At 51.6% G+C, this 57,671-nt stretch carries 53 protein-coding genes, 2 tRNA genes and 1 pseudogene (2 of these 56 only partly in view); 28 read left to right on the top strand and 28 right to left on the bottom strand.

Translation table 11 applies throughout. The annotated features are described in order from the left end of the window. From WN53_RS25350 to WN53_RS25340, 3 genes are all read right to left on the bottom strand, one after another. Positions 1 to 258: the 5' portion of a winged helix-turn-helix domain-containing protein gene (locus tag WN53_RS25350; RefSeq protein WP_024486150.1), read on the bottom strand. It extends 579 nt beyond the left edge of the window; 258 of the gene's 837 nt are visible here — the first part of the coding sequence; its start codon is at positions 256 to 258; its stop codon lies off the left edge, out of view. 393 nt (positions 259 to 651) lie between these two features. Next, entirely contained in the window at positions 652 to 1,119 is a 468-nt protein-coding gene (locus tag WN53_RS25345) for a hypothetical protein (RefSeq protein WP_046808376.1), read from the bottom strand. Continuing rightward, positions 1,116 to 1,937: a winged helix-turn-helix domain-containing protein gene (locus WN53_RS25340; RefSeq protein ID WP_024486149.1), complete on the bottom strand. Its 822-nt coding sequence runs from the start codon at positions 1,935 to 1,937 to the stop codon at positions 1,116 to 1,118. Before WN53_RS25340 ends, WN53_RS25345 begins: the two co-directional genes overlap by 4 nt. Positions 1,938 to 2,069: 132 nt before the next feature. Here WN53_RS25340 and WN53_RS28085 point away from each other — a divergent pair. Together WN53_RS28085 and WN53_RS25330 are read left to right on the top strand one after the other, a co-directional pair. After that, positions 2,070 to 2,219 (top strand): annotated as a pseudogene (locus tag WN53_RS28085) (IS6 family transposase); the annotation flags it as partial. 380 nt (positions 2,220 to 2,599) lie between these two features. Continuing rightward, a complete protein-coding gene (locus WN53_RS25330) occupies positions 2,600 to 2,848 on the top strand; it encodes a YdgH/BhsA/McbA-like domain containing protein (RefSeq protein ID WP_024486147.1) in 249 nt (82 codons plus the stop codon). A 324-nt stretch (positions 2,849 to 3,172) separates the two neighbouring features. Here the strand turns inward: WN53_RS25330 and WN53_RS25325 are convergent, their stop codons facing one another. The 6 genes from WN53_RS25325 to WN53_RS25300 form a co-directional block, all read right to left on the bottom strand. Further along, positions 3,173 to 4,048, bottom strand: coding sequence for a LysR family transcriptional regulator (locus tag WN53_RS25325; RefSeq protein ID WP_046808374.1), 876 nt, complete (start codon positions 4,046 to 4,048; stop codon positions 3,173 to 3,175). 58 nt (positions 4,049 to 4,106) lie between these two features. Next, on the bottom strand, positions 4,107 to 4,814 hold the full coding sequence (locus WN53_RS25320) for an MgtC/SapB family protein (RefSeq protein WP_037412909.1): 708 nt from the start codon (positions 4,812 to 4,814) through the stop codon (positions 4,107 to 4,109). Between the two features lie 151 nt (positions 4,815 to 4,965). After that, entirely contained in the window at positions 4,966 to 5,751 is a 786-nt protein-coding gene (locus tag WN53_RS25315; protein ID WP_024485897.1) for an ABC transporter ATP-binding protein, read from the bottom strand. A 781-nt stretch (positions 5,752 to 6,532) separates the two neighbouring features. Further along, the gene (locus WN53_RS25310; protein ID WP_024485898.1) at positions 6,533 to 7,609 is read right to left on the bottom strand and encodes a porin; all 1,077 of its coding nucleotides are present in this window, start codon (positions 7,607 to 7,609) and stop codon (positions 6,533 to 6,535) included. A 46-nt stretch (positions 7,610 to 7,655) separates the two neighbouring features. After that, positions 7,656 to 8,447 (bottom strand): ABC transporter ATP-binding protein, encoded by a 792-nt coding sequence (locus WN53_RS25305; protein ID WP_046808373.1) that lies wholly within the window; start codon positions 8,445 to 8,447, stop codon positions 7,656 to 7,658. Positions 8,448 to 8,461: 14 nt separating this feature from the next. Further along, entirely contained in the window at positions 8,462 to 10,072 is a 1,611-nt protein-coding gene (locus WN53_RS25300) for an ABC transporter permease subunit (RefSeq protein ID WP_235167014.1), read from the bottom strand. A 1,159-nt stretch (positions 10,073 to 11,231) separates the two neighbouring features. Between WN53_RS25300 and gspS the strand changes: the two genes are divergently transcribed. Next, positions 11,232 to 11,624, top strand: a complete 393-nt coding sequence (gene gspS, locus WN53_RS25295; RefSeq protein WP_024485900.1) for a type II secretion system pilot lipoprotein GspS — start codon at positions 11,232 to 11,234, stop codon at positions 11,622 to 11,624. Between the two features lie 49 nt (positions 11,625 to 11,673). Here gspS and gspB read toward each other — a convergent pair whose 3' ends face one another. Together gspB and pulA are read right to left on the bottom strand one after the other, a co-directional pair. Further along, positions 11,674 to 12,228, bottom strand: coding sequence for a type II secretion system assembly factor GspB (gspB, locus tag WN53_RS25290; protein ID WP_024485901.1), 555 nt, complete (start codon positions 12,226 to 12,228; stop codon positions 11,674 to 11,676). A 207-nt stretch (positions 12,229 to 12,435) separates the two neighbouring features. Beyond that, the gene (gene pulA, locus WN53_RS25285; protein ID WP_046808372.1) at positions 12,436 to 15,699 is read right to left on the bottom strand and encodes a pullulanase-type alpha-1,6-glucosidase; all 3,264 of its coding nucleotides are present in this window, start codon (positions 15,697 to 15,699) and stop codon (positions 12,436 to 12,438) included. Positions 15,700 to 16,163: 464 nt separating this feature from the next. Between pulA and gspC the strand changes: the two genes are divergently transcribed. The 14 genes from gspC to WN53_RS25215 are packed head-to-tail and all read left to right on the top strand — an operon-like array spanning position 16,164 to position 28,942. After that, positions 16,164 to 17,018, top strand: a complete 855-nt coding sequence (gene gspC / locus WN53_RS25280) for a type II secretion system protein GspC (RefSeq protein WP_037412913.1) — start codon at positions 16,164 to 16,166, stop codon at positions 17,016 to 17,018. Positions 17,019 to 17,036: 18 nt separating this feature from the next. Continuing rightward, positions 17,037 to 19,001, top strand: coding sequence for a type II secretion system secretin GspD (gene gspD / locus WN53_RS25275; protein ID WP_024485903.1), 1,965 nt, complete (start codon positions 17,037 to 17,039; stop codon positions 18,999 to 19,001). Further along, positions 18,998 to 20,503, top strand: coding sequence for a type II secretion system ATPase GspE (gene gspE, locus WN53_RS25270; RefSeq protein ID WP_024485904.1), 1,506 nt, complete (start codon positions 18,998 to 19,000; stop codon positions 20,501 to 20,503). The genes gspD and gspE overlap by 4 nt, the downstream gene beginning before the upstream one ends. A gap of 1 nt (position 20,504) precedes the next feature. Further along, entirely contained in the window at positions 20,505 to 21,728 is a 1,224-nt protein-coding gene (gene gspF, locus WN53_RS25265; protein ID WP_024485905.1) for a type II secretion system inner membrane protein GspF, read from the top strand. Between the two features lie 28 nt (positions 21,729 to 21,756). Next, complete coding sequence (gene gspG / locus WN53_RS25260; RefSeq protein ID WP_024530061.1) at positions 21,757 to 22,185, top strand: type II secretion system major pseudopilin GspG; 429 nt, start codon at positions 21,757 to 21,759, stop codon at positions 22,183 to 22,185. Beyond that, positions 22,185 to 22,736: a type II secretion system minor pseudopilin GspH gene (gspH, locus tag WN53_RS25255; protein ID WP_024486640.1), complete on the top strand. Its 552-nt coding sequence runs from the start codon at positions 22,185 to 22,187 to the stop codon at positions 22,734 to 22,736. Before gspG ends, gspH begins: the two co-directional genes overlap by 1 nt. Beyond that, entirely contained in the window at positions 22,733 to 23,098 is a 366-nt protein-coding gene (gspI, locus tag WN53_RS25250; protein WP_024486641.1) for a type II secretion system minor pseudopilin GspI, read from the top strand. The genes gspH and gspI overlap by 4 nt, the downstream gene beginning before the upstream one ends. Further along, entirely contained in the window at positions 23,095 to 23,694 is a 600-nt protein-coding gene (gene gspJ / locus WN53_RS25245; protein WP_024486642.1) for a type II secretion system minor pseudopilin GspJ, read from the top strand. The genes gspI and gspJ overlap by 4 nt, the downstream gene beginning before the upstream one ends. Next, the gene (gene gspK, locus WN53_RS25240) at positions 23,691 to 24,677 is read left to right on the top strand and encodes a type II secretion system minor pseudopilin GspK (RefSeq protein ID WP_024486643.1); all 987 of its coding nucleotides are present in this window, start codon (positions 23,691 to 23,693) and stop codon (positions 24,675 to 24,677) included. The genes gspJ and gspK overlap by 4 nt, the downstream gene beginning before the upstream one ends. Next, positions 24,677 to 25,876: a type II secretion system protein GspL gene (gene gspL, locus WN53_RS25235; RefSeq protein ID WP_037413352.1), complete on the top strand. Its 1,200-nt coding sequence runs from the start codon at positions 24,677 to 24,679 to the stop codon at positions 25,874 to 25,876. The genes gspK and gspL overlap by 1 nt, the downstream gene beginning before the upstream one ends. Beyond that, a complete protein-coding gene (gene gspM, locus WN53_RS25230) occupies positions 25,869 to 26,357 on the top strand; it encodes a type II secretion system protein GspM (protein WP_024486645.1) in 489 nt (162 codons plus the stop codon). Before gspL ends, gspM begins: the two co-directional genes overlap by 8 nt. Then, on the top strand, positions 26,347 to 27,090 hold the full coding sequence (locus WN53_RS25225) for a type II secretion system protein N (protein ID WP_024486646.1): 744 nt from the start codon (positions 26,347 to 26,349) through the stop codon (positions 27,088 to 27,090). The genes gspM and WN53_RS25225 overlap by 11 nt, the downstream gene beginning before the upstream one ends. 60 nt (positions 27,091 to 27,150) lie before the next feature. Then, positions 27,151 to 27,993, top strand: a complete 843-nt coding sequence (locus WN53_RS25220; protein WP_024486647.1) for a prepilin peptidase — start codon at positions 27,151 to 27,153, stop codon at positions 27,991 to 27,993. A gap of 55 nt (positions 27,994 to 28,048) precedes the next feature. After that, positions 28,049 to 28,942, top strand: a complete 894-nt coding sequence (locus WN53_RS25215) for a succinylglutamate desuccinylase/aspartoacylase family protein (protein ID WP_024486648.1) — start codon at positions 28,049 to 28,051, stop codon at positions 28,940 to 28,942. A gap of 82 nt (positions 28,943 to 29,024) precedes the next feature. Here the strand turns inward: WN53_RS25215 and WN53_RS25210 are convergent, their stop codons facing one another. Continuing rightward, positions 29,025 to 30,299, bottom strand: coding sequence for an MFS transporter (locus WN53_RS25210; RefSeq protein ID WP_046808371.1), 1,275 nt, complete (start codon positions 30,297 to 30,299; stop codon positions 29,025 to 29,027). Next, positions 30,296 to 31,711 (bottom strand): M20 family metallopeptidase, encoded by a 1,416-nt coding sequence (locus WN53_RS25205; RefSeq protein WP_024486225.1) that lies wholly within the window; start codon positions 31,709 to 31,711, stop codon positions 30,296 to 30,298. The genes WN53_RS25210 and WN53_RS25205 overlap by 4 nt, the downstream gene beginning before the upstream one ends. Before the next feature lie 165 nt (positions 31,712 to 31,876). Between WN53_RS25205 and WN53_RS25200 the strand changes: the two genes are divergently transcribed. Both WN53_RS25200 and WN53_RS25195 read left to right on the top strand, forming a co-directional pair. Next, positions 31,877 to 32,800, top strand: a complete 924-nt coding sequence (locus WN53_RS25200; RefSeq protein WP_024486226.1) for a LysR family transcriptional regulator — start codon at positions 31,877 to 31,879, stop codon at positions 32,798 to 32,800. A gap of 109 nt (positions 32,801 to 32,909) precedes the next feature. Beyond that, positions 32,910 to 32,985, top strand: a tRNA-Thr gene (locus tag WN53_RS25195). An 85-nt stretch (positions 32,986 to 33,070) separates the two neighbouring features. Here WN53_RS25195 and WN53_RS25190 read toward each other — a convergent pair. Further along, positions 33,071 to 33,313: a DinI family protein gene (locus tag WN53_RS25190; RefSeq protein ID WP_021178442.1), complete on the bottom strand. Its 243-nt coding sequence runs from the start codon at positions 33,311 to 33,313 to the stop codon at positions 33,071 to 33,073. 216 nt (positions 33,314 to 33,529) lie between these two features. Here WN53_RS25190 and WN53_RS25185 point away from each other — a divergent pair, with 216 nt between their 5' ends. Further along, a complete protein-coding gene (locus tag WN53_RS25185; RefSeq protein WP_024486227.1) occupies positions 33,530 to 34,138 on the top strand; it encodes a hypothetical protein in 609 nt (202 codons plus the stop codon). A gap of 279 nt (positions 34,139 to 34,417) precedes the next feature. After that, entirely contained in the window at positions 34,418 to 34,888 is a 471-nt protein-coding gene (locus tag WN53_RS25180) for a hypothetical protein (protein ID WP_024486228.1), read from the top strand. 199 nt (positions 34,889 to 35,087) lie between these two features. On the opposite strand, the gene WN53_RS25175 is transcribed toward WN53_RS25180, so the two are convergent. From WN53_RS25175 to WN53_RS25165, 3 genes are all read right to left on the bottom strand, one after another. After that, positions 35,088 to 35,164 (bottom strand) — tRNA-Pro (locus tag WN53_RS25175). A gap of 76 nt (positions 35,165 to 35,240) precedes the next feature. Next, on the bottom strand, positions 35,241 to 37,025 hold the full coding sequence (yejM, locus tag WN53_RS25170; protein ID WP_024486229.1) for an LPS biosynthesis-modulating metalloenzyme YejM: 1,785 nt from the start codon (positions 37,023 to 37,025) through the stop codon (positions 35,241 to 35,243). 9 nt (positions 37,026 to 37,034) lie between these two features. Continuing rightward, positions 37,035 to 37,262 carry a YejL family protein gene (locus WN53_RS25165; protein WP_021805879.1) on the bottom strand — a complete coding sequence of 76 codons (228 nt, stop codon included), beginning with the start codon at positions 37,260 to 37,262 and terminating at the stop codon, positions 37,035 to 37,037. A gap of 161 nt (positions 37,263 to 37,423) precedes the next feature. On the opposite strand from WN53_RS25165, the gene yejK reads away from it, so the two are divergent. Then, on the top strand, positions 37,424 to 38,428 hold the full coding sequence (gene yejK, locus WN53_RS25160) for a nucleoid-associated protein YejK (RefSeq protein ID WP_024486230.1): 1,005 nt from the start codon (positions 37,424 to 37,426) through the stop codon (positions 38,426 to 38,428). A gap of 148 nt (positions 38,429 to 38,576) precedes the next feature. Here yejK and rplY read toward each other — a convergent pair whose 3' ends face one another. Together rplY and radD are read right to left on the bottom strand one after the other, a co-directional pair. Then, on the bottom strand, positions 38,577 to 38,861 hold the full coding sequence (gene rplY, locus WN53_RS25155; RefSeq protein WP_024486231.1) for a 50S ribosomal protein L25: 285 nt from the start codon (positions 38,859 to 38,861) through the stop codon (positions 38,577 to 38,579). Positions 38,862 to 39,011: 150 nt separating this feature from the next. Then, entirely contained in the window at positions 39,012 to 40,769 is a 1,758-nt protein-coding gene (gene radD, locus WN53_RS25150; RefSeq protein ID WP_024486232.1) for a DNA repair helicase RadD, read from the bottom strand. Between the two features lie 285 nt (positions 40,770 to 41,054). Between radD and rsuA the strand changes: the two genes are divergently transcribed. From rsuA to WN53_RS25130, 3 genes are all read left to right on the top strand, one after another. Further along, the gene (gene rsuA, locus WN53_RS25145; protein WP_021805876.1) at positions 41,055 to 41,768 is read left to right on the top strand and encodes a 16S rRNA pseudouridine(516) synthase RsuA; all 714 of its coding nucleotides are present in this window, start codon (positions 41,055 to 41,057) and stop codon (positions 41,766 to 41,768) included. A gap of 30 nt (positions 41,769 to 41,798) precedes the next feature. Next, complete coding sequence (locus tag WN53_RS25140) at positions 41,799 to 42,995, top strand: Bcr/CflA family multidrug efflux MFS transporter (protein ID WP_021805875.1); 1,197 nt, start codon at positions 41,799 to 41,801, stop codon at positions 42,993 to 42,995. 829 nt (positions 42,996 to 43,824) lie between these two features. After that, entirely contained in the window at positions 43,825 to 44,169 is a 345-nt protein-coding gene (locus WN53_RS25130; protein WP_021805874.1) for a YejG family protein, read from the top strand. A gap of 9 nt (positions 44,170 to 44,178) precedes the next feature. Here the strand turns inward: WN53_RS25130 and yejF are convergent, their stop codons facing one another. The 8 genes from yejF to WN53_RS25090 all read right to left on the bottom strand — a co-directional run bounded on the left by yejF (position 44,179) and on the right by WN53_RS25090 (position 54,486). After that, the gene (yejF, locus tag WN53_RS25125; protein ID WP_024486917.1) at positions 44,179 to 45,774 is read right to left on the bottom strand and encodes a microcin C ABC transporter ATP-binding protein YejF; all 1,596 of its coding nucleotides are present in this window, start codon (positions 45,772 to 45,774) and stop codon (positions 44,179 to 44,181) included. A gap of 1 nt (position 45,775) precedes the next feature. Continuing rightward, positions 45,776 to 46,801 carry an ABC transporter permease gene (locus WN53_RS25120; protein WP_024486916.1) on the bottom strand — a complete coding sequence of 342 codons (1,026 nt, stop codon included), beginning with the start codon at positions 46,799 to 46,801 and terminating at the stop codon, positions 45,776 to 45,778. Next, positions 46,798 to 47,892, bottom strand: a complete 1,095-nt coding sequence (locus tag WN53_RS25115; RefSeq protein WP_046808369.1) for a microcin C ABC transporter permease YejB — start codon at positions 47,890 to 47,892, stop codon at positions 46,798 to 46,800. Before WN53_RS25115 ends, WN53_RS25120 begins: the two co-directional genes overlap by 4 nt. 10 nt (positions 47,893 to 47,902) lie before the next feature. Next, a complete protein-coding gene (locus WN53_RS25110; RefSeq protein WP_024484954.1) occupies positions 47,903 to 49,711 on the bottom strand; it encodes an extracellular solute-binding protein in 1,809 nt (602 codons plus the stop codon). A 134-nt stretch (positions 49,712 to 49,845) separates the two neighbouring features. Continuing rightward, positions 49,846 to 51,435, bottom strand: coding sequence for a cyclic di-GMP phosphodiesterase (locus WN53_RS25105; RefSeq protein WP_024484955.1), 1,590 nt, complete (start codon positions 51,433 to 51,435; stop codon positions 49,846 to 49,848). 330 nt (positions 51,436 to 51,765) lie between these two features. Then, complete coding sequence (gene mepS, locus WN53_RS25100; RefSeq protein WP_024484956.1) at positions 51,766 to 52,347, bottom strand: bifunctional murein DD-endopeptidase/murein LD-carboxypeptidase; 582 nt, start codon at positions 52,345 to 52,347, stop codon at positions 51,766 to 51,768. 408 nt (positions 52,348 to 52,755) lie between these two features. Beyond that, complete coding sequence (locus tag WN53_RS25095; protein ID WP_024484957.1) at positions 52,756 to 53,466, bottom strand: phosphatase PAP2 family protein; 711 nt, start codon at positions 53,464 to 53,466, stop codon at positions 52,756 to 52,758. A 45-nt stretch (positions 53,467 to 53,511) separates the two neighbouring features. Continuing rightward, positions 53,512 to 54,486: a CobW family GTP-binding protein gene (locus WN53_RS25090; RefSeq protein ID WP_024484958.1), complete on the bottom strand. Its 975-nt coding sequence runs from the start codon at positions 54,484 to 54,486 to the stop codon at positions 53,512 to 53,514. A gap of 315 nt (positions 54,487 to 54,801) precedes the next feature. Between WN53_RS25090 and WN53_RS25085 the strand changes: the two genes are divergently transcribed. Together WN53_RS25085 and WN53_RS25080 are read left to right on the top strand one after the other, a co-directional pair. After that, positions 54,802 to 55,110 carry a fimbrial protein gene (locus tag WN53_RS25085; RefSeq protein ID WP_024484959.1) on the top strand — a complete coding sequence of 103 codons (309 nt, stop codon included), beginning with the start codon at positions 54,802 to 54,804 and terminating at the stop codon, positions 55,108 to 55,110. A gap of 318 nt (positions 55,111 to 55,428) precedes the next feature. Next, positions 55,429 to 55,740, top strand: coding sequence for a type 1 fimbrial protein (locus tag WN53_RS25080; RefSeq protein WP_024484960.1), 312 nt, complete (start codon positions 55,429 to 55,431; stop codon positions 55,738 to 55,740). 61 nt (positions 55,741 to 55,801) lie between these two features. Here WN53_RS25080 and WN53_RS25075 read toward each other — a convergent pair whose 3' ends face one another. Further along, positions 55,802 to 57,283 carry a mannitol dehydrogenase family protein gene (locus WN53_RS25075; RefSeq protein WP_024484961.1) on the bottom strand — a complete coding sequence of 494 codons (1,482 nt, stop codon included), beginning with the start codon at positions 57,281 to 57,283 and terminating at the stop codon, positions 55,802 to 55,804. A gap of 341 nt (positions 57,284 to 57,624) precedes the next feature. Between WN53_RS25075 and uxuA the strand changes: the two genes are divergently transcribed. Then, positions 57,625 to 57,671, top strand: the 5' end (the start) of a protein-coding gene (uxuA, locus tag WN53_RS25070; RefSeq protein ID WP_024484962.1) for a mannonate dehydratase. Its footprint extends 1,144 nt past the window's final position; 47 of the gene's 1,191 nt are visible here — the first part of the coding sequence; it begins with the start codon at positions 57,625 to 57,627; its stop codon lies off the right edge, out of view.

Genomic DNA, 57,671 nt, shown 5'->3' with positions numbered 1-57,671 from the left:
GCTTTTCAGTGCCTTACGAAGAAGCGAGATACTTTGATAGAGAGTGTCAACGGACACGTTTTTAGCTTCATCCTGCCAAACGTACTGGTAAAAATCATGTTGGGACACCAGATCAAAACGCCGCTCAAGAAGCAGTTCCAGACACCGGCTGACAGGTACGTGAAGAGTAATGATAAAGTCTTCAGCACCGAAAACAGTCAGTTGACATGTTGCCGGACAAAACTCAAAGCTTGAGTCAATGATGTATTTTTTTAGCATTCTTCACCAAGATTTTGATTGCATAATTCAAATAAATTTAAATACAAGTTTCTCATACCTTCCGCCGGTACTCGTTATAACGTACAGGTGCTTGATCTTAATCACATGATAGCTTGCCAATTAAGCATATTCAAAGTGGCTACTTTTGGCTATGCCAATTATAATTAATTTTTAAGTCATCAGACCTATCCTCAAAGGATAAGGCATTCCCCGACATAAACGCACCGTGGATCGTCAGTGGCGAATGGATAAAACCTGCATCAAAATCAAAGACCAGTGAGAATATCTGTACCACTCGGTTGATACCGCGGGTCAGCCATCTATTGTATCAGGAAAAAGGTAAGGTTCATCATATCTGGTTCTATTACGAATAAAAATACGACTACGGATTTATTAACTGATGCAATAAAGCGTAACGAATTTGTCACTCATAAAAAGGTAGCCATTACTCCCTACTTTGTACATATTAAGCCTATAGTCCTTATCATTAAATAACATGAATTCGGGAAACATACCCGTCAATAAATCAGTTGAAGCCATGTTTCCTGGAAGCTCCGAAACGATAGATTTATCAATGGCATAGATGCTTCCGTAGTGATGTAGCGTAAACGAGGATGCTCTACGGATAGTTATTATTTCGTTTTTTTTATTGCTTATAACTCCGTCAAAGTTGACCCTTCCACGCGCTCCAGTTAATAATATAGAAACTCTCACCCTGCTAGACATTAGCTCATTTTGGGTGACTAATGTGCCATTGCAAGAGATATTTATTTTGTCTGCTTTGTCAGGGTAAATGTAATAAATCAATAAGGGTAGCAAGCAGAGAACCAACACGGCAGGGACCAGCAATTCCTTTCTCATTTCACATTGCTCCCAATCAAGTTATAAGTAATGCAGAAAGGTGAACTGGTGTTCTCCAAGGGATAACGGCACGCAATTGCAGAGGTACGAGTACTATATCTAAACATAGTGATATAGAGGTATGGTGTGGTTTCGCAATCGACACCTAACTCGCTAAGCTCTTCAATTCTCCTCGATAACATACTATTGTTAGCATTAGTATATATGCTGCATGTAGATCCATCTGTATAGGGTGTGTAATAGAACAATGGATATATCTCCCTCCTTTCAAAAAAGAAGTTAAAAGCCACTAAAGCAGTAATGGCAACCAAAATACTCAAGACATAAAATAATGACACCTTCAGTTTTTTATTTGTTCTATGCCACCATGGGGAGGTTTTATTTCCATTAACGGTATCTTCATGAGAAAGGTGGCTGGTGAGGGAGTCTATGGATATGTCACTAGTTAAAGAATGGTTATCTACTTCCGTGGCAATATTTTCTAATACAGAAAAAATCTCATTGAACTTAAACCCCTTCTTAGGGACTGTTAGTATCATAACTTCATATTTTTTTGATATGGTTTTTAATGCCTTACGAAGCAATGCAATGTTCTGATAGAGTGTGTTAACGGAAATATCCTTACCTTCATCGCCCCAAACGTACTCATAAAAATCATGTTGTGGCACCAGATTAAAACGTCGCTCAATGAGCAGCTCCAGACAACGACTGCTGGGAGTATTAAGAGTAATAGTAAAATTATCCCCATCTAAAACAGTTAACTGGGAATTTTGCGGGAAAAACTCAAGGTTTGTGTCAATAATGTATCGCTTTAACATATTCTTCCATAATTATAATTATTTATACTCAATTTAATTATAGTGCAAAACTAGGCTGTAACCCGTAACTATTTTTGGCTATGATGCATTAAGTCGCTGTTAGGTCACATGGTTTTTGTGATGTTACTGCTCATGTCACTGATCCGAAACGTCTTCAGTCACCTGCATATTGCTCAGTGCGTCCGCTGGTATCTGGTTTACTCACTGCGTTTACACAACCTGGATGAGATGATGGCAGAGCGCGGTATTGTCGTTGACCATTTAACGCTGCATCGTTGGGTTGGCGTTCTTGAATGTGGCCGGGGCCAAAACGGGGAAATTACAGCTGACAGGGCAGGTTATTGATGTCATTGACGGTATCGCTGTCGTCTTCGATGATCAAAAGCGTTTTGCCTTTTCCGTTTTTCCCACCGCGATTTACAGGTCTTACTGAAGTCTACACAACCCCCCACCTTAGCAGTGATCACATTTTATTTAACTTTGCGTGAGGTCTTGGGGAACAAATTCGTTGAATACTTCTCACATCGAAGTGATATGGGGGCAGGAGAGAGCCGATGAGTAAGCAACAGCAAACCGGTAAGGATGCCATGAGCCAGTAAAAGCGTAATCCCGTCGGCGGCCTTTGCTGCCGGTTATTATCCAGCTAGTGAGAGGATTTAATGATGAAAAATGTAATCTTGGCTTTGGTACTGGCCGCAGCCAGCAGCAGTGTCATGGCCGCCATGCCGGTGACAAGTAGTGCTGCACAAGGGTTGCAAAAAATCGGAGAGGTTTCCAGCCAGGCGACAACGTTGAGCAGCTTTGAACAGATGATAGCCGCAGATGCGAAACAGCGAGGGGCCAGTGCCTATCGCATTACTTCAGTTACCGTTAATAACCATGTTTACGGCACCGCGGATTTGTATAAATAATCAGGAGAGGGCATGGTGGTAAATCGATAAGGGGCGACGTTCAATTGATGAACACGCCCCTTTACCTTTACTCAACCACGCTGCAGGTTGAAAATCACATCGCTTTCTGTCGGGCTGAGCTCGCCGTTTTTTCATAACGCGTCGCATTCAGTACATTCCACTGACGAAATAGACCCGAGTTTCCTAGGAAAATGGCACTCCAGTTGGGTTAACGTAACGCCAAACCCATTTACCCATGAGCTTGGGGTTTTTCGTTTTCAGATGGCCTTCAGGTCTTTACTTTCTAGGCGCTTGCACCACTTCGCCAGGTGATTTTCCGCGTGTTCACATCGCCATCAGGATCTCGGTAAAATCGTTAGTAATGGACGATGTCATGGGCTCGTCACGTTTAATAATATAAAAGCATGCGCTGATATTGATATCTTCAGCAGATTTTTTCTTGAGGTTCAGCTGTGGGCTGTAATGTGCCACGATATGATCGCTTAATAGCGCGAGATAACCCTGCTGTTTCACTAGACACCAGGTGGCGAGGAAAGAATCAGTTTCCACGACATTACCCTGCTGCGTGCACGGGAAAGAGGAGTCTTGCATCGCTAGACGGCCGGCAGTACAGGAATGCGGGACTACCCACTTTGTATCGTCCAGCGGCAGCTCATCAGAGGACTGATTGTTCCCTTGATAAAGCGAAAACGTTTCACATTTGAAATCCTGCGTTACCAGATCGACACAGTTAATCCCCTCGCTGAGGTTGCAGACCACCAGATCCAGTTCGTTATTTCTCAACTTGGCAACCAACCCCTCGGGGCAATCCTCAATCACGATAATGCGGCTGTGTGGATAACGCTGATTAAAGATCTCAAGTGCGTCGGGGAGATAGCATAGCAGTGGATAGGTGCTCATACCTAGGCGCAAGAATTTCTCTCCGGTTTCTTTCAGTCCACGGAATTCATAAATGGTATTCCTTAACTCATTGGTGATAGCGTCAATGCGTTGAAAAAACGCTTCGCCTACCGCAGTGAGCCGTACACCGCGGTTGCTGCGTTCCAAAAGACGCGAGCCTATATTTTCTTCAAGTTCTTTAATAATACGGCTGAGTGTCGGTTGTGAAATAGCCAGCTTTTTTGATGTTTCATGTAAGCTACCGCAGTAAACAATTTCTTTAAAAGTAGTCAGGTGAGATAATTTCGGCATACTTTTCATAATAATTCTCTTCATTCATATTTTAATTGGCGGTGTAAAAGGGCCCTAAGTGACGTTTTTAACCAGAGCCACAAATTCTGCTGTAATAGGCCTGCTTCATCATGCTATCGCCAAGTAAAGTATTGACGGTTTTATCAAGTACCGTAGTAGTGACAGAGGCGGGCATGAGAGTTGCGGTGATCTCTACGTCATCATCGCCAAAAGGCTCGATATCCAGGTGCGAGATAAAGCAGTTTTCGGCTTGCATCACCTGTTTGAATTTGGCTAACGCTTCGCGTTGCTCGTGTTCAATTGCAATCACGCAGATCTGGTAGGTGGATTCACCGTTAACATCGCTGAAAGGTTGTTTGTTGACCATATTGACGATCGGGCGCAGCAGTGTATTGGCAGCCAGTACGTATAACGTAGCGGCCAGAGCATCTCCATATAATGCGCAACCCGCGCAGGTACCGACGGCTGCCGATCCCCAAAGCGTAGCCGCTGTGTTCAGGCCGCGGATATTCATTCCTTCTTTCATGATTGCCCCAGCTCCGAGAAAACCGACGCCAGAAACCACATAAGAAATCACTCTTACCGCACCCCCACTGCCATCAATGGTCATGGCCAGATGTACAAAAATAGCTGCGCTGGTGGCAACAAGTGTATTGGTGCGTAACCCGGCGGTGCGTTGCCGGAACTGTCTTTCATAGCCAATAATTGCGCCAAGTAAAGATGCCGTTGATAGCGTTATTAATGTTTGAATAAAATGCATGATAAAAACCAACATGTTATCTGCTTATCATGAAACACCGATAAAAAGGTAGCTCTTGATAAACAGGTAGTTAAAATGGCAGACTTTTCATCTGCCAGACAGCGATTAGAAATTGATTTTATGCCTTGGTAAACACGGTTCAGTGGCGTTTACACAGGGCCTGGTTTTAATAGGCCGAAGTAGCAATTTGCTGGCTTAGCTCAGCGCTGATTTCTTCGATCAGGCTTTGCATTGAGCGTTTGTTCCGCTCCTCACGCCGTAGGGTGATTTCATAATTTCCGGTCACGGTACCGGGTTCTGAACCTAACAAAATAATCCGATCTGACATCATTACGGCTTCTGTTATGCTATGGGTTACTAAAATCATGGAGCGAGTTTTTATTTGCCGCGTCGACCAGATCTGCATTAGGTCGTTGCGTAGATTTTCTCCGGTATAAATATCCAGGGAAGAGAAAGGTTCATCCAGTAGCAGCAACGCAGGTTCGACGACGAGCGCACGGGCAAACCCCACCCGTTGGCGCATACCACCGGAAAGTTCTCGTGGGAAAGCATTGCGGTATTTTTCCAGACCAATCAGGTTCAGCATTTTTATCACCTGCTTGTCGATGGTGTCTTGGGAATAATGCTGTGCCTGCAATCCAAAGGCGATATTTTGATAAACGGTTAACCAAGGGAAAATAGCAAAGTTCTGGAAAACCATATTGATTTGTGGGTTAGGGCCTGAGACTTTGTTCTCACCCAGCATGACATCCCCAAAATCAGGAGATATCAAACCTGAGATGATCCGCAGTAGGGTGGATTTGCCCGAGCCGGATTTCCCTAATACGCTGACTACTTCATTATCATAGACTTTGAGGTCGATATCACTAAGGACCAAATGTGATTTTTGGGCCGTAGGTTGGAAGCTCTTGCTAACGTTGCTGACAGTAAGTAATACTTTTTTCTTGGCCATCATATTTCCTTGGTTATCTTTTAAAAAACAAATAGGCGAATAGGATATGCCGCTGAGTTTTGCACAGGAACATCCAGACGTGAAAATTCACACGGGAGAATGCCAGCGGCCTTATTGGTCTGATTAGTAAGTTGAATTCTGGCTATTGAGAGATGCTGTCAGCTAGGGATCGCCTAGTATAAGGCGCTGAAGGAAGTAAGAATAAAGTGCAGTTGTGACGTGATGACGTCACATACGGATACTTTTCAGGACGCAGTAAATGACTATTGCGCCTAAGCCTCCAGCAGGCTCAACAAACCAATGAATAACGAACCGTCGGTGTCCATAATTTTATCCTGTATCAAATCGGAGTCTCATAGTACCCACAAGGGCCAGGAAGCTCAATAACAGAGTGGTATTTTAGAACTGCAAAATGTAATTTAATATTAATAGTTATCGCAAGGGTTGTTTAAACTAAACATAGTATCAACGAGGTTGTAGTTTCAATGAATGATTGGCTATAAATCCCGGAGCAATGGAAGTGAAACTAAATCGTTAAATGAGGGTAATTCAGGCAATGTGGTGATTGTTATCTTTGGTTTCGCTATGATAAATACTCTAATTTCAAAGGGGAAATGCCTATTGGCAATGTGGAATGGGGAAAGAAACGGCTAACATGATTGTATTCACTGTTTTTAACTTTCATTCATATGTCTTGCTTGCTACCTTTTACCCGTTCAAAACGATAAAAAAGCCCAATGAGGTCAAGCCTCATCAGGCATGGGGTTCAGCGCTTAGCCTCTCAGAACTGGTACATAATCCCCGTCTCGACGATATCATCAGCACTTAAACCGGCTGCATTATGTTTATCCAGCAGGTTCAGTTTGTACTCTACATAGGTCGACATATTGGCATTGAAGCTATAACCCAGCGCCATATCTATATACTTGACCAGATCGGTATCACCGATGCCAGGCATGTCGCTGCCACGCGATTGCAAATAGGCAAGAGAAGGAGTGATACCAGAGTCAAAGTGATACTGTGCCACGGCTTCGACGGCATCGACCTTTGGTGCAAAACCGGTGTAGTTGCCACCATCCACGTAGGTCATGTTCTGAGTGCGGGTATAGTTTGCTGCCAGATAGAGGTTATCCCGATCGTACTTCAGGCCCAGAGTCCAGGCTCTGGCACGATCGCCATTGGCCATACCAAAACTACGCTGTGCCTGTGTACGATCCGAATTGGCGTAGGCACCGCCTGCGCTCAGTCCCCAACCAATGTCGTAGGTCGTGGAGAAGGAATATCCGTCGCCGTTTTGTGTCTGTAGGTCTTGCGTGTGATGAGCGTCGTCCCCCCGATTCTTTCCCTGATATTGCATGCCAATATTCAGGCCATCAATAATCCCCCCCAAACCCTGATTATGATAGGTCAACATACCGTTGCCCCGACTGGTCATAAAGTTATCGGCAGCTTCATAACTGTCATTACCAAACTCGGGTAATACATCGGTCCAGCTTCCCACATCATAGAGTAAACCGTAGTTGCGCCCATAGCTGATGCTTCCAAACGGGCCGAATTTCACTCCGGCAAAACCCAACCGCGTGTAGTTACCACTTTGCTCGCCAGTTTCCGCTCCGTTCAGCCCAATCTGATATTCCCACTGGCCGTACCCAATGATGCCATCATTAATTTGTGTTTCGCCTTTAAAGCCAAAACGAGTGTAGGACTGATCGCCGCTGCTGCCAGCATTATCACTGAAATAATGAACGCCATTAATCTGCCCATATAAATCCAATTTATTGCCGTCTTTATTTACGATTTCTGCAGCCAATGTGGTGCTGGCTACTGGCAATAGTAACCCCAATACTGCTAAGTGCATTTTATTTTTCATTTCAATAACCTGATATTAATAAATATGTTGAAAGTTATGATGCTTTTTGTGATGTCGCAATTCTCTTATATAAACGTTCGCTGGTTTCATCAATAATGGCTGCCATATTCTGTCTGCCTCGTGATTCTCTTGGCCTGTCGATAACGATCTCATCGGTGATCTGCCGTTTATTGGCATCCATAATGACGACTCGGTCGGACATCATGACCGCTTCTTCTATGTCATGGCTCACCATGACGATGGCACTGGTATTAATTTTTTGGTTCGTCCAGATATTCATTAAATCCATCCGCAGTTTCTGCGCGGTGAAGATATCAAGAGAAGAAAAGGGTTCATCCAACAGCAAAACTTTGGGTTCCACGGCTAATGCACGGGCAAAACCTACGCGCTGGCGCATACCACCGGAAAGTTCACGGGGCCAGGCTTTCTCATACCCGTTCAAGCCAACCAGTGTGAGTAATGCTTTCAGCTTTTTGTCGATCAATTGCGGTGGCAAGTCTTGTGCGAGCAGGCCAAAGGCGATGTTGTCGTACACCGTGAGCCACGGATAAAGAGCATAAGACTGGAATACCATGCTGATATCGGTATCAGGCCCTTCGATAGGTTTTCCTGCCAGCGATACCGTGCCGGTATCAGGGAAAATCAGGCCAGCAAATATCCGCATCAACGTTGATTTTCCTGAACCTGACTGCCCAAGGATCGTAACGAATTCACCCTTGTGAACATTCAGATCCACGTCGCGCAGCACTTCCTTGGGGAGCTTGTTTTCGCCAATGAAGGCTTTGTTTACCTGCTTGGCGCTGAGCACCACTTCTTGAATAATCATTTAATTTCCCTGCATTAATCATATTTGAATTTGGTTTCTGCTACGCGATACAGCGGCTGCCAGATAAAGATTACGCATAACGCTACCAGTGAGCACATGGCAGCGCAGCCCAGGGCGGATTCCGGGTTTTTACCGGCATCGGTCACGACTGAAATAAAAGCGCCCAGCCCGGTAGTACTGATCGTGGTGGTTCCCCATTGAATGACTTCTGCTGCAATGGCGCTATTCCAGGCACCGCCTGCTGCAGAAATAATGCCGGTAACGATGTAGGGGAAAATCGCGGGCAGCATATAGTAACGCCACCATTTGAAACTCCGTAAACCGAAGGTTTCGCTGACTTCGGTGATCTGTGATGGGATTGCCGTGACGCCAGCAATGACGTTAAACAACACATACCACTGAGTGCCGATCATGATCATTGGAATCGCCCACCAGCCAAGGTCCTGATGGTAAACAGCGATAAAAGCGGCGATCAGAGGATAGAAAATATTGGGTGGGATAGCAGCCAGGATTTGAATGATCGGCTGGAAGAATTTCACTAGGCGTGGATTCATACCTATCCAGACGCCGAGTGGGGTGAAAATCACGATACTGAGCACCATTGCAGCCACTACGCGCGCAGTGGTCAGCAGCATCCATTCAGGCATCATGGCAAAGTATTGCTTTGGGAAATACTCCCACAGTTGATAACCGAACCAGGCACAGGTCATGACCACCGCGAGATACCAAGTGCTGCGCCACAGCCAGTTGGCTTTTGCGGTGATGCGAAACAGCTTATGCAAGCGAAGGCCGTACCAGATCTGTGGCAGCTTAAACAGCCATAAATCAGCCAGCATACGTAGGGCTGCTGACAACATTGACCCTAGATGGGAATAACTCAGGCAGTTATAAAACCATGAGCTGCCTTCAGTTTTATTGGCGCTAACATCTTCGTATTTGAAACGGGAGGTATAGCGAACCAACGGGCGGAAAACCAATTGGTCGAGCACGATAATATTAGCCGCCAATGTGATCACGGCAAACAGAATAGCGTGCAGGTTTTGCTGCGCCAGCGCTTCGGCAATATAGGAACCTACACCAGGCAATGCCACCGATTTATCGTTGACCGGGATAGCCTCCGACGCCACCAGAGCGAACCATGCAGCCGATTGTGACACCATGGCATTCCACAATAACCCAGGTACGGAATAGATAAACTCTAACCGCCAGAATCGTTGCCATGGATTGTAGTTGAAGCTGCGCGCGGCTTCATCCAGTTCACTTGGAACGATGCGCAGTGTCTGGTACAACGTTAACATCATGTTCCATGCCTGGCCGGTAAATACCGCAAAGATAGCGGTACACTCCAGCCCCATCACGCTGTGTGGGTACAGGCCAAGAAAATAGACCGTGGTGAAGGTTAAAAAACCCACCAAGGGTACTGACTCCATGAAGTTGACGAAAGGCAATATCACCCTGCGTAACGGCACGTAGCGCGCCGCTAAGACGGCAAAGACAATAGAGAATAACAATGACCAAATCATGCCGATGGCAAACCGCATTGTCGTTCTTAGTGAGTAATAGAAAAGATTCCAGGTATCCAGACTAATGGCGCCCACGCTGTGTTCATCGAACGAGCCGTGCATGTCCCCCCAGGCACGGATAAGAAAGACGATGACCAATGATGCTATTACAAAAACAATAAGGTCATTTAGATAGTACTTTCTAGAAATAGATGTACTTCTGCTTTTTTGCATAATGCCAATCCCGTAAATTTCTCAAAAAACCGGCGGGAACGTCAGCTAAATAAAGCCGATCGCCTCCGTTTTAAACAAAATTATATAGCTTGAGATAAATTAATTTGCTGATTGTTACGCTGATGGTGAACGATGAATACTACAGGAACAGGCATGACAAGCCGGTATTATCAGATGCCAAGGTACATAGACAGTGCCTGGTCGTTGCTGATAAGCCGTTGATTGATTGTCTACATTCTGTTTATTTCAGAATGTAGCATGAACTACATTACTGAAATTTATCCAGTAGTACTAAACTAAAACTTCCATCGTCCATAAGGCCCCCGTGGTGAGAATAAAACGGTGAGATAGTAATGCTTGAACATAATGAATAGCAAGTAGATGTGATGGTTTTCATTATTACATATGTAACAGGATGAAAATTGAGTTTTTAAATGATATATCCATAAATTAAAATGGGAAGGTGATATCGTCAGATAGACAAGGACATCAGAAAATTGAAGCCTATATAGCTAATTTGAATATTATTTAAATTAGGGAGATATAACTGATTTTCTTTGAGTTACGCTTCTTCTTGATGGACTATTTTTTCGCAATATTATTAATGCCCCGAGCTTCCAGGAGGTTCGGGGGGGAGGAGAGCACCAACTCGCCATGTCATCCCTGCATACCCTCCAAGATCTTACTGGCTTTTGGTTCCAAAGGAATATGGTGTAAGTTGCCTGCCTTCATGCCCTAGGACCTCACCTGAGCGGCAAGCTGAACCGTCGCAAGGTGCTGGCATGCATGAACGGGGAGCCAATGCCCTTGCTGATTTTCAGCATAAACTCTCCCGCTCAATGGTTGATGAAAACCAAGCACTAATCATAGATTTCGTGAACCCTGGCGAGCAGTGCTCTACTTGTGTGGCGACGAGGTAAAATGCAAAGCACTGAAAATGAATCTGCAAGCGGGATCGCAATAAGGAAAACTTTTCTCTCTAGCAAGTGACAGTGCTGGGGGATTTGTTAAAATAGACCCACTTAATCAAGATAAGATTATTATTATCATGCAGTTAACTCATATTTTTCGTCTTGTCCCTGTGTTGCTTTTGCTGGTAACGGCGGGTTGTCAGCAACCGCGTTCTTCTCTGCAAAAGGAGCCGGTCGCCCTTAATGAACAGGTAGAACAGCTGGCTTCAGTGATTGCCAGTACCAAGTATTTGAAATATAAGTGCAATCGTAGTGATTTACCCAGCGATGCGGTTATTGACAAGGTTGCCTACAAAGTCGCCAAGCAACGAGGCTGGAATAACGCTGGCTACGGGGCTTTACCGCAGCGTAGTGAGGAAATTTATCAAAGCCTGATGAGAGACAACACGCCGGAACAAACCAAGTGCAGCAGCTTTAACAGCCTGTTGGCACCTTTTACCGACGAACTGCGTGCAGAAAGGAGCAGTTAGTGACACCAACTTGACGCCCTGCGCCAAGTGTACGGGCTAGTGGTAAGGTTTATTCTGACTCTTCGGCGGCGCTTTCTCTATCCACCTTGCCGCCCGGCCAATCCTCTAATGCGTCAAGTGTGAATACATCTCCATTGAAGTTAAAGATAGTCACGTCCTGTTGTATTTGCTCAATCGTAAGGTTGGGGGCAGGGCTGTCTCCTTCCTGATAACGCTGACCGTTCAGCGTGATGCTGCGTTTGTCATCTTCCGATGCGTAAACATGCGCGCTGTATCTTAAAGGGGCTAATTCATCACTGGCTAAGGAGGGGAGGACTTTGTTATCTGATCCCACTTGCTGCGCCGGTTTATTTTCATCATGCGCAGTTTCTATATCAGCGTTGGTGACCGTATGCCCGGGTATCTCCGTTTTTACCACGGCGGAGGGGACAACCTGAGTCAACACGGGGGCAGCGAAAGCTTCGTTGTTACGCCAGTGCTGTCCGGAAAACCAGCCTATCGCTATTAACAACAATGCATACACTGGCAGCAGATAGCGGGGTATAAACAGCCCCTTGGCTGGCTGAACGCTGACTTCTGGCTCTACTATCGGTTTATTGTCCACATCCCTGAACCTTTAATTAACGCTGATTTCTACAGCCAGAGGTTTTTTATTGGCGTATCGCCAACGCTGGGCAACGCCAAAGTATCAAGGGTATATCCTGCCCGAAAACTCGGGTCAATAGCATTGTACTGATATTCGGGATTGATGTGACTCAGTTGGTTTAACATCCCGTTTCGGGCCACCTGATGGTGACCCGAAACGAACGTTTTATTTACTGCTTACAGGCAAACCTGTGCCTTGGGCAGTGACTTGTTGTTTGACCAACAAAGCCACCGACCAGGCTGGTACTGTAACGCTGCCCTCTGCGGTAATATTGACGCCGGAGGCGAGTGAGCGGTCTCCCAGGTTTTGTTGGATTGCGCTCAGGGTGAGGTTTTCACCGGTAAAGTCATTAAGCGTTCTGGCTTCTGGCGCAGCGTTGATGATAACGACTAATGCATCGGCTTGTGGATCAAGATCGTTTCCGGCCTGAACTCCGTCATCAATGGTCATCACCAGTAAGCCCAGTTGCTGTTCTGCGCCCGTGTTACGGAAATCGACACGCTTCATCACTTCATGGCCGCTACCCAAGGCAATCAGAGGCGAGGATTGGCGCAATTGCGTGAGTTCCTGATAGAACGAGGTCATCTGCGCGATCTCTGTTTGACCTGGTGTGGCAACAGCATCTTTTACGCTGGCGATCAGCGAATAGTTGTCACCGTCATCGCTGATGCGTGGCATACCAACGTTGAAGTTGTTGTCTTGATAGCTGTAATCCACACGGTTAAACCAGTCCCCAGCATCAAATGAGTCACGGGTAAATGACTTGGAACGCAAGAGTTCTGAGCCTTGTTGATCGAATGCCAGCCCTTGCCCCAACAACGTAGTGGCCAGTGACACCGCCTGCATGCGTACGCGAGTGGTGAGATCGGCTTCACGTGCGGCTTTGTAACTGATCATATCCCATAAGGTTTGGTTGTCGTGTTTGGAAACATAGTTGACCACTTCGGTCGGATCGTTGGCATAGCCCCCAATCGCCCCGTTATAGTCAATTTCGCTGCCTTTCCTGACGGAGCCGTCTTTATCGATCAACAGGAATTCAGCCAGGTTGCCGGCCATGCCCAAACGGGTCAGATCGGCCAGATGGCGCACGGTATCCTCATTTTGCTGGGTTAATTCGTTAGCCAATACTCCGGCGCCGTTACCCAGCCCCTGGTTTTGACGCAAGGCATCACCAGAGTCAAATGGGCCGCCTCCGCGAACAGCATCACGCAGACGATCGGAGAAGGTGCCAATGCCGGTGCCTTTTAACGTGATCTGTGAAGCGATTTCGAAGCGATCTTCCTGACCAGAATTCCAACCTTCACCAAAGAAATAAACGTTGGGGTTCACCGATTTTACTTTCTCCCGGGCAGCCAGGATTTGTGCTTTCGGATGATAGCCCATCAGGTCAAAGCGGAATCCGTCAATCTTGTAGTCTCTGCTCCAGACCACCAGAGAGTCTTCAATCAGTTTGGCAAACATCCGGTGTTCGGGGGCCGAGTCGGAACAGCAGGTGGCCGACTCTACACTGCCCGTAGTTTCATTCAAACGTTGATAATACCAGGGCACGATTTTATCCAGCACCGAGGTACGATCCGTTGGGCCAGCCGCATTGGTATGGTTATAAACCACGTCCATGATGATGTTCATACCCAGTTGCTGTTTGATGGTCTGCACCATGGTACGAAACTCTTTGATGCGGGCAGTGCCTTCGGGATTGGTAGCGTAAGAACCTTCAGGCACCGTATAGTGGAACGGGTCATAACCCCAGTTATAGGAGTCAGTCTGTGCCACATAGCCATTCAATTCCTGCACCTGCGGGTTGTCCTGGCTGTCATTCTGTTTCAGTTCTTCTAGAACATCACCGATGGTGATTGAACTCCCACAGTAGCCAGCAAAACGGCTTTGCTTAACGGCGCTGTTCAGTTCACAAAGCCGACTGAATGGATGGGTGAGATCCGCCACTTTGTCGCTGAACTCATTGACGGTTGCCAGATCGAACACCGGTAACAATTCAATATGGGTTACGCCAGCTTGCCCAAGCTTCCTGAGATGCTGCACCATATTGCTGTCACTGGCAGTCAACGCCAGATATTTACCCCGTACCTGTTCAGGAACGGTCTGATCCCAGGCGGAAAGATCACGGACATGCGACTCATGGATGACCATCTTGGCAATATCAGCCTGGCTGGTCTGCGGGTGTGGCATTGCCAGACCGTCCCAGCCTTCTGGTTTCAACGCGCTGTCATTGAGATCCACGACCTGGCTGTATTCGGAGTTCGTGGAGAGGCTATGGGAGTAAGGGTCGGTGACTTCATACTGCTCCACTTTGCGCGATTGCGGATGATAAACGGTCAGGGCGTAACGATAAAAAGCGTCCTTAAGGTCGTGACTTCCTTGATATGACCAGGCACCGGACTCGTTATCTCTGGTCATCGGATGGCTACCAATGACTTTTTTATCCGCACTGTAGATCACCAGTTCTGCCTGCTGGGCCGTTGGTGCCCAGACACGGAAAGTGACGCCAGAATCGGTCAGCAGAGCACCATACTCCAGGCCTTCCGCTGCGGCTGAGAAACGATCATCGAGAACGCCAGCGGTCTGTACCTGGGTTGCTGAAATAAGAATGCCATCCTGATTGGCGGCCAGGGCGACGGTCTCGCCGCTAAGCAGTTCGTCTACTTTTGCATTATCCGGCAACTTGAAGGCGGCATAATCCGCAAGGTGAGGGAAGCGCGAACCCAGTTCCTGGCTGATGCTGGTCGGTGTCAGAGAAATATAGTTATCGGTAAATTTCCCTTCGCTGTTGGCAGCCACTTTGCCACTGTGGTTATAGTACAGACGTACGATAGGTTTCCCTTCCCCGGCTGGCCACAGCAGGGTGTGTTTATCTACCCAGTGGGCTTCAGCCAGAGCAACCCCAAAGGCCGCGCGGAAAGCTTCGGCACGGGTATCATAAAGCGTACTGCTGCCTGCAAGCGCAGAAACGGTCCTGTCCGGAAAATCACTGAACGATAAACGCATATCCGTATCAATCAGCTTATTGGTGCCATCACGCAGAATGAAGTTGATACACCCTGTGGTTTTGGTCAGTGGTAACACCCAGTACGGGCCATAACTGTCGTTGCCTGTCGGTGTTGTACTGGTGTCATTCCAGTCCCCAGACGGATTATCCAGGGCATCACAGGTATCGTTATTCCACAAAAACAGGTTCTTGGTGCTGTAATCGGCGGCGGAGCCGCTGGTGATACCAGCAATATCGACCAGATGAATGACCGCCTGGTTTTCACCTGCCATGACGGCTTCGCCAGGCATGGCTATGTCAGGCAGGCGTGCAATCGGCTCTTGGTTGTTGGTGTCGGGGCTAACGTCTGAAGAATTATTATTATCACAGCCGCTCAATATGATAAGCGAGCCGAAAAGTAGGGCATTACAGGTATTTTTCAGCATTCTAAATTCCCTATCAGGCTTACATTATAGAAAGTAAAAAATCGTATCAATGTGTAAAGCAGTGGTATTAGATATTGCATGCTGAGGAGGAGCATCCTCCTGCTTTAGGAGGAGGAGGGGCGTAGGTGGCAGGAGGAACCGAAGTTTAGAGGAGGGAGATAAAACAGGTTAAACCGCTTTTATGCTAGCGAGATTAAGAAATAAATGACTATAAAAACAGAAAGATAAATTATTTCGATAAGTAAAAATAATGATTTATTATTGAGGGGAGTATGTATAAAGTAACCACTTCTGAGAGGATGTATTCAGAAACGTAAGGGCTGACAGAGGTACTGAGTTGTAAGGTTTCAGTCATAACCTTACATATTCTCAAACGACAATGCCCCAACGATATGCCCACCGATTGACTGATATCGGTGAACTTCTAGCTGGCGTAAACAGAGAAGCAGGCAAAGGAAGGCAAGATGCGATTTTCTGTATTGTTATCGGTATGCAGAGAGGCTACTGTCAGGCTGTTAACGCCGCGATGGGCTTTATGCGTGCTGTCACTGTTGATTTGCAATCAACTCGCCTTGCTCACCTGGCACGGGCTCCTGCCCCCTGAAATATCCCCTGTACGCTTATCCAAAGCAGACTTCGTACCAGTAACAACCGGCGGTGGAGGTGAGTCTGAACGTTACCGCTTCACCCTCTTTGGTACTTCGGCACCCTCATCTTCCGCCACTGAGCATTCGGTCTCTGAGCAAACCCTGCGTAACGCACCGCTTTCTTCTCTCAAGTTAAACCTGACCGGCATTGTCGCCAGCCCCAGTTCAGAGCGTTCCATCGCCATTATCGCCAAAGATAGCAAACAGTTCAGCCTTGGCGTGGGGGAGAAGGTGCCTGGTTATGACGCCCGAATTGCGTCAATTTTTGCCGATCGTATCGTGATCTCCTATCAGGGGAATTATGAATCGTTGTTGCTGTTTAGCGAGCAACCCGAGGCCGCTAAAAGTGCCAAAAAAACCTCAGCGTTGCAGCTCAAGGCACAGCTGCAAAAGCAGCCGCAAAGCATCCTTAATTACCTGAATATCTCACCGGTGATGGTGGATGACAAACTCATCGGCTATCGACTCAATCCGGGCAAACAAGGGGAGTTATTCCGCAAGGTCGGGCTGCATGAAAACGATCTTGCCATAGCGCTTAATGGCCTGGATCTGCGCGATGCACAGCAGGCTCAACAGGCATTGAAACAGCTTTCAGAACTCAGTGAACTGAATCTTACCGTGGAGCGTGACGGTCAGTTACAGGATATCTATTTGGCTCTTGGAGATGACTAATTGTTAAATACAAAAATAATCAGGAGCTTACGCATTGTGCTACTGGCGGTGATGCTGCTTGGTACTCGGCAGGGCTGGAGTGCCGAGTTTTCTGCCAGCTTCAAGGGCACGGATATTCAGGAGTTTATTAATACGGTCAGCAAGAACCTGAATAAAACGGTGATTATCGATCCTGCCGTGCGCGGTACTATCACCGTACGCAGTTATGACATGCTCAATGAGGAGCAGTATTACCAGTTCTTCCTCAGCGTGCTGGACGTTTATGGCTTTGCCGTGGTGGATATGCGTAACGGCGTGTTGAAAGTGGTGCGTTCCAAGGATGCGAAAACCGCAGCGGTGCCGGTAGCCAGCGATGCCCAGCCGGGCGAGGGTGATGAAGTGGTGACACGTGTCGTGCCGGTCAATAACGTGGCGGCACGCGATCTTGCCCCGTTACTCCGTCAATTGAACGATAACGCCGGGGCTGGCAGTGTTGTGCATTATGAGCCTTCCAACGTATTGCTGATGACCGGGCGTGCGGCGGTGATCAAACGCTTGATGGCGATTGTTGAACGGGTTGACAAGGTAGGCGACCGTAGTGTGGTAACGGTACCGCTGGCCTATGCGTCTGCTGCTGAAGTCGTCAAACTGGTCACCGAATTAACCAAGGATGCCAGCAAATCAGCGATGCCAAGCCTGATGGTAGCCAATCTTGTTGCGGATGAGCGAACCAACTCGGTCCTGGTCAGCGGAGAACCCAACTCCCGCCAGCGGATTATCGCCATGATCAAGCAGCTGGATCGTGAGCAGGCCGTGCAGGGCAATACCAAAGTGATTTACCTGAAGTATGCCAAAGCCACCGATCTGGTTGAGGTGTTGACTGGCGTCAGTACCAGTATTCAAAGTGAGCAACAGAATGCCAAGCCGGCGGAAGCGCTGCGTAAAGACATCACCATCAAAGCCCATGAGCAAACCAATTCACTGATACTGACGGCGGCTCCGGATGTCATGCGAGATCTGGAAAAGGTGATTACTCAGCTGGATATTCGGCGTGCACAGGTGCTGGTGGAGGCGATTATCGCCGAGGTACAAGACGCCGATGGTTTGAACCTGGGGATCCAGTGGGCTAACAAGAATGCCGGAGTGACGCAGTTCACCAATACCGGTTTGCCTATCACCACGGCGATTGCTGGCGCCAATCAATACAATCAGGACGGGACGGTGAACAGTACCCTGGCCAGCGCTCTCAGCAGTTTTAACGGTATTGCTGCCGGTTTTTATCAGGGCAATTGGGCCATGCTACTGACCGCGCTTTCCAGCAGTAGCAAGAATGACATTCTGGCGACACCGAGCATTGTCACGCTTGACAACATGGAGGCGACGTTCAATGTCGGCCAGGAAGTTCCTGTCCTCTCCGGCTCGCAAACGACGTCGGGCGATAATATCTTCAACACGGTGGAGCGTAAAACCGTCGGCATTAAGCTGAAGGTCAAACCTCAGATCAACGAAGGGGACTCAGTGCTGCTGGAGATCGAGCAGGAGGTTTCCAGTGTGGCTGATGCGGCTTCCAGCAGCAGTGCTAATTTGGGGGCGACCTTTAATACCCGCACGGTCAATAACGCGGTGCTGGTAGGCAGCGGCGAAACCGTGGTGGTGGGGGGCTTGCTGGATAAAACCGTCCGCGACAGCACGGACAAGGTTCCGGTGCTGGGGGATATCCCGGTGCTGGGCTATCTGTTCCGCTCCAACAGCAAACAGGTTTCCAAGCGCAACCTGATGCTGTTCATCCGCCCGTCAATCATCCGTGATCGTGATCAGTATCGCCGCGCCTCCTCAGAAAAGTATCAGGCTTTTAATCAGGAACAAGACCAACAGCGTGGCAAACAAGGGAGCGCAGCCACGCTGAACAACGAGGTATTGAAGTTGCCACCCGATCAAAACGGTGCCACTTTCCGCCAGGTTAATGCCGCGATCAGTGCATTCTATTCAACGGGGGGACGATGAATACCCTCCCCGAGGACCTGAGTGAATTACGCCCGCAGTTGCCATTTGCCTATGCGCGCGAACAACGCATTTTGCTGTTGCGGGATCATGCTGGGTGCCGTGTACTCCGTCTGGCGGAAACCACCGCCACAGCATTGCTTGAAGCGCGTAGGGTGGCAGGGTGTGGGCTGACTATCAGTACGGTGTCGGGTGAAGAGTTTGAGAAACAACTGGTGATCAGCTACCAGCGCGATTCGAAAGAGGCGCGACGCATGATGACCGATATCGGCAATGAAATGGATTTTTATACCTTGGCAGAAGAGCTACCCGACAGCGACGACTTGCTGGATGCCGATGATGATGCCCCTATTATCCGCCTGATCAATGCGATGCTGACTGAAGCCATCAAGGATAAAGCATCGGATATCCACATCGAAACCTATGAACGCCATTTGCAGATCCGTTTCCGGGTCGATGGCGTGTTGCGTGAAATTCTGCGCCCTCAGCGGCGGCTGGCCTCTTTATTGATATCGCGCATCAAGGTCATGGCACGGCTGGATATTGCCGAGAAGCGGATCCCCCAGGATGGGCGCATGGCACTGCGAATTGGTGGCCGAGCTATTGATGTGCGGGTTTCGACCTTACCGTCTAATTATGGTGAACGAATTGTTCTGCGTTTACTGGATAAAAACAGCGTCAGTCTGGATCTTGCCGCGCTTGGCATGTCTTCACATAATCGGCGGCAGATCGATGAGCTGATCCAGCGGCCACATGGCATTATCCTCGTCACCGGTCCTACAGGTTCGGGTAAGAGCACCACCCTCTACGCAGCATTGAGCCGCCTCAATGCCAGCGAACGCAATATCATGACGGTCGAAGACCCGATCGAGTATGAACTCGAGGGGATCGGCCAGACGCAGGTAAACCCCAAGGTAGATATGACATTTGCTCGCGGTTTGCGGGCCATTCTGCGTCAGGATCCTGATGTGGTGCTGGTCGGAGAGATCCGCGACAGCGAAACCGCTCAGATTGCGGTTCAGGCATCACTGACAGGGCATCTGGTACTCTCCACGCTGCACACCAACAGCGCGCTGGGGGCCTTATCGCGGCTGCAGGATATGGGCATCGAGCCTTTTTTGCTTTCCACCTCATTACTGGCCGTGCTGGCACAGCGACTGGTTCGTACCCTCTGCCCCGATTGTCGCCAAACGTACGCCGCCGATCCGGTCCTGGCCGATCAGATGGGGATTTTACCCGGAACCCCATTATGGCAGCCGAAAGGATGCTCACAGTGTAATTTTACCGGTTACCGTGGGCGTACTGGTATTCATGAGCTGCTGCTGATTGATGACCGAGTGCGTACGGCGATCCACCAGGGAGAGAGTGAATTCACGATTGCTCGTCAATTACGTCATGAATACAAAACATTGCGCCAGGGGGGATTGGAAAAAGTGTTGGCGGGCGAGACCAGTTGGGAAGAGGTGATCCGCGTGACCGAAAGCCAGTCTCAGGAAGAGGGATGACATGGCCCTATTCCATTATCAAGCGTTAGACGAGCGCGGCAAAAAACGGCGGGGAGTGCAGGAAGCGGATTCAGCCCGCCACGCCCGTCAACTTTTACGGGAACAGGGGTTGGTCCCTGTAAGCCTGGACGAAGGGCAGGATGAGCGCCAGCAGGCGCAAAGCGGGCGGCGTCTTTCATGGGGGCGGGGGATTAGCAGTGCCGATCTGGCGTTGTTGACTCGTCAGCTTGCGACCTTGGTTGCCGCTTCCTTACCCTTGGAGGAGGCGCTTGATGCCGTGGCAAAACAGAGTGAAAAACCCCGTCAGCGCAGCCTGATGGCCGCAGTGCGCACCAAAGTACTGGAGGGGCATTCCTTGGCGGAGGCCATGAGCGGTTATCCCACCAGTTTTGAGCGGCTGTACTGCGCGATGGTGGCCGCAGGTGAAGCCTCTGGTCATCTGGATCTGGTTCTGAACCGGTTGGCGGATTACACCGAGCAGCGCCAGCAAATGCGAGCTCGTATCCTGCAGGCGATGATCTACCCCTGCGTGCTGACGGTGGTAGCCATCAGCGTGATCGCCATTTTACTTTCCGCCGTGGTGCCCAAGGTGGTGGAACAGTTTATTCACATGAAGCAGGCACTTCCGCTATCAACGCGTGTGCTGATGGGGCTGAGTGACGGAGTTCGAGCCTTTGGCCCTTGGGTGCTGCTGCTGATGTTATTGGCGCCGATGCTGATGCGTCTGTTGCTGCGCCAAGAAGCGCGGCGCATTGCTTTCCATCGGCAGTTGCTGCGCCTCCCGGTGATCGGACGCATCGCAAGAGGGCTCAATACCGCCCGTTACGCCAGAACGCTGAGCATCCTCAATGCCAGCGCAGTGCCATTGCTACAAGCGATGCGCATCAGCGGAGAGGTATTAACCAATGAATATGCGCGCCGCCAGTTGTCACTGGCAACGGAATCGGTGCGTGAGGGGGTGAGCCTGCATCGGGCTCTGGAAATCACTGCACTGTTTCCCCCGATGATGCGGCACATGATCGCCAGCGGTGAACGTAGTGGGGAACTGGACAGCATGCTGGAACGTGCGGCAGACAACCAGGATCGGGAGTTTACTGCCCAAATGCAGTTGGCATTGGGGCTTTTTGAGCCCTTGTTGGTGGTGAGTATGGCGGGCGTGGTGCTGTTTATCGTTTTGGCGATCCTGCAGCCAATCCTGCAATTAAATACCTTGATGAGTATGTAAATTCAATCTGCAAATAACGGAGAGAAAAATGCGGCAACAGCGTCAGCGAGGTTTTACCCTGCTGGAAATTATGGTGGTGATTGTGATCCTGGGCATCCTGGCGAGTCTGGTAGTGCCTAATCTGATGGGAAATAAAGAGAAGGCGGACCATCAGAAGGTCGTCAGCGATATTGTCGCGCTGGAGAGCGCGTTGGATATGTACAAGCTGGATAACAGTCGATATCCCACCACCGAACAAGGGTTGCAGGCACTGGTGACCAAGCCCTCGGCACAACCAGAACCGCGCAGTTATCCCCAAGGTGGCTATATTCGCCGTTTGCCGCAGGACCCTTGGGGGGCAGACTATCAGTTGCTTAGCCCGGGCCAACACGGTCAGTTAGACGTTTTCTCTTATGGGCCCGATGGCATACCGGACACCGAGGATGATATCGGTAACTGGACTATCGGTAAGAAGTAGTGCGCCAACGCGGCTTTACGTTGTTGGAAATGATGCTGGTTGTGCTGCTGATCGGGAGTGCTGCCAGCTTGGTGATCATGTCATTTCCGGCCATGCAACAAAATAACCCGCAGCTACAGCTGAAACGTTTTCAGGCTCAGTTGGCGTTTGCCATGGATGCCGCGGTGCAAAATGACCAGTTGCTGGGGATCCGGGTTCGACCTGACGGCTGGCAATTCCAAATGCTACAGCGTCAGGCCGCTGAAAAACGCGGGGCAGTATCTGGCTCGGATAGTTGGCAAGGTTACGCCTGGCAGAATTGGCAACCCCGTCAGGCGGCGTTAGGAAGCCAAATGCCTGATGATATCCGGCTCAAGCTGCATTTCCCCGATCGGCAGGAGTGGCCGCGTGCTGCGGAGTCGGCACCGGAACCCGATATTCTGCTGTTACCTGGCGGGGAGGTTACACCGTTTGAGCTGGTGTTCAGTGAGGCCGGTAGCCAACCATTGGTATGGCTGCGGGTAGACGCAGCAGGCGCGATCGATTCGTCAGCAAACGGAGCAGCGCAATGAGCACCCAAAGAGGGATGACGTTGCTCGAAGTGCTGGTGGCACTGATCGTTTTCGCCTTGGCGGGGTTAGCCGTGCTGCAGACCACGGCACAGCAGGCTGGCAGCATTGGCCGTATGGAGGAAAAAATACTGGCAAGTTGGTTGGCGGATAATCAACAGGTCAGGTTACACCTTGATAAAACCTGGCCGGAAAAACGCTGGATCGGCACCACGGTGACCTATGCTGGCGAGGAATGGTCTGTACGCTGGCAGGGAGTTGATACCGAACTGGGTCAATTACGGGCACTGGATGTTGAGGTGCGGCGTCATAAAGAAGACGCTGCGCCAGTGGTTTCTTTACGCAGCTACGTGGTGCGGGAATGAATTGTCGTAGCCAGCGGGGCTTCACGTTGCTTGAGATGCTGTTGGCATTGGCGATTTTTGCTGCGTTGAGCATCAGCGCCTTCCAGGTGTTGCAGGGGGTGATGCGCAATGATGAGATTTCGCAGCGCAAAGCACAGCGGTTGGCCGAGCTTCAACGTGCTTTTATACAGCTGGAAGGGGATTTCGGTCAGATTATCCCTCGCCATCACAGAGGGAATGAACGCGTGTTTTCCGCGGCGCGCTATCAATTACAAAGTGAGGACTGGGGCGTCTCTTTCATGCGCAACGGTTGGCAAAACCCGATGGGGATGTTGCCCCGCGCCGAGTTACAACCGGTGGGATATCGTCTGCGCCATCAGCAGTTAGAGCGGTTGAGCTATGCCCATGCGGATCCGCTCGTTGGGGAAGAGCCGGTGGTCAAGGTCTTGCTCAATGAGGTCAGTGTCTTTCGTCTGCGCTTTTTTGCCGAGGGGACGTGGCGGGAAAGTTGGGACAACGCGTCGGTTTTACCGCAGGGGATTGAAGTGACATTAGTGGTTGCTGGCGTGGGTGAATTGACCCGTCTGTTTTTGATCACGGCGGTGGGGCAAGAATGAGGGCGCGGCAAAAGGGCGTTGCCCTGCTGGTGGTGTTGCTGATCCTGGCGCTGATGGTGACGATTGCTGCGACCATTGCCGAGCGAAACGGGCGCACCTATCTGCGCACAGCGGCTCATTTGGATCGCCAGCAGGCAAAATGGTATGCCCGCTCGGCAGAGGCACTGGCGGTGAAAATTTTGCAACGAGACGCGCTGGACTCACCGAATAAAACGCATTTGGCGCAAAACTGGGCGCAAGAACAGCGCCGTTTCCCCGTTGAAGGCGGGGAGGTGTTCGGGCAGATTGTTGATGGCCAGGCCTGCTTTAATCTCAATGCCATTAACCAAGGGGCAACTACTGAAGGCATGCAGCCGACATTGCCTTACCCTCCCCAGGTTTTTAGACAGCTGTTAATCAACCTGGGGGAAGATCCCCTGCGTGCGACGCAGATAGCTGCGGCACTGCGTGACTGGATAGACAGTGATAGCGAGCCAGGCATTGATGGGGCTGAAGATGAGGTCTATATGGCCCAGGCGGTGGCTTACTTGCCCGCCAATCAACCCATGCAGGATGTCAGCGAGTTGCGCACCGTCTCTGGGGTTGATGCCAGCCTTTATCGGCGTCTTTTGCCTTACGTTTGCGCGCTGCCAACACAGACGCTGTTGGTAAACGTTAATACCCTGAGTGAGTCTCAAGGGCCATTACTGGCGGCGCTATTTCTCAAGGAGCTTGATTCAGCCATGGCGACTCGATTGTTACAACAGCGTCCACGTGAAGGGTGGAGCAGTACGACGGCATTTTTGGCACAGGTTGCCCTTAAGGACATCGACACCTCAATGGTCAGATCGCTGTTGACGATAAAGAGTGAGCTGTTTTTAGCCAGTTTCACCGTGCTGATGGGGGAGACTCACTATAGCCAGCGCAGCCTGTTGCGCAAAGCGGGTAACAGTTTCCAGGTAGTACAGCGGCAATATGGATTAAGCATGAGGGTGGAGCCTTGATGCCTAACAGAAAGCCCCGTGAGCAAGCCAGGTTGATATTGCGCTTACCCAGCGATGAAACGCAGCCAGTGTTGTGGTATTTCGCTTCAGCAGAGGGTCATCAGCAAGGTAGTTTGGCTATGGGAGAGAGCGATGACCAATTGGTGAGCCTGCTTGCCAGATATCCTGCCTGGGTATTGGTGCCTGCGAGCGAGTTGGTTTTCCATCGTGTGACGCTGCCTCGTCGTGCCAGGCGCCAGCGTCTGCAAGTGCTGCCGTTTATGCTGGAGGAGCAACTGGCAACGGATGTGGAACGGCTGCATTTTGCCATTTTGCAGCAAAGTGGTGATGTGTGTGACGTTGCGGTAGTTGATAAAAGCCTTATGCATCAGTGGATAGCCCGTTGTGAACGTCTGGGGGTGCAGGTGCAGGCAATGTTGCCAGATGTGCTGGCGTTACCCTTGGCCGCCGACGGTTGGAGTGCGGTCAGTCTCAATGATCAATGGCTGTTTCGCCGGGAAAAGCATGCCGGCATGATTGTTGAATCCTCCTGGTTATCGGAGTTTTTGGCCGTGTGGGCACCGCCGGTAATTGAAAGCTACTCCGCACCACCAGCTTTAACCGCTACCCCTCCGGAATGGTGTGTTCAACCACCGCGGGATTTACTGCAACTGGCGGCAGAAGGCGTGCACGATAGCGGAGCCGATCTGCGCCAGGGCGAATTCACACGCTCGAGCCCCTGGCGTGCACGATTACGCCCCTGGCGAACCGTGATGATGGCATTAACGGGGTATTTACTGCTGCTGTGTGTGAGCGCCGGGCTATCTCATTACCGGCTTTGGCAACAGGCTGAACATTGGCGGCAGGAAAGTGTGCGGGTCTACCAACAGCTGTTTCCGGCTGATAAAAAGGTGGTTAACCCGCGCGTGCAGATGCAGCAACACTTGCAGCAATTACAGCCTATCGAGCAAACCGGTGTGGTCGCACAGATGCGCCAATTGCAACAGCTGATGGCGGAGAACTCGGCAATCCGGTTCCAGGCGCTGTCTTATGACGCTGGCCGTAAAGAACTGAACGTCGATATACAGGCGGCCTCTTTTCAGGCGTTGGAACAGTTTCAGGTTGCTGCCGGGCAGCGTTATCAGGTGCAACCTGGCGAAATCAAGCAGAATCCAACTGGGGTAGAGGGCCGACTGACTCTGGGGATAAAGGATGAATGAACTCAAGCACCGCTGGCTACAGCTCAGCCTTCGGGAACGAGGATTGGTATTAGGCTGTGGTGTATTGGTTATCGTGAGCTTGTGCTACTACGCACTGTGGCTGCCCTGGCAACAACAGGCTAGCCAATGGCAGCGTACTATCGCCCGTGAACAAAACACGGTGGAATGGATGTTGCAACAGGCTCCGCGCTTGCGCCAGCAGGGGATGCAACCCATACAGGAGCCCCCCCTAAGCTTGTCGGCTAGGGTGGCACAGAGTGCTGCAGCTCAAAATATGAACATTACCCGCATGCAGCCTCAGGGAGAGCGGCTGGCGGTCACGCTGGAACCTGGCGATTTTAATGCCCTGATGCTTTGGATCACACAGTTGGAAAAGCGCTATAGCGTTCGCATTGTGGCGCTTGAGGTGGCGATGCGTCCCGATAAACCCGGATGGGTGACGGTAAACAAACTGATGCTGGAGCGCAGCGATGGGCGCTAAAGCCAAAAAAGCCGTGCTTTTGTTGGCTTGTTATCTCCTATTACTGGGAGGCCACGCGCCGGCACGAGTAATACAAGCTTTTATACCCGCAGATATGAAGGTCGGTGGCTTTTCAGGTTCCCTGTGGCAGGGCAGTTTGCACCAGTTAAGCTGGCGTAACGTTATGCTGGCAAAAGTGAACTGGCAGTTCACTTTCTCCTCTTGGATACCAGCCTTAGAGATTGAGTTAAGGGATCCGCAAGGCTTGCAGGGAGCCGGTATCCTGCGTGGTTGGCAAGATCTGCAACTGCATGAGTGGCAACTCTCTGTTCCTGCAGATGTTGTGCGGCAACAGTTGTCGTTGCCTTTGCCGATCACCGCCCAGGGAGAGCTGCGACTGCGGTTGCAACAAGGAGAGTTCAGTTCCGCGGGTTGCCGGAGTCTTGCCGGAGGTGTTGTCAACTGGCAGCACGCACAGCTTGCGACCCCGTTGGGGGCGTTGGAGCTGGCCAACGTGCAAGGCCAATTGAGCTGTGATGGAAAAGGGGCTCTGGTGTTGGTGTTGAAACAAGACTCCTCTCATCTGAGCCTGACGGGGCGTGGCACCGTCGGATTTGACGGGCGCTATCAGTTCAACGGTCAGGTGCGCCGAGGGCCGATATTACCGGAGACGATGAGGCCACTGATAAATCAGTTAGGCAGGGCCAACGATCAGGGGCAGATACCCTGGCAGGTTCAGGGGCGGTTGCTTTAAACGGCACTAGGCGGTCTTAAAAGGGTTGGGTAGGTACTTGGCTGACTGCAGGGAGGTTTTTTGAGTTTATTACTGGATTTTACCGTTGCATTTCCCCTCCTCTGGCTGTGTGTCGTGGGGATATTTGGGGCCATAGTGGGTAGCTTTCTGAACGTAGTGATTTATCGATTACCGGTGATGCTGGAGAAGCAATGGCAGCGCGAGGCGCTCGTGCAACTGGCGCTACCCTTACCTGAATCCATACCGCGTTTTGATCTGCTATTACCGCATTCCTGTTGCCCGCATTGCCAGCATCCTATTGCGGCCAGGGACAATATACCCCTGCTGAGTTTTCTGTTGTTAAAGGGGAAGGCTCGTTGCTGTGGTGAGCGTATCCCAAGGCGCTACCCGCTGGTTGAGGTGGCAACGGCTATGATGTTCGTGCTGACGGCGCTTATATTCCCGCTAGGGTTCCCCTTGCTGGGCGCTTGGATCTTGCTCTCCTTTTTGCTGACGCTGGCAGTTATTGACCATCACAGACAACTGTTGCCAGATGTGCTGACGTTGCCACTGTTGTGGATCGGACTTTTATTCAATATTGAGGGGCATTTTGCCTCGTTGGAACAGGCGACGATTGGCGCAGTGGCAGGTTATGTCTGCCTATGGAGCGTGTTCTGGCTATTCAAGCTGGCAACCGGTAAAGAGGCTCTCGGCTATGGTGATTTTAAATTACTTGCGGCGTTAGGGGCCTGGTTGGGTTGGCAAGCGTTGCCACAGGTGATTTGGGTGGCAGCGGCCAGTGGTCTGCTGTTTACGCTGATACAGCGAGGGTTGGCGAAACAAGATTTTAATCAACCGTTAGCCTTTGGTCCATGGCTCGCCGTGTCGGGCGCGGTCAATATGTTTATACCCTGGAGCTTTTAAGCTGAAAATAGCGCCTATGTCTTGATGAGAGGCGCTAGTTTGGTATGTTCCTGTTATGGTGGCAAAAGGCGCACAACCTGACCCTAAGCTGGGTCTGCAAGCGGCGGTCCATGGTGATGAACTAAATGGCACCCGGGTGATACAGCAGGTGTTTGAAAAGCTGGATCCCGCAGAGTTGAAAGGCAGTGTGATCGGTGCCGTGGGCGCGAATCCTTCCGGCATGTTGGCCAATAACCGAAACTGGCAGTTGGCCAATGACGGGGGGGATATGGTCGATTTCAACCGGGTCTGGCCGGGCAAGGAAAAAGGCAACGCTGCCGAACAGCAGGCTTGGCTGTTATGGAATAATTTGTGGGCGGGCAATGCCACCCTGTTCGTTGATATGCATACGCAGAGCCGGGGTACCGAATATCCCTTGTTCATCTATGCGGATTATCGTAACCCGCAGGTGAAGCAAATGGCTGAATTGTTCCCGGCGGACCAGATTAAAGCCGATCCTGGTGAGAAAGGCTCTGTCGAAACCACTTTCGTTGAAAACAAGATCCCTGCCATTACACTCGAAATTGGCAAGCCCAAGCTTTATCAACCTGAACTTATCGCACGTAGCTTGACAGGGGTGCGTAACCTGATGGTTCAACAAGGCATGACAGCCGGCACATTAGGGACAACGGCTAAAGAGCAAAAAACCTTTATCGGTAATGAAATGAGCTCGATCCGGGCTGAGGTTGGCGGATTTGCCGAGGTTCTGGTTAAGGTCGGCGATACGGTGGTCAAAGGGCAGAAGGTGGCGGTTCAGCGTAATGCATTTGGCGACACCATTCGGGAATATACTGCGACCCATGATGGTCGAGTGTTAGCTATCGGCAATGATCCTTTGCGCGAACCCCGGGCTTTACTGGTTCGTATCCTGTTCAACAATCCTGAACCTCAGTGTGCCGATGGTTGCTAATTGACGTGAGATTTTTTACCCCCTTGAGGATCTCTTCAAGGGGGTAAATAGGTTAATTATTCCAATAGCCTGTGGGTGTTTATCAGGCCGAACGCAAATGCTTTCTGCTCCCTAACAGTGCCCAGCCGCTCAGCAGTGCCATCATCATCAGATAATAGCTTGGTGCCAGGCTGGTCCCGGTTGCGGTGATCAGCAGGGTGCAGATCAGCGGCGCAAAGCCACCAAATACCGTCACCGCCACGTTGTAGCTGATCGCCATACCGCTGGCCCGTGTTGCCATCGGGAACAAATCGGCCATCACCGAAGGCACCGTCGAGAAGTAGATGGACTTCAACAAGGCCAGCCAGCCAACCATCAACATCAGCATCATTGGCGAAGTGTGGTTCACCACCAGCAGGAATGCCGGGTAAATAGTCAGCAGCAGCAGGATCAGCGAACCCCACATTAACGGCAGGCGGCCGACTTTTTCCGCCCATAGTCCCATGATTGGGGTGACCACCGTTAAAATCACACCGGCTAACAGGGTTGCACTAAAGGCGGCGGAACCAGACAGATTCAGGTTTTTGGTGGCATAGGTGGGTACATAGTTCAGCATGTAGTTGATGGCGGTGGAAATCACCATCAGTCCGATGGCCAGTAACAGCAGGTTTTTTTGATTACCGACCAGCATCTTTAACGGTGCTTCGGGTTTCTGCTGCTGTACGAAGCTGGCTGGCTCATGTACATGGCGGCGGATATACAGCCCCACCGGACCGATCAGCAGCCCAAAAGCAAAGGGAATACGCCAGCCCCAGTCCTGGATTTGGCTTTCTGTCAGCCAGTGGGTCATGCCTAACCCGAAGGCGGAAGCCATCAGCGTGCTGGCGCCTTGCGTGGCAAACTGCCAGCTGGCGATAAACGCCTTGCGCTCCGGGAAGTGTTCGACCAGAAAGGCGGTTGAACTGCCAAACTCCCCACCGGCGGAAAAACCCTGAATCAATCGGGCAATCAGGATCATCAGCGGAGCCGCCAGCCCAATGGTGGCGTAAGACGGCATAAAGGTGATGATCGCACCGCCAAGCAGCATCAGGCTGATGGACATCAAAAGTGCCTTCTTGCGGCCAACCCGATCGGCGTAGGCTCCGAGCACCACAGCACCCAGTGGGCGGATCAAGAATGAGACACCAAAGCTGCCGAAAGTCAGCAACAATGAAACGGCCGGATCCTCCGTAGGGAAAAAGGCATGGGCGATATAGCTGGCGAAAAAGCCATAAACCGCGATATCGAACCATTCCAACGCGTTGCCAATGCAGGTGGCAAACAGCGTTTTATACAAATTGGGCTTCGCTACGCTATCCTGTTGGGCTATCGCGCTCATGAGGACTCTCCTGCCCGGCGTTGTGCCAGGATCGTGCTGCCATTTTCGCCCAACTCCCAGAACAGACGAGTCATGATCTGCAATCCTTCACGAGCAATGGATATCAACATATGCTCATTGACCCCGTGTTGACCACAGGCCGGATAGGAGTGGGGGATCCACAGCGTGGGCAGTCCCAGCGTATCGGCAAATACGTCATTAGGCAGTGAGCCGCCCAGATTGGGCAGCAATGCGGGTTTTTTGCCGCTGGTTTGTTGCAGGATCTCAAGTGCCCAAGGAACGAGAGGGTCTTGTGGATTGAGCCGGGTGGCCGGTGAACCATGCAGCCATTCCACTTCTACATTGCCAAAACCGTGTAATTGCAGATGTTGCTGGACATGGTTGACCAGATTTTGCCAGTCGGTACCGACCACGAAGCGCAGTTGGCATACCGCTGAAGCGCTGCCGGGGATGGCGTTCATTGGCCGGGCTGGGTTGCCCGTTTGATAGGCCAGTACTTCAAGCGTGTTCCAACCATACAGGCGCTCGCTTGGGGTCAGGCCAGCTTCACCCCAGTTCTCATCGATCGCTGGATCGCCAGCTTGGCCGCCAACGCTGAGATCGCGCAAAATGGTGCGCAGGTTGTCATCCAGAGGGGCGGGTTTCAGCGCTGCAACCTGTAACTGACCGTGCTGATTAACCAGAGAGGTGATGGCATTAGCCAGTTGGGTTCCGGGATTGCTGAGTAATCCCCCCCAGTTGCCAGAGTGATAGGCGTTATCCCTGGCGTGGATGCTGAGGCGGAAATTGATACAGCCGCGTGAGCCTAGGAACAATGTTGGCTGTGTGGCGTTCAGCCGTGGGCCATCGGAGGCGATAAACAGATCGGCTTGCAGCAATTCGCGTTGCTGTTGGCAAATGGCCGTTAGCCCAGGGGAACCGATCTCTTCTCCCATTTCGAAAATCAGCTTGCAGTTGAACCCTAGTTTACCCCCGCGTGCTTGGAAAACCTGCTCTAGCGCCGCCAGGTTAATACTGTGCTGCCCTTTGTTATCCGCGCTGCCACGGCCGTACCAACGATCGCCTTCTTCACTCAATTCCCAAGGCGAAAGGCCTGTGCGCCAGTTCTCGTCGTCGCCGAAAACCACATCGCCGTGGCCATAGCTCAGCAGGGTAGGTAATGAAGGGTCTTCAATGCGTACGGCGATCAGAAACGGGCGGTTGGCCGCTTCCGGGTTATCGAACAGTTGTAACTCGAAACCCAGCGCCCGTAACGGTGGCATGATTTCCTGTTCTAGGTAGAGCAAAATGCCGGCATCGTCGTCATGCCGCTGGCTTTCGGTGGCCAGCGCGATGCGCCGCGCCAATATGCGGCGTAATTCGCCACTGTCAAAATACGCTGTCGCCAAAGCGACGGCCTGTTCACCCGTCATGATTATTTTCCCTGTTGTGTTTGCGTTGTGTTGTTTTACTTGTTGTGTTTGTTATCTAAGCTAAAATCGGGGTTTGCCACAATTATCCATTTAACAAACAAGCTTTGCTTTAAAGGCAACGGTCGTTTGCTCGTTGGCAAGCTTTGCACCAAGGAGAGGGACGGCATGTTGAGTAGCGAGGTTCGCTTTTTTCTGGTGGTCGCCAACTGTGGTTCACTCAGTGCGGCCAGTGAACAGCTGTTTGTGGCGGTATCGGCGATCAGCAGGCAGATCCAGCGCCTGGAAGCGCAGGTTGGTACGCCATTGTTCGAACGCCACGCGCGGGGGATGGTGCTGACCGAGGCCGGGCAGATTTTTGAAAACCATATTCGTAAAAGCCTGCTGAATATTGAGCAGGCGGTGGCAGAAATCAAAGGGTTGAAAGCCGAACGGCGTACTGCGCTACGCGTGGCCTGTAGTAATGGAGTGGCCTTTATGCTGATGCCACAACTGATGGCGCGTTTTCGTGCAGAATACCCGGCTGTCAGCTTCGTGCTGACGGTGGCAGACACTAAAACGTTGGCGCGGTTGGTACGCAATGGCGAGTGTGACATGGTGCTGCAGTTTAGTTTGCACCCAGAGCGGGGCGTTGAGGTAGCGGCTTCGTGGCCTGCCCCGGTCTTGTTGTTGATGAGAAAGGAGCACCCATTAGCCGACAGGCAGGTGGTTCTGGCGGATCTCTGCCAGTATCCGGTGTGTCTGCCAGAGCCGGGCTCCACGGTACGTCAGCTGTTTGATATCGCTTGCCAGATGAATGGCACCTTCATTGAACCAGTGCTAACCTGTGATAACTTTTCCACGCTGTACTATTTTTTACAGGGCTCCCCGCTGGCGGTGACCATCTGTAGCCAGTTTACCGCGATGCCGTTGTTGCAGCCGCAAGGATTGATCCTGAAACCTTTTGCTGTCGAGCAGCAAAGCCCGCGGACCTTGCAGTTGCAATTACCTCTGGGGCGGCAGCGGAGCACGGCGTTGGACCTGTTTGTGGACTATATTAATCAGACATTAAGTCGTGAAGAACGGGCCATCGGTGAGAAATTCGGCATATAAGCCGTTTTTTAATCAACAAGATAAATAATCTGTTGATTACGCTTGATTGTTCCAGTCTGGCTGTATTATATTGCGCCCCACGGAAACAGCACTACTTCCGACAGATTTCGCCGGCTTAGCTCAGTAGGTAGAGCAACTGACTTGTAATCAGTAGGTCACCAGTTCGATTCCGGTAGCCGGCACCATATAAAAAACCCCAGCAGAAATGCTGGGGTTTTTTGTTTTTGGCGTCCATGTGCGGCGCAGTCAATGACCGCGCCCTTCGGCCCTTTAAATATCGGTGGCCAGCCATTGGTCAGACTCTTCGAACATCTCTTCCAGCATACGGTTTAACTTCTCGCGGTCACTTTTGCTGGCGTCTGAGTTAAGGCCGTTGGCCTGCATGGGTTTTACCTTCACTTCTGCATCCGGGAAGATACGATGTACCCGTTTTGTCAGCTCGGCCTTGATGATTTCATCGGCACCAGGGATCCCTGCGACATTACGCTTATCAAACACCAATTCAACGAACATAGCCCAACCCTAAATTTACTGTTTATGTATACAGTTATTCTGACCGAAGGGACGGGGTGAGTGCAAGAGGGGGAGGGGAAAATTTTATCGTGGTCTATTTTGGGGGATGTGTGCTCTATAGAGTTGCCAATATCGCCATTACGCACTAATTGCCACGGTATCCTTGGCCGAGGTTAATAGTATAGAGCCACCTTGAAATTGATAATCATTCTTAATATGCAACAAGATTTATCCATAATTATTAGAAAGCTGTGTGTCTTCCTTCTATCCGGTATCTGTCTAGCATTCTTGATGGGGCTGATCTTCATTGACGTTCATTGGCTGCATAACTTTGTCTCCGAGACGTCGCTCACCGAGGTAACCCAAGAGATCATACTGGTGGCGATAGCCCTCAGCTTCTTTATCTCCGCTTATCGTCAGGCGGAGCATCGGCATGCCAGGGTATTAATCGGTGGTTTCTTCCTATGTATGCTGATCCGCGAGATGGACTTTGTGTTCGATATGCTGCGGCATGGTGCCTGGGTATGGTTTGCCTTAGCCGTAACGCTGATCTGTGCGCTTTATGCACTCAAAGAGCTGCCCGCTACGCTACGTGGGCTAGCGCATTTCTTCAGTCACCCAAGTTACGGCGTGATGTTTTCCGGGCTGCTATGCATATTAGTATTTTCACGTCTGTTTGGTATGCAACTGCTATGGCATGAGCTGATGCTCGATGGGTATCACCGCGTGGTGAAGAATATGGTGGAAGAGGGCTGTGAGCTATTTGGCTATTCGCTTTGCCTGTTTGCGACGGTGGGGTATCTCCGAACTGAGTGCCATCGATAATGAGTTATGGCCCCCACACTTCTTGTGGAAAGGTCGATGGTGTCAGCTCTGTCAGATTGGGTGACATTCTTAACCTGGATTTTGCCGTTGCCATTACTCACTATTTGTCAAGGTATGAATCGTTGGTTTTTATTATGCATATTGATCTTTGTGCATCCGTTTGAATGCATCCATCATAATTGAGTGCAAAGATGCTCGGTTGTGCAATACTTTTTTTACATGCCATAAGGCTATTATTTAAGCTGTTATATTTAAACTTTTCCAAAGGGAATTAATTGCATGAAAAAAACATTACTCTTTTTAGGTATGATGTCGGTTGGCACCATCGGTGTGGTGACTTCGGCAGTTGCCCAAGATGCTGATAACAAAAATGCACTAAAGCCAGCGATTAATTTGGCAGAGTTGTTTGCTGAGAAGTCTACTATATGGTCGACTTATCCAGAAAATGATGCCTATGTTTTTGATCGCTCAGAGGAAAGCTATACTGTCGTCGCTAAACGAGCGGATGGTGTTGTGGCATTGGTCAATAAACAGGAGAGCTATACGACCCCTGGGAAAATGGTATTAATGGGGACCTACTTTAACTGCAATAAAATGACTGATGCGACTTTTTATGTTGAAGATGTCAGTGTAGACGACGTTGCCAAGCAGCTTGCTGACCCGGCTATTGATGATCCAGAGAGAGTGCGGGGTTTTGATGCGAGTATGCCAGTCCACGATCTCTATCTGGTTGCCTGCCCGCAGAGCTGAAATTCGTTGGCTTATTAATCGGTGGTGGTCTCTGATTAGTGATGTGTTTGTGAACAGTCACGCCATCCATTGAGAGACACAATCTGGCGAACGACCTGAGATGACCCATTGGTATGGCCTGTTAGACGGGGCGGTACCATTAGCTAAAATTCAGACATAAAAAAACCAACTCTAAGCGGTTGGTTTTTTTATGAAAGTTTGGTCGGCATGAGAGGATTCGAACCTCCGACCCCCGACACCCCATGACGGTGCGCTACCAGGCTGCGCTACATGCCGACGCAGAACCCTATACTACCGTTTTCAGATGTAAATTCAAGCAGCTACCTCACCGATTGCTCTAGATTTAAGCAGTTTAGTTGGCGATAAAGCGCTTTACATCGGTCAGCACCTGTAACAGCAGGGCTAGCTGGGGTTTCTCGTCTTTGATCTCGTTATCGTCTTGATCGTAGGCACGGTAGGTGCCATTGCCATCCAATGTCAGCGTCTGTGTTGGCGTGGTGATCACCAACTGGCTGCCGTCACCGGTGGCGAGCCAATTGTTTTTACGCTGTGCGGCAAACAGGTCTTCGCCCTGCGAATAGTCGTTAGCCGGTGTTTTCACATGCAGCAGACGTTGCATCAATGTACGCATCACATCGTTATGATTGGTCAGCTTATTGATGGTTTGTGCTGGCGTACCTGGCCAGTGAATGACCAACGGAACCTGCAACTGACTGCGGTTAAAGCTGCTGCCCGCTCCCCAGTTGCCTTTGCCGGTATCGTTGAATTCTATGCCGTGCTCGGCGGTGATCACCACCACGGTTTTATCCAGCAGGCCTTTTTCTTTCAGCGTTGCCAGCACCTGCTCAATCTGCGCATCGACGTCTTTCGCGCCTGTACGATAGAGCTGGGTAAAGGCTTCCGGCGAGAGCTTATTGTCGCCTTCTGGGAACTTTGCACCGCTGAAATTGATATAGGAGAACCAAGGGCTATTCCCGCTCTGAGTGGCCAACCAGCTCTGCCACTGATGCGTGGTGGCAGCATCGCTCTGCACGAACGGTTCCGGCGGGAGCGAGAAATCGGTCAATAGTGCCTGGCGGTAAAGCGTGGCGTTGAAACCGTCTGAAGAGAACAGGCCGAACTGATAGCCTTGATCGCTCAGCGCGCTAATCAACGCGGCCGGTTTGCGCCCGGCCAGAATGCCATCCAGATAGGTAGGCGAAATACCGTAGAACAGGCCAAACAGGCCGGTGTCCGCATGGTTACCGGAGCTGTAATGGTCGCTGAAGCGGATATTTTCCTGGGCAAAGCGGCTCAGGCCGGGCATGTCTTGCGCCAGATCCTGGGTACGCACGCCGTTCACCACGATCATCAGCAGGTTGTAGCCGCTGCCTTTATCACTGTAGTTCAGGCTATTGAGCGGATATTCAACGGCCGCCGCTTCTGGATTGCCCTGTTGCATCAGGCGGCGCTCATATTCTTGCTGATCGAGCAGGCCGTGTTTTTCCAGGAACTTACGCGCGGTCATGGGGTAAGAGAGCGGCAAGTTGGCGCGCTGCATGGTGATCGGCCGATAGAAATTGGCATCCGCCCAGATATAAATCAGGTGCGAAGCAAAGAACGAACAGATGAACAGCACCGCCAGCGGCTTACCGAAGTTGCGCCGGTTCAGGCTGCGCAGTTTCTGCCAGCTCCAGGTGGCAAACAGCATTTCAATCAGGAATATCACCGGTACGGCGATAAACACCAGTTGCCAGTCGCGCGCCAGTTCACTCTGATCTGGGTTGACCACCAACTCCCACACCACCGGATTAAGGTGCAGGTGGAAGTGGGTAAACACTTCGCTGTCGACCAGCAGCAACGTCAGCCCGGCGGTGGCCAACGTCGCGGAAATAAATCGCAGCAGGCGCTGCGACATCACCACAAAGGTGAGCGGGAAGATGATCAGCAGGTAGGCGGCAAAGACAATAAAGCTGAACTGCCCAATCAGGCTGACCAACGCATAGACTCGCCCCAGCAGTGAGGACGGCCAGTCGGTAACAAACAGGTAGCGGCTGCCCAACCCGATACTGAGCAGAATATTAAATAAGGCGAACCAGTGCCCCCAGCTAATCATCTGGGAGACTTTTTCACGATAACGCTGACGGTTTGTCACCATAAGTAATTATTAATGCGCTTTATCTTCACGGATAGAAGCCTGCAGGGCTTCAGCAAACGATCTGGCCAGTGTCTTCCGCTGTGCGGGAGCAATACTGGTGTTGATCAAATTGGTTACCATGTTGCCCAGTACCATCAAAGAGAGATCGGTGGGAGTATGGTGTTTTTCCAGAACGTTGACCAGCTCAGAGAGCAGTTGTTCAACGTGTTCGTCACTATAACGAGATGATTGTGGCATAAATATTGTGCTCAAAGCTCGACAAAGTCCCATATCTTACCGTATGGGGCCGTGATTTTCCGCTCTTTTATAGCGTGAAGATCGTTAAGGCATTGCCATGCCCGTTGTCTTTCGGCTTCGTCAGTGCTTGAATACGCGCTCAAAGAACAGGAGGATTGATCATGAGTCTGGATATCGAGCAGATTGCACTGCACCAGTTGGTAAAACGCGATGAGCAGACGCTGGAAGTGGTGTTGCGCGATTCCCTTCTTACCACCAATGCGGCGGTGGAAGAGATGATGGCAGAGCTGCATCGCGTTTACAGCGCCAAGAGTAAGGCTTACGGCCTGTTCAACGAGCAGAGCGAACTGGCGGACGCGTTGCGCAACTGCCGTAAGGGTGATGACGACTTCCTCGCATTTAGCCGTGCTGCTACCGGCCGTCTGCGCGACGAGCTGGCCAAATATCCGTTTGCCGACGGTGGCGTGGTGCTGTTCGCCCATTACCGCTATCTGGCGGTGGAATACTTGCTGATCACGGTGCTGAACAGTTGCAACAGTACGCGTGTCAATGAAGAGTTGGATATCCGCACCACCCACTATCTGGATATCAACCACGCGGACATTGTGGCGCGTATCGATCTGACCGAATGGGAAACCAACCCGCAATCGACTCGTTACCTGACATTCCTCAAAGGGCGAGTAGGGCGCAAGGTCTCCGATTTCTTTATGGATTTCCTGGCGGCGTCAGAAGGGCTGGATACCAAAGCGCAAAACCGTGGTTTGTTACAGGCGGTGGATGATTACTGTGCCGATGCTCAACTAGGCAAACACGAACGCCAGACGGTACGTCAGCAGGTTTACAGCTACTGTAATGAGCAGTTGCAGGCCGGTGAAGAGATCGAGCTGCAGGAGTTGTCGAAAGAGATAGCCCCGGTGGGCGAGAAGGATTTCCTGCAGTTTTCCAGCGAGCAGGGCTACGAGCTGGAAGATAGCTTCCCGGCGGATCGCGGCACGTTACGCCAATTGACCAAATTTGCCGGCAGCGGCGGCGGTATCAGCCTGAACTTTGATGCGATGTTGTTGGGGGAGCGTATTTTCTGGGATGCGGCCACCGATACTCTGACGATCAGAGGTACGCCACCGAATCTGCGCGATCAGTTGCAACGTCGCACTGGCGGCAAATAAGTTAAGCGGGTACAGCATGTTCGACCGTAGGGGCAGCCGCATGCTGCGCCCGTTTAACAGCCCCTGCATTGTCATGTAGCGGCCAATAAAAAACGCCGCAATTGCGGCGTTTTTCACTTCGGCGTCCCGAAAATCGATAACGTAGCGATTAAACGCGAACGAAGTCGATGTGAGCCAGTTTTGGCTTGAACGGGTGACGCTGTACAGCCTGAACCTTAACTTTGGTTTCTTTACCGTCGACAACCAAAACTACTGCTTCGCTGTAGAATTCTGGTTTAACTTCCATGTTCTTTACAGAATCATGGTCTAGTTCGATAGCAATCGCAGCTTCTTCGCCACCATAGATGATAGCTGGGAATTTGTTTGCTGCACGCAGGCGGCGGCTCGCACCCTTACCCTGGTCTTTACGTACTTGTACGTTGATAGTGAACATTGTTTTTTCTCTTAAAAGAAAATTTACCCTGCTACAGGCGACCCAGTAACAGGCTCGATAACCTGCTTTCACACTGGGCGAACCCAGGTAAAGCGGGCGGCATTTTAACGGAAAGCCGCTCTCTGGGCAATGAAAACCTGCCGCACGGGCTTAATACAGCTCATTGGCACGGCGAAAGCGGCCCTGATAATCAAAAACTTTTTCACGTATCTGCCAGAACTGGCCGCGTTTGCGCGCGACGACGAAGTCTGGATGGCGCAACAGCGCCTGCTGAGCCAGAATGTCCGCCGCGTTTTGCCAACCGAACGGTATGCCTGGTGCCCGTTGGTGCGGGCGCAGGAACAGCATCTCGAAGGCCTTGCGTTGTGCGGGCGTTTGCAGGCGGAAACGTTCGCTGGTGCTGGTGCCATCTTCGTCATAATAGGTGGCTTTCAGCCATTCCCCTTTGTCGTCCTTGCCGCTTTGCAGTTCCATTCCGCCGCAGCGCAGGACTAGCGCATCCTTCAGCTTCAATGCGGCCTTCAGCATATCGTCCGGATCGACCAATACTTCCTGGCACTGATGGCAGCGGCGTGCCGCAATATCGTTCTCTGCGCCGCAGTGCGGGCAGCATTTGAAACGGAAGCGGTAGTCACACTGCTCGCGATGCCCTTCATCATCTTCCAGCCAGCCCTGACAGCGACGGCCATAGTGCTCGATGATGTCGCCGTTCTCGGTGCATTTGCCCCAAAACAGGTTGGCAAAACCGCAGCCAGGGCAGAAGACCTGCACCGGTTGGCTGTCTGAGTGGGGTTTGCTAACGCCCACTTCCGGCGTGAACAAATCGTGGGGATTGCCGGCATAGTCCAGGATCAGGCAGTCGGTCTTGCCTGGGGCCAGCCGTAAACCGCGCCCGACGATCTGCTGATACAGGCTGACGGACTCGGTGGGGCGCAAAATAGCGATAAGATCGACATGAGGTGCGTCGAAACCCGTCGTCAGAACTGCCACGTTAACCAGATAGCGCAATTGCTGTTGCTTAAAAGCTTCGATCAGCGCGTCACGTTCGCCGGGGGGCGTTTCTGCACTGACCAACGCCGCTTCCCCACTTGGTAACAGGCCATGCACTTCACGGGCATGCTCGACCGTGGAGGCAAAAATCATTACGCCTTTGCGGGTTTCGGCGTATTCGACGATCTGGCTGATGATGTGTGGCGTAATGCGGTTTTGCTGTTTCAGCTCGCGGTTAAGATCCACTTCGCTGAACAAGCCGTTGCTTCTGGTCTCCAGGCGGCTGAAATCGTACTGCACGATCGGCATATCCAGCCGTTCTGGCGGCACCAGGAAGCCGTGTTTAATCATATAGCGCAACGGCAGTTCATAAATACAGTCGCGAAACAGGCTGTTGCCGTCGCCACGGGTGATGCCGTGGTAGTGATATTGATAGATCCAGCCTTTGCCCAGCCGGTAAGGGGTGGCCGTCAGGCCAAGCAGGCGCAGTTGCGGGTTGGTTTTTTGCAGGTGTTGAATAATCTGTTGGTATTGGCTGTCGTCATCGTCGCTGATGCGGTGGCATTCGTCGACGATCAGCAGGGAAAATGCGCCGTCGAACAGCGATAGATTACGTGCTACCGATTGCACGCTGCCAAACACCACCTTGCCGCTGCTCTCTTTTTGCTGAAGCCCGGCGGCGAAGATGTCGGCCTCCAGGCCGTAAGCGCAGTATTTGCTATGGTTTTGCGCCACGAGCTCTTTAACGTGGGCCAGCACTAATACCCGGCCACGAGCGCGTTTTGCCAACTCGGCGATCACCAGGCTTTTGCCAGCGCCGGTTGGCAGCACGATCAGGGCCGGTTCAGGATGCTGGCGGAAATGCTTGATGGTGGCGTCGACCGCTTCCAACTGATAGGGGCGTAGGGTAAAAGCCATGCGTTAGTACCGCTCGCTGAAGTGGGCCGTAACATTCCACTGAAATTGTGACATTTTGCTCCTCAGACGGCGGAAAAATTTCTATTATTATGCCCTCTGCGGCTACGCAGTGCGAGAAGCATGGAAATTACCCCTGTTATGGCATCGTTTCCGTCGCTATACTAAGCGGCTTCCCTACGCGAACATCCTCTTCGAACCTGTTTTTTGCACCTGGTGCGACAACGGGGCGTCATATTTAGCAACCAGATCAATGTGATCATAACAACGACAGGCAAAGCAGATTCAATGCGACTGGACAAGTTTTTATCTCAGCAGTTGGGTATCAGCCGTGCGCTGGTAGCGCGTGAACTCCGTGCAAAACGTGTCACCGTAGACGGTGAAGTGGTCAAGAGCGGGGCGCTCAAGCTGGCTCCGGAACAGGAAGTGCGGTTTGATGGCAATGTGTTGTCACAGCTGAACGGGCCACGTTACTTCATGCTCAATAAGCCACAGGGTTATGTGTGCTCGACCGACGATCCGGATCATCCAACCGTGCTCTATTTCCTGGATGAACCCGTCGCGTACAAGCTGCATGCGGCAGGGCGGCTGGATATTGATACCACCGGCCTGGTACTGATGACCGATGACGGCCAGTGGTCGCACCGTATCACCTCACCGCGCCACGAGTGTGAGAAAACCTATCTGGTGACGTTGGAACATCCGTTGGCCGCTGATACCGCTCAGCAGTTCGAGCAAGGCGTGCAGCTGCATAACGAAAAAAATCTGACCAAGCCTGCGAAGTTGGAAAAAATCGAAGATACCCTGGTGCGCCTCACCATCAGCGAAGGGCGTTACCATCAGGTGAAGCGCATGTTTGCAGCCGTGGGCAACCGGGTCATCGAATTACACCGTGAGCGCATTGGCGCCATTGTGTTGGATGACGATTTGGCTCCGGGGGAATATCGCCCGCTGACCGAAGAAGAGATTGCCAGCGTAGGCGCACCGCACCTGCTGGATTAATTTTTGCGACCGACCAAGGAGTCGTTGAACGTGCAACAGAACCGGACCTCTCACCTCGGTTTGATCTTTATTCTGGGCCTACTGTCCATGCTGATGCCGTTGGCGATCGACATGTACTTGCCCAGCATGCCGATAATCGCCCAGGAGTTTGGCGTGGAGTCTGGCCGGGTGCAGATGACGCTCAGCGCCTATATGCTGGGCTTTGCCGTTGGCCAATTGTTCTATGGGCCGATGTCCGACAGCATTGGCCGCAAACCGGTGATCCTCTGGGGCACGCTGATTTTTGCTATCGCCGGTGGGGCCTGTGCGATGGCCCAATCGGTAGAGCAACTGATCAACCTGCGCTTCCTGCACGGGCTGGCAGCTGCGGCGGCTAGCGTGGTGATCAACGCCCTGATGCGTGACATGTTCACCAAGGACGAGTTCTCACGCATGATGTCGTTCGTGATCCTGGTGATGACCATTGCGCCATTGCTGGCTCCGATGATCGGTGGCGTGCTGCTGCTATGGTTCAGCTGGCATGCCATCTTCTGGACCATGGGGGCTGCGGCGCTGTTGGGGTCGGTACTGGTGGCGTTCTTTATCAAGGAGACGTTGCCCAAGGAGCGGCGGCAAAAATTCCATTTGCGCACCACGCTGAGGAATTTCGGCTCTTTGTTCCGCCACAAGCGCGTGTTGAGCTATATGCTGGCCAGTGCTTTCTCGTTTGCCGGGATGTTTTCTTTCCTCAGCGCCGGGCCGTTTGTCTATATCGAGCTGAATAACGTTTCACCGCAGCATTTTGGTTATTACTTTGCGCTGAACATCGTGTTTCTGTTCCTGACGACGCTGATCAATAGCCGCAATGTGCGTCGCCTGGGGGCGGTAAAAATGTTCCGCCTTGGTCTGTTTGTGCAATTGACGATGGGCGTGTGGTTGCTGGCCGTCACCGCCAGCGGACTGGGGTTCTGGGCTTTGGTGCTCGGGGTGGCGGTTTATCTTGGCTGTATCGCCATGATCTCGTCTAACGCGATGGCGGTGATCCTGGACGATTTCCCCCATATGGCGGGAACAGCCTCTTCGCTGGCTGGGACGTTGCGCTTCAGCATTGGTGCGCTGGTGGGGGCAATACTGTCCTTGGCCCCAGGTAAGAGCGCATGGCCGATGGTTTCATCTATGGCCCTGTGCAGCATCGTGGCGGTGTTGTTCTATTTTTATGCCAGCCGCCCACGCAATAATCCTGCCTGATTACCCCTCACCCTAACCCTCTCCCACAGGGAGAGGGGACCGATCGAGCTATTTTATCGATACTGAGATCACTTTGCCCTTTCTCCTGAAACCAACCACACACCGGAATAACTCCCTCCCCAAAATGGAGAGGCGGCCCAAATATGCCATATGTTAAATCCTGCACCTGGCTTCCGCCCTTGATGTTACTGAAGGCGTCACAGACTGACTCCTGCATCGGATTACAGCTTCGGGCTAGCTCCCTCTCCTTGGGGAGAGGGTTGGGGTGAGGGAGAACAGATGCAATTAGACCCCAATCTACCTGCTTGCAAGTTTAAGTTTGTTGCTAAATATATGCAGGCTAACTAAACGTCGGCCAAACGAACTGTAGTTTTTTTGTTAAATATGGCAGCGTTATTTTCCCAGGTAGCCAGAGGTGCAACCCGTTGGCTGATGGGGCATTTCCTTGACGGTTAATCGGGCTAATATTGTTTTAAATCAAAATATTATTGATTTAACCTGCCTCAGGTGTTTGAGCGAGATGTTTGCACAATGTAAAATTATACCGATTGTAAAGTAACCGCATTGCAAGAAAAAAATGTTGAGATCGCGGCGGGAAAGGGTTACATATAACGCAAAAATGCGAGCTGAGTCGCAAAACGCCGTGAGAGAAACTTCTACGGTGGAGAAAAACTGAGTGATATCAGCAAGCGCAGGATGTGGTTAATTGTTTGTTGCAAATTTTACTTTAAAATAACATTTGTGGGCAGCAAAGTCGGATGATCCCGGCTATAACTAAGACATCCTGTGATGTAAAAAGTGTTTCATCTTTTCATACTAGGGATTTCATGTGGATAGTTTCCAGCTTTCGGTAGTGCATCGCTTGCCGCAAAGTTATCGTTGGCTATCAGGTTTTACCGGCAGCAAGGTTGAACCGATTCCGCTTAGCGGCATAGACGAAGATAACGATCTGATCGGCCTCAAGCTGCTCAGCCATGACGGGCGCGAAGCCTGGCGGGTCATGCAGCAGCTCAACCTGTCTCTGCAAGAGATCCAGGTCAACTGCTCCATCGTTGAATGGGAAGGAGAGCCTTGCCTGTTCGTTCATCAATGTGATGAAAGTGCCGCCATGTGCCGCTTGAAAAACGTCGGTGCGGCGATTGCCGAGCAGCTCAGCGCGCAGTACCCCTTCTGAATGATGCCGCTAATCAACCAACTGCAATAACTGCTGCGTATAGGCAGCAGCAGGTGCGTTGAAAATCGTCTGGCAGTCACCCTGCTCCACGACTTCTCCCTGACGCAGTACGATCACCTGATGGCACAACGATCGTACCACCTGCAAATCATGGCTGATAAACAGATAGGCCAGCCGGTGACGAAGCTGAAGCGACTTCAGCAGCGTCAGGATCTGCGCCTGCACTGATTTATCCAGCGAGGACGTCGGTTCATCCAGGATCAACAACTGCGGTTGCAGGATCAGCGCGCGGGCAATAGCGATACGCTGGCGCTGCCCACCGGAAAACTCCGTGGGATAACGATAGCGCAGGGCCGGATCCAATCCGACTTCCTCCAACGCTTCAATCACCCGCTGTTCGCGTTGCTCTGCGGTCAGTTGCTGGTGGATCTCCAGACCTTCGGCGATGATTTGTAGCACGTTCAAGCGTGGATTCAGCGCGGAATAGGGGTCCTGGAACACGATCTGCATCCGGCTGCGGTAAGGCAACATTTGCTGGTTATTGAACTGATGCAGCGGTTGGCCATCAAACCAGATCGCACCTTTGGAGCTCAACAGGCGCAGTAGTGCCAGGCCAGTCGTGCTTTTGCCTGAACCCGATTCACCCACCAGCCCCACGCTTTCCCCTGGCTGTATTTCGAAGCTCAGATCTTTCAGCGCGTAGTTCTGATCGACGATGCGCCGTAGCAGGCCACGTTTGATCGGGAAGCTGACCTGCAGGTGTTCCACTTTGAGCAGTGGCATAGGCTTATCGCTGGCCGGTAGCGGCAAAGGTTCGCCCACGTCTTCCGCAGCCAATAGCTGACGGGTATAGGCGTGCTGTGGGGAGCTAAACAGGCCGTCGCGGCTATTTTGTTCTACGCACAACCCTTGGCGCATCACCGCCACGTTATCCGCCAACCGACGCACGATGTTCAGGTTGTGGGTGATGAACAGCAATCCCATCCCCAGTTCCTGCTTTAACTCTTTCAGCAGCATCAGGATCTGCGCTTGAATGGTCACGTCTAGCGCGGTGGTAGGCTCATCGGCGATCAACAGCTTGGGCTTGGTCAACACCGCCATGGCGATCATTACGCGCTGACGTTCTCCGCCGGAGAGTTGATGGGGGTAGTCCTTCAGGCGCGCTTTGGCGTTACGTATTCCCACCCGATCCAGGCACTGAATGATTTCGGCGCGGGCGCTGTCACGGCGCATACCCATGTGGAGCATCAGCACTTCGGCCAGTTGCTTTTCGATGGTGTGCAGCGGGTTGAGCGACACCATCGGCTCCTGGAAAATCATCGAGATCTGGTTGCCACGCACTTTGCGCAGTTCGGCTTCCGATGCATGTAACAGTGAGTTGCCGTTAAACAGAATATCCCCACCGGGATACACCACTGGCGGGGAAGGCAACAGCCGCAGCACGGAGAGGGCGGTGACGCTTTTGCCTGAGCCTGATTCACCCACCAACGCCAGCGTTTCCCCTTGTTCCACCTGTAACGAGACGCCGTTGACCACCTGATTCAAGTTGTCTCCCTGGCGGAAGGCGATGCTGAGATCCTGAATAGCGAGCAGAGGAGTGGTCATATTAATGCGCCTTGCTTGGGTCGAAGGCGTCGCGCACCGCTTCGCCGATAAAGATTAACAGTGAGAGCAGCACCGCCAGTACCAGGAAGGCGGTAATGCCCAACCACGGAGCTTGCAGGTTGTTTTTGCCCTGTAAAAGGAGCTCACCCAGCGAAGGCGAACCGAGCGGCAAGCCGAAGCCGAGGAAATCGAGAGAGGTGAGGGTGGTGATCGAACCGCACAAAATAAACGGCAGGAAGGTCAGCGTGGCCACCATGGCGTTAGGCAGCATATGGCGATACATAATCACGCGATCCGGCACGCCCATCGCTCTGGCGGCACGAATGTAGTCGTAATTGCGGGTACGCAGGAATTCGGCACGTACTACGCCCACCAGGCTCATCCAACCAAACAGGATGGTGATGCCTAACAGCCACCAGAAATTGGGTTGGATGATGCTGGACAGCAGGATGATCAGGAACAGCGTCGGCATCCCTGACCAGACCTCGATCAGCCGTTGCCCCCAAAGATCGAATCGGCCGCCGTAATAGCCCTGCGTCGCTCCCGCACAGATACCAATCACGCTGGAACACAGCGTTAGCGCCAACCCAAACAGCATTGAGATACGGAAACCGTACAGCACCCGGGCCAGCACATCGCTGCCATTACTGTCGGTGCCGAGTAGGTTCTGGCGTGACGGTGGCGACGGAAAGGGCACTTCGGTGGCAAAGTTGATGGTGTTGTAGCTAAAGCGGATCGGGGCCCAGATGGCCCAGCCGTGTTGCTCAATCTGCTTGATAACAAAGGGATCCTGAAAATCGGTAGTGGTATTCAGTTCCCCGCCGAAGGTCGTTTCGCTGTAGTTGACCATAAAGGGCACATACAGCCGGCCTTCATAGCGCACCAGCAACGGCCGGTCATTGGCGATCAGGTTGGCGGCCAGGCTGAGCGCAAAAGCAGCTAGAAAAATCCACAGCGACCAGTAACCGCGGCGGTTGCTGCGAAAACGTGCCCAGCGGGCCTGATTGATGGGGCTTAAGCGGCTCATTGACGGCCCTCGAAATCAATGCGCGGATCGACCAGGGTATAGGTGATATCGCTGACGATATTCAACAGCAGGCCGATCAGGGTAAATATGTAGAGCGTTCCGAACATCACCGGATAGTCGCGTTGCAGGGTGGCATCGTAGCCCAGCAGACCAAGGCCGTTGAGTGAGAACATCACTTCGATCAACAACGAACCGGTGAAAAACATGCTGATAAAGGTGGCCGGGAAACCGGCGATCACCAGCAGCATGGCGTTACGGAACACGTGGCGGTAAAGGATCTTCTTCTCGTCCAGCCCTTTGGCGCGGGCGGTGACCACGTACTGTTTGCGGATCTCATCAAGAAACGAGTTTTTGGTCAGCATGGTCAGGGCGGCAAAGCCACCGATCACCGTTGCCAGCACTGGCAGGGTAATGTGCCACAGATAATCGGTGATTTTACCGTACCACGGCAGCGTGTCGAAGTTGCTGGAAACCAGCCCGCGCAGCGGGAACCAGTCCAGATAGCTGCCACCGGCGAATAGCACGATCATCAGGATGGCGAACAGGAACGCCGGAATGGCGTAGCCGATGATAATCAGCGTGCTGCTCCAGGTGTCAAAGGCGCTGCCGTTGTGGATGGCTTTGCGGATCCCCAGCGGGATCGACACCAGATAGATGATCAGCGTACTCCACAGCCCCAGGGATGCAGAGACTGGCAGGCTCTGGCCGATCAGTTGCATCACCGAGGCACCGCGGAACAGGCTATCGCCGAAATCGAGGCGCATGTAGTTCCACAGCATGGTGAAATAGCGTTCGTGCAGCGGCTTGTCGAAGCCGTAACGCTTGGTGATCTCGGCGATCACCTCGGGATCCAGGCCGCGTGAGCCACGGTATTGGCCTTCGGTCACGTTGCCCGCGCCAGCCTTCATATGCCCAAGGCCTTCACCCGCGCCACCGCCGCCAAATCCGCTGGTTTGCCCCATCTCAATAGAGGCAATGGCCTGATCGACCGGCCCACCGGGGGCGATTTGCACAATGAAAAAGTTAATGGTGATGATCGCCCACAGCGTGGGGATCACCAGCAGTAATCTGCGTATCAGATAAGCGGCCACCTGAGGCTCCTTATTGCCGTTGCGCCGGCAAGCGTGCCGCCTTGTTGACGTCGAACCACCAGTTGTCGAACCCGATCGAATAGGCCGGGCGTACCGCTGGCGAAGAGAATTTGTCCCAATAGGCGTAACGGTCGTGATTGGAGTACCACATTGGCAGCATATACATGTTCCAGGTCAACACCCGATCCAGCGCACGGCCAAGGGACAGCAACGCTTTTTCATCCCCTTGATGCTTCATGATCTGCTCTATCAGGGCATCGACGGCTGGATCGCTGACGCCAGGGCTGTTGTAGCTGGAATTCAGATATTCTGTGGCCCAGTAGATCTGCAGGTTGGAGTTGGGGAACGGCATAGCGGGGTAGACCCTCGGCATCATATCAAAATCACGCTCGCGCATACGGCGGGTGAATTGGCTGATGTCGATCTCACGGATCTGCATATCGATACCCAACCGCTTCAGATTGTGCTGGAAAGGCAGTACATATTGGAAATTGCTGCCACTCGGCAACATCAGTTCAAAGGTAAAGGGTTTACCGGTTTGACTGTTAACCAACTGCTGGTTTTTCACTTCCCAGCCAGCTTGCTTAAGCAATTCGGTGGCTTTCAGCAGGTTCGCCCGGTCATTGCCGCTGCCGTCGGATGTTGGAGGCTGATAGATCGAGGTAAACACTTCTGCTGGCACTTTGCCTTTCAGCGGGGCCAGCCAGGCCAGTTCCGCAGCGTCTGGGTAGCCGGTGGCCGCGTATTCGGTATTCTGGAAATAGCTGTTGGCGCGCTGATAGGCATCGTAATACAGCGCCTTGTTCATCCAGTCGAAGTCGAAGGCCAGGGTGATGGCTTCCCGCACCCGGCGATCGGCGAAAATTGGGCGCTGGATATTGAACGCTAACCAGCGGGCATTCTGTGCCGCCTGATTGGTTTCATCCTGTTTGATGATGAAGTTGCGAGCGAAGTTGCCGCCCTGATACTGGGTGGCCCAGCTTTTTGGCGAGCCTTCGACGCGGAAATCGTAAGCCCCGGCCTTAAAGGCTTCCAGTGCCACCTTATCGTCCAGGTAATAGTCGTAACGCAGCGTATCGAAGTTATAGCGCCCGCGATTCACCGGCAGATTGGCGGCCCAATAGTCACGTACGCGCTCATAGGTAATATATTGGCCCAATCGGTAGCTGCTGATTTTATAAGGACCACTGCTTAGTGGGGGAACAGTCAGTGGCTCATTCAGTTTATGGTCTTTCCAGAAGCTTTCTGGCATCACCGGCAGGCTTAAGAGGCCGAGTAGCTGATCTCTATCCGGTTTGGGAAGTTCTATGCGAACAGTCAGACGGGAGATGGCCTTGACCGTGACGCCTTTATACGACGAGCGGAATTGCGGCACCCCTTCGGTCATAAATTTGTTGAAGGTGAAAGCCACGTCGGCGGCGGTGATCGGGCTGCCATCATGGAAGCGCGCGCGTGGGTTGATATCCAGCTCCATCCAGCGCATATCTGCCGGGTAACGAGCCGATTCCGCAATCAGCGGATAATAGCTGGAAGGCTCATCGTCCGAGCTGGTGAACAGCGTGTCGTAGAGTTCCCCGGTTCTTTCACCGGGTACACCACGCAAGGCGAAACGGTTGAAGTTATCATAGGTGCCGATGGCTGCCAGCCGAACGTCGCCGCCCTTGGGGGCCGCTGGGTTCACGTAGTCAAAATGGCTAAAGTCGGTGGAATATTTCGGTTCACCGAGCGTGGCGAAAGCGTAGCTTTCATTAAGGGTTTCGGCCTGCATGCTAAAACTGAGTGCCGAAAGCACCAAGGCAGCAAAAATGCGTACGGACATCTCTACGGTAAGCTCCTGCTATCTATACCCGTCGCCTTTCAAGCCATGGTTTGAAATACGTCGGATATAAGTCAATTAATCCAGCCGGTAGCATAGCATTTCAGGCTGGTTTTCTGAGTAAAGAAGTTTAAATATCAGGGATTAACTGCGGCCCGATAATCAAAAACGGCCTTATTCTGGCAAAAGGCCACAAACTCCTCAATGCCCAGTGGCTTACTGAAATAATAGCCCTGCATAAAATTAACGTCGCGTTCTTGCAGAAAACTCACCTGTTCGGCGGTTTCAACGCCTTCCGCCACGGTCAGCATTTTCAGTTTTTTAGACAGCGAGATCACTGCGTCCAGTACGGGAGCGGTCGCCGTGTCCTGGCCGATGGTATTGACGAAACCGCGGTCGATCTTGAGGTAATCCAGGGTAAAGCGTTGTAGATAGATTAAGGCGCTGTGGCCGGTACCAAAGTCATCTACTGCGATTTCAACCCCTTGGCGATGTAGCCAATCAAACTCTTCCAAGGCGTTTTGTTCTTCCACCATACCGCGCTCGGTGATTTCAAACACCACGGTGAAATAGTCGGCCGGCAACTTAGCCAGCAGCTCGGTGATATCGTCATGGAACGAAGGCGCATTAAGGTGAGAAGGGGCAAGATTGATGCCCAGTTTGGCGCCCCGTGGCAGAGCTTGCACCAATTGCGGGATATCGGACACGATCCTACGGAACAGGTGGCGGGTCAGCGCTACGATTAACCCTTCGCTTTCGGCATAGGGGATAAACAGATCGGGTGGAATGCGCCCCTCGGTGGGATGTTGCCAGCGGATCAATGCCTCAAGGCCGGCGATGGTGTTGGTTGCGGAGTGGAACACCGGTTGATATTCAACAAAGATCTCATTGTGTTTGATGCCTCTCAACAGGGCGCGTTCGGGGCTTTGGCGCAGTATCTGCATATAGTAATACAGCGCGCCCACCATCAGGGAGAGCACCAGGCTGCCCAGTACGGTAAAGCGGATATCATTAGCCGTCAGGGATTGGTGATAGAAGATCATACTCAGTGGATAGCCTGGAACGGCTAGCTGGCTGGCGTGGCTTTTAGGTAATTGCGCCAGCGGCATCATATTAGAGCCGAAGGTGGTTACCGCATGCTCCCCGATCACGATGGCAAATCCGGGAGTATCTCTATCGGGCGAATTGAGCAGCAGGTAGGGGGCCAGGGTGAGATCCAGCGTGGCTAATATGCCGGTGTTGCCTGGCCCTGGTTGGCGCAACCACACGGCAATCGCCGGTTTTCCTGGCACCATTGGCGTGCCTTGTTGTATAGCCATATCCAGTGGTTTATGCCAGTCGATCTCGGAATAAATATGGCTCATCCGCAGCATCATGTTACCGGTTGCCGAGGAGCAATAGGCAAAACCGTCTTTTACCAGAACAAAGGTGCGTACGCCGGCGGTAAAAGCAGCACGGTAGGTCAGATCGGACTGTGCCTGTTCGCAGGATTTACCGGTAAGCGGCATGATTTGTTGCATCATTTCTTGCAGATGAACGAGGTAATTAACGGCAAATTTTTGCGTACGGTTTTCGATTTTATGCTGATATTGCGAGCGTTGATGATCGATCAGAAATAAGGTGACAGAAGTAAAAATAATGAAGAAAACGACCGCGACAATACCGCTTTTAGTCAGGCTACGCCGTGTGTTGGACGCATGGCGTGCAAATGCTCCCTTCAATCCCATTACTCGCCCCCTGAGCGCGCATAAAAATATTATTGTTATATTGCTGGTGATTAATATATCCCACCGATCCTGCCTGCGTCATTATTCGTTTGGCTCGCACTTAGGCTGTCTGTTTAGACATAGCGTAAATAGCGCGTTACGAAATGGCATGTCACTTGACGATAATAGGCTATTTTTTCAACCGTTGCGTGGTTTATGGCACAGTGATAATCGAAAATAGCGATGCGGGTTTGTTCGGCGCCAGCATTACCGTGAAAAAAAACGCTGCCCTGGGGCAGCGTTCTCGTCTCGTTTGTTTGGCTTTCAGGACCAGATTCAGATACTACGCCGTTAGCTGGAAGTTTTACCCAGTAACCGGCGGCCTTCACGATAACGTTTATCCCAATAGTTATCCGAAAGGCTAGAGATTGTCACACCACTGCTGGTAGAGGCATGAACGAATTTGTCGTTACCCAGATAGATGCCGACGTGGCGGCCAGTAGAACCGGCGCGGAACAGCACTAAATCACCTGGGCGCAGTTTAGCTCGCTGGATTTGCTTGCCCATATCTTCTTGCTGATAGGTTGAGCGGGGCAGGTCCATACCAAACTGTTCGCGGAAGGTACGTTGCACAAACGCCGAGCAATCAATGCCGCGCTTGCTTTCACCGCCTAAACGGTAGCGGACGCCTTTCCAATCAGCATACTGGTCCATAATCTTTGACTTGACGTCAACGTTACGCACCATCGCTTCGAATTCATCCTGAGAGGCTTGCAGTAAAAGACCGTTTTTGTCATTAACTGCATGCATCTCAGTTTGTGATCTATCTAACTTCGAAGTGTTTGTTGAGCTACAGGCGGAGAGCACCAAGGCTGCCGCAATTGCAGGTAATACCCGCAAAAAATATCTCAGAAAAGGTTGAGATTTGACCATTGTAATTGTTTTCCCTTGAAGTCCTTAACGACGCAAGTCGTTATCTGAAAAATACCAAACGGAACGAGACTAGTTGGCACCGGCAGGAAGGACAATCAGTTAGCATCGGAAATGTGCAGGAACGCACAGTTTTCGGATTTTTACTAACGAGCCAAGCTAAACCAGGCACAAACGCATCCGAGAGTACCGGAATGACGTGAGGATTGCGAGCCTTTTTCCGACATTCTTTATATGAAATTGTGATGTAACATAATGTAAAACTTCATATAAAAAAACGCGGTTTGGCGGTTATGTTGGATTGACGTTAATTAATAGGGTAGGCATGTTAACGGTGTGGTTGTTGAGTAAACAAGATGCGACAGGTAAATAACCGAGAGGCGCTGGCCTCCCGGCTATCATAATCTAAAGTTATGGCTGCGTTGGACGATACTTACCTGGTAGTTTGCAGTTCAACCAGTGGATCACAACATCGCTGGCCGGTGTCATCAGCCACCAACTGGTACCGACCATCACCACCGACAGCGAGCCGACGGCAATATCGGTAAACCAATGTGCGCCGATCATGATGCGTGGCAGGCAGAAGACCAGGGTGATCAGCAGTGCGATGGCAAATGCCGTGCGGTTAAAGTAGCGCAGCATAAAGCAGGAGAAAATCATCAGCATCATGCCATGATCGCCAGGGAAGCTGTCGCTGGAGGCGTCTTTGGTGGGGATGCCGGTGAGTTCGCTGACCCGGTTGATATTGTCAAAGGTCAGGGTGGGGCTGGCGTGTTTTACCGGCAGCAGGTGACCAAACTGGTTGAGTACCACCCCCGTTAACAACATCACGACGCCGGTAACGATCAAACGGCGGCGGCCAAAGGCATCCTGCTTGAGGTAGAAGTAAAGGTACAGCAGCCCCATGGCGATGAGCGAAATGACGTCGAATATCCGATTGTTGGTGATCGCCACCATTCTCAGAAACCAGGCATCGCTGGCCAGATGTTGGTTGAAGAAGAAAAAGATTGCCGAGTCAATCTTGAACCAGAACCCGTGATCCGTGGGTAAATACCAGGAAAGAAATAGCACGATGCCCAAGACGTTGAGCATGAGGATGAAGGGTAAATTGCGGCGTGTCATGGCTAACCTGTAAAAAATCAAAAAATAATGCCAACGTTAAAAGCATTAACTTAAACGGATGTTAAACAAAGCCGATTGCAAAGCATTCCAGTTGGCTTCGTCGCTGTGGATCAATTCGATACGGCTGTCGAGCGGAGCGGCGGGGCGCGTCTCGATACTGAGATCCTGCCCTTGGCGGTTGATCAGCAAACTGCCTTCGGCAATGCGAACCACCGCCTTGGCCCGATCAACCGGTGCTAACCTGATCCATTCCATCATGCCGACGGTATCAAAGACGGTTTCCCCATCGAAAATCCAGCCGCAGCTGGTGAATCCTTGGCCTTGATTAAGGGCGCGGCGCCAGCGCGAGTTTTCAGGCAAACGCAACGCTGCCAATCCTTGGGTCTTGGCGTGGCTATGATGATGCTGTGCGTCCGGCAATTCTGTGCAATTGGTGCGTGGCCGATCCAACAGCTTGATATCCATGCGCCCTTGCTCGATGGAAAAGACCGGCCGCTGCTGGCCATGCAGCGTTTGCCAGGCTTCCAATGCCTGGGCATCTTGCGGCTGCCAGGTATCCATTTTATTGGCGATGATGACGTCGGCTGCGGCCAGCTGATCGCGGAAATTTTCATTTTCGCTATAGCGAGATTCGCCGAGTTGGCGGGGATCAAGCACACAGATCGTTGCCAGCAAATCGATCCATCCGCCATAGGTTTCCTGGGTCAACAGCGCCAGGATTTGCTTAGGGTGACCTAATCCAGTGGGTTCAATCAGTAACCGATCGGGTTTGGCCTGTTGCAGCAACATATTCAACCCTACCTGCATAGGTAGCCCGTTAACGCAGCACATGCAGCCACCGGGGATCTCTTTCAATACCGCACCGCTGTCGGCCAGCAGGGCGCCATCGATACCAATCTCGCCAAACTCGTTGACCAGCACGGCCCAACGCTCATTTTCCGGCTTATTGGCCAGCAGATGCCGAATGGTGGTGGTTTTGCCGCTACCGAGAAAGCCGGTGATCAGATTGGTTTTTGTCATGTGGAGATTCCCATTAATGAAACTTTCAATTGATTGAAAGTTGGCAATTGTTTGCTTTTTTTTCGATCTTGACCATAGCGGCGACAGATCACAAATTTAAACATGAAAATTGTCTGTTTTTGGCGTTTTTTTTATGGCTTCGATGTTAGGATTTTTCCCATAAAAAACCTGGTGTTAACAAAGTCAATTGTACCGTACCATATTGTTTCCACTGCCTTAATTCGCCGATTAGCCATATAAAAAACCACCTATCCTTACGATTAATCCTAAAAAAATAACCTATCTTTAAAGTGGCTTAACAAAAGTGAGGTTGCCATGAATAGCTTACGGTTAATTTTGATCGCAGGAGCGTTGTTTTCATGGATGGCAGCAAGTCATGCGGGTTCCACAGGTGGTGTTATCCACTTTGTGGGTGCCATTGTCGAAGGCCCTTGTACGGTAGATGTTAGCAATTCAACAGCGAATACCCAGTGTTATCGTAATGGGCAAAACTACACAGGCACGCAAAGGCTGGCAAGTTTTGATGCCAGCAGTAAAGAGCTTCCGCTGAATATCGGTACCACCGAAATGCGGTGGGTAGATCAGCAGAAAAAACTCGCAATAATGACAGTAGTTTATCGTTAAGTCCTCTGGTCATGCCGAGTGGGGCTCGGCATGACTTCCCCAGAGCCCGCATTTTGATTCGTTTTCTCGATACCTTTCATTGCCCAACCGACTGACCAGGATTGCGCACGTCAAGCCGTCTTCACAGCAGGCCGTTGCTGGATATCAAATTAAGACTTTTCCGACTTGAAATCCGTATTTCCCGGCAATAAATTATGCGCCGCCAGAGAGGTGGGTTTCCATCTAACTAGATGATAAATAGATAAAACCTCTCTAACTTGCGTTTAATCCAAGAACTTTTTTCCGGTTTATATTGGTTTAATAACAAGTGAGGTGACCATGAAAAGCTTACGGTTGTTTTTGATCGCAGGAATGTTGTTTTCATGGCTGGCAGCAGGCGTGGCCAATGCAGCTACCGGTGGCGTGATCCACTTCTATGGCGCCATTGTCGAAGGCCCTTGCAGAGTGGAAGTCGCTGACTCAACGGCGCAAACGCAATGCCATCGCGATGGGCAAAACTACACCAGCAAACATCAGTTAGCGAGCCTGGAGAGCGGTAGCAAAGAGCTGCCAATGAATCTCGGCAAGAGCGAGATCAAGTGGTTGGATCAGCAGAAAAAACTCGGAATAATGACGCTGGAATACCGTTAATCTAGATTCAAACGTCAAGTGGCCGTCATGCCTGGCAGATTGGCATGGCGGCCGATAGGGATCAATTCAACTGGGTGGTTACCCAATCTTTTACCGTCTGGCGTGCCCCTCGATCGCGCAATGACAGATAGGCCCGTGTTACCTCCGCCACAAACGCACTATCCGCTGGCAACTGCTCGCCAAACACGCTTTTCAACGCCAGCAATGCGGCCACGCGGGGTTCACCGTCCTGTGAGTTGCTAACGGCCTGCTGCAACGTGGCCAGCATTGGGTCGCGGATATCAATCGGTTGCCCGGCGTCATCAATCCCTCCGACATAACGCATCCAGCCCGCTACGCCAAGCGCAAGCCCCGCATGGCTGCCGCCATATTGCCGATGCCAACGGATCGACTCCAGCAGGCGCTGAGGCAACTTTTGCGTGCCATCCATAGCGATCTGCCAGGTGCGGTGTTGCAGTGCCGGGTTGCTGTAACGTTCGATCAACTGCTCGGCGTAGGCGGCCAGATCGATGCCAGCGACCTGCAGCGTTGGAGCCTGCTCGTTCAACATCAAATGGTGCGCGGCGCGGCGATAATTCTCATCCGCCATGCAGTCAACAATGTATCGGTAACCCGCCAGATAGCCGAGGTAGGCCAGGAAGGAGTGGCTGCCGTTGAGCATCCGCAGTTTCATCTGCTCGAACGGCAGAACATCGTCCACCAGTTGCACACCGGCATCCTCCCAGCGTGGGCGGCCAGCGACAAAATTATCTTCCACCACCCATTGAATGAAGGGTTCACAGGCGATAGCGCATTCATCACGCACGCCACCCAGGGCTGCGGCAATTTCATCCAGCGTTTCTGGAGTAGCGGCCGGAACGATGCGATCGACCATGGTGCTGGGGAAGGTGACATGTTGAGCGATCCACTCGGCTAGCTGTGGATCGCGCGCTTTGGCCAGCCCGGTCACCGCATTGCGCACCACGTGCCCATTCTCTGGAATGTTATCGCAGGACAGCACGCTAAAGGCGGGCAGATGACGTTCTCGGCGCCGGCGCAGTGCTTCCACCAGGATCCCCGGCACCGTGGTGGGTTGGCTCGGATTAGCCAAATCGGCTTTGATCGCGTCGTGTTGCAGGTCCAATTGGCCGCTACCCGGTTCGATGCAGTAGCCTTTCTCCGTAATGGTCATAGAGACGATCGCTACCTGCGGCTCGGCCAGCTTTTCCAGCACGGCGTCGATGCCTTCCAATTTGCGATGTACGCTTTCGTGAACGGCCCCCACCACGATGGCCTGATCGCCCGCCGCGCCCTTTTCCAACACGGTGTAAAGATGATCCTGATCGCGCAGGGTCTGGAAAAGTTTATCGCCGCCGAACAGGCTGATCTCACAAATCCCCCAATCGCCGCCGTTACGGTTGAGTACCCTGTCGGTCAGCAATGCCTGGTGAGCGCGGTGAAAAGCCCCAAAACCCAAGTGAACAATTCGGCTGCGCAGGCTCTGGCGATCGTACTGTGGCAGTTGTGTCTTGGCGGGCAACGGTGAGTTGGCGATAGTTTTCATTAATGGCTCCATGACGAGAGCAAGGGCAGGTTGATCGCTTGCATAAAGCTATCAGACCAGTTAGCTGCAGGTGTATGCCCGGCTCTCGCGTATCTGTTAACAACCGCCAGTGTAGAGCGGTAGAGAGGTGAATGAAATTGGTCAGTCCAAAATATCCCAGGATCGTGAGTTGGATCAATCAATCGACGTTTCTGTTTTGACAGCATGCCGCTAATCAGTAAGGTTAAAGATGAATGATATCTACTGCAATGTGGTATAACAGGATTGATTTGATTTTGAGATCTACCTCACCACTGATACCGCTTCAACGATGACAGAGCGACTTTTACAAGGATAAATCAATGGAACAAACATGGCGTTGGTATGGGCCGAACGATCCGGTTTCGCT

It is taken from the genome of Serratia fonticola (assembly GCF_001006005.1).
In the GTDB taxonomy this organism is placed as follows: domain Bacteria; phylum Pseudomonadota; class Gammaproteobacteria; order Enterobacterales; family Enterobacteriaceae; genus Chania; species Chania fonticola.
The sequence above is the reverse complement of the archived record's forward strand: the minus strand, read 5'-3'. Positions and strand labels throughout refer to the sequence as shown.

Excerpts from the sequence above, each read along its gene's own strand:
- WN53_RS25300 (WP_235167014.1), bottom strand. The coding sequence starts at position 10,072 with ATGCACGGCTCGTTCGATGAACACAGCGTGGGCGCCATTAGTCTGGAT.
- WN53_RS25325 (WP_046808374.1), bottom strand. The coding sequence starts at position 4,048 with ATGAAAAGTATGCCGAAATTATCTCACCTGACTACTTTTAAAGAAATT.
- WN53_RS25110 (WP_024484954.1), bottom strand. The coding sequence starts at position 49,711 with ATGTCCGTACGCATTTTTGCTGCCTTGGTGCTTTCGGCACTCAGTTTT.
- WN53_RS25320 (WP_037412909.1), bottom strand. The coding sequence starts at position 4,814 with ATGTTGGTTTTTATCATGCATTTTATTCAAACATTAATAACGCTATCA.
- pulA (WP_046808372.1), bottom strand. The coding sequence starts at position 15,699 with ATGCTGAAAAATACCTGTAATGCCCTACTTTTCGGCTCGCTTATCATA.
- rsuA (WP_021805876.1), top strand. The coding sequence starts at position 41,055 with ATGCGACTGGACAAGTTTTTATCTCAGCAGTTGGGTATCAGCCGTGCG.
- WN53_RS25345 (WP_046808376.1), bottom strand. The coding sequence starts at position 1,119 with ATGAGAAAGGAATTGCTGGTCCCTGCCGTGTTGGTTCTCTGCTTGCTA.
- yejK (WP_024486230.1), top strand. The coding sequence starts at position 37,424 with ATGAGTCTGGATATCGAGCAGATTGCACTGCACCAGTTGGTAAAACGC.
- WN53_RS25075 (WP_024484961.1), bottom strand. The coding sequence starts at position 57,283 with ATGAAAACTATCGCCAACTCACCGTTGCCCGCCAAGACACAACTGCCA.
- WN53_RS25305 (WP_046808373.1), bottom strand. The coding sequence starts at position 8,447 with ATGATTATTCAAGAAGTGGTGCTCAGCGCCAAGCAGGTAAACAAAGCC.
- yejF (WP_024486917.1), bottom strand. The coding sequence starts at position 45,774 with ATGACCACTCCTCTGCTCGCTATTCAGGATCTCAGCATCGCCTTCCGC.
- rplY (WP_024486231.1), bottom strand. The coding sequence starts at position 38,861 with ATGTTCACTATCAACGTACAAGTACGTAAAGACCAGGGTAAGGGTGCG.
- WN53_RS25095 (WP_024484957.1), bottom strand. The coding sequence starts at position 53,466 with ATGACACGCCGCAATTTACCCTTCATCCTCATGCTCAACGTCTTGGGC.
- gspI (WP_024486641.1), top strand. The coding sequence starts at position 22,733 with ATGAGCACCCAAAGAGGGATGACGTTGCTCGAAGTGCTGGTGGCACTG.
- WN53_RS25200 (WP_024486226.1), top strand. The coding sequence starts at position 31,877 with ATGTTGAGTAGCGAGGTTCGCTTTTTTCTGGTGGTCGCCAACTGTGGT.
- WN53_RS25090 (WP_024484958.1), bottom strand. The coding sequence starts at position 54,486 with ATGACAAAAACCAATCTGATCACCGGCTTTCTCGGTAGCGGCAAAACC.
- WN53_RS25205 (WP_024486225.1), bottom strand. The coding sequence starts at position 31,711 with ATGACGGGTGAACAGGCCGTCGCTTTGGCGACAGCGTATTTTGACAGT.
- WN53_RS25315 (WP_024485897.1), bottom strand. The coding sequence starts at position 5,751 with ATGGCCAAGAAAAAAGTATTACTTACTGTCAGCAACGTTAGCAAGAGC.
- gspM (WP_024486645.1), top strand. The coding sequence starts at position 25,869 with ATGAATGAACTCAAGCACCGCTGGCTACAGCTCAGCCTTCGGGAACGA.
- gspC (WP_037412913.1), top strand. The coding sequence starts at position 16,164 with ATGCGATTTTCTGTATTGTTATCGGTATGCAGAGAGGCTACTGTCAGG.
- WN53_RS25165 (WP_021805879.1), bottom strand. The coding sequence starts at position 37,262 with ATGCCACAATCATCTCGTTATAGTGACGAACACGTTGAACAACTGCTC.
- mepS (WP_024484956.1), bottom strand. The coding sequence starts at position 52,347 with ATGGTCAAATCTCAACCTTTTCTGAGATATTTTTTGCGGGTATTACCT.
- WN53_RS25180 (WP_024486228.1), top strand. The coding sequence starts at position 34,418 with ATGAAAAAAACATTACTCTTTTTAGGTATGATGTCGGTTGGCACCATC.
- WN53_RS25340 (WP_024486149.1), bottom strand. The coding sequence starts at position 1,937 with ATGTTAAAGCGATACATTATTGACACAAACCTTGAGTTTTTCCCGCAA.
- WN53_RS25120 (WP_024486916.1), bottom strand. The coding sequence starts at position 46,801 with ATGAGCCGCTTAAGCCCCATCAATCAGGCCCGCTGGGCACGTTTTCGC.
- WN53_RS25085 (WP_024484959.1), top strand. The coding sequence starts at position 54,802 with ATGAATAGCTTACGGTTAATTTTGATCGCAGGAGCGTTGTTTTCATGG.
- gspL (WP_037413352.1), top strand. The coding sequence starts at position 24,677 with ATGCCTAACAGAAAGCCCCGTGAGCAAGCCAGGTTGATATTGCGCTTA.
- gspJ (WP_024486642.1), top strand. The coding sequence starts at position 23,095 with ATGAATTGTCGTAGCCAGCGGGGCTTCACGTTGCTTGAGATGCTGTTG.
- WN53_RS25080 (WP_024484960.1), top strand. The coding sequence starts at position 55,429 with ATGAAAAGCTTACGGTTGTTTTTGATCGCAGGAATGTTGTTTTCATGG.
- yejM (WP_024486229.1), bottom strand. The coding sequence starts at position 37,025 with ATGGTGACAAACCGTCAGCGTTATCGTGAAAAAGTCTCCCAGATGATT.
- gspG (WP_024530061.1), top strand. The coding sequence starts at position 21,757 with ATGCGGCAACAGCGTCAGCGAGGTTTTACCCTGCTGGAAATTATGGTG.
- gspF (WP_024485905.1), top strand. The coding sequence starts at position 20,505 with ATGGCCCTATTCCATTATCAAGCGTTAGACGAGCGCGGCAAAAAACGG.
- WN53_RS25310 (WP_024485898.1), bottom strand. The coding sequence starts at position 7,609 with ATGCACTTAGCAGTATTGGGGTTACTATTGCCAGTAGCCAGCACCACA.
- gspE (WP_024485904.1), top strand. The coding sequence starts at position 18,998 with ATGAATACCCTCCCCGAGGACCTGAGTGAATTACGCCCGCAGTTGCCA.
- WN53_RS25225 (WP_024486646.1), top strand. The coding sequence starts at position 26,347 with ATGGGCGCTAAAGCCAAAAAAGCCGTGCTTTTGTTGGCTTGTTATCTC.
- WN53_RS25210 (WP_046808371.1), bottom strand. The coding sequence starts at position 30,299 with ATGAGCGCGATAGCCCAACAGGATAGCGTAGCGAAGCCCAATTTGTAT.
- WN53_RS25105 (WP_024484955.1), bottom strand. The coding sequence starts at position 51,435 with ATGGGATTGAAGGGAGCATTTGCACGCCATGCGTCCAACACACGGCGT.
- gspK (WP_024486643.1), top strand. The coding sequence starts at position 23,691 with ATGAGGGCGCGGCAAAAGGGCGTTGCCCTGCTGGTGGTGTTGCTGATC.
- WN53_RS25215 (WP_024486648.1), top strand. The coding sequence starts at position 28,049 with ATGGTGGCAAAAGGCGCACAACCTGACCCTAAGCTGGGTCTGCAAGCG.
- radD (WP_024486232.1), bottom strand. The coding sequence starts at position 40,769 with ATGGCTTTTACCCTACGCCCCTATCAGTTGGAAGCGGTCGACGCCACC.
- WN53_RS25185 (WP_024486227.1), top strand. The coding sequence starts at position 33,530 with ATGCAACAAGATTTATCCATAATTATTAGAAAGCTGTGTGTCTTCCTT.
- gspS (WP_024485900.1), top strand. The coding sequence starts at position 11,232 with ATGCAGTTAACTCATATTTTTCGTCTTGTCCCTGTGTTGCTTTTGCTG.
- WN53_RS25330 (WP_024486147.1), top strand. The coding sequence starts at position 2,600 with ATGAAAAATGTAATCTTGGCTTTGGTACTGGCCGCAGCCAGCAGCAGT.
- WN53_RS25190 (WP_021178442.1), bottom strand. The coding sequence starts at position 33,313 with ATGTTCGTTGAATTGGTGTTTGATAAGCGTAATGTCGCAGGGATCCCT.